The sequence below is a fragment of the Curvibacter cyanobacteriorum genome (genome assembly GCF_028649475.1).
Lineage (GTDB): Bacteria > Pseudomonadota > Gammaproteobacteria > Burkholderiales > Burkholderiaceae_C > Curvibacter > Curvibacter cyanobacteriorum.
The window spans coordinates 386,532-441,679 of record NZ_JAQSIP010000002.1; the positions used below are offsets into that span (position 1 = coordinate 386,532).

Consider the following 55,148-nt stretch of genomic DNA (forward strand, 5'->3'; position numbering starts at 1 on the left):
CGGGCAGGCGGCCCAGGGCTTCGGCGCTGCTGTAGCCCAGCAGGCGGGTGAAGCCGTCGTTGACATAGGCGATGCGCCGGTGGGCATCGGTCACCAGGATGGCGCTGTCGCTGGCGTCCAGCGCCCGCCGCAAACCGCGCAAGGTCAGCACGTCGGGCGGCTCCACGGAACAGTGGCGCCGGCCGGCCGGTTCAGCCTCGGATGTGTCAAAGGCAGTCATGAGCCTCCCAGTCCTGGTTTGTAACCAGTTGTTCGCATCGTATCAGTATCCGCTGCGGGCGCAAGCCCGGTGCGGTCACGGGCTGCGACCCGGTCTGACGCAGAAGATCGGAGGCCAAGCCGGGGGAGGGCGGCAGGTCGGGGATAATCGGGGCATGAGCGGCAACACCCTTGGAACCCTTTTCTCCGTCACCAACTTTGGTGAATCCCACGGTCCGGCCATCGGCTGCGTGATTGACGGCTGCCCGCCGGGCATGAGCCTGTGCGAAGCCGACATCCAGCAAGAGCTGGACCGCCGTCGGCCTGGCACCAGCCGCCATGTGACCCAGCGTCAGGAGCCGGACGTGGTGGAGATCCTCTCTGGCGTGTACGAGGGCAAGACCACCGGCACCCCGATCGCGCTGCTGATCCGCAACACCGATCAGCGCAGCAAGGACTACGGCAACATCGCCCAGAGCTTCCGACCGGGCCACGCCGACTACAGCTACTGGCACAAGTACGGCATCCGCGACCCGCGCGGTGGCGGGCGTTCATCGGCCCGCCTGACGGCGCCCACGGTGGCGGCCGGCGCGGTGGCCCGCAAATGGCTGTTCGAGAAGTACGGCACCGTGTTCCGGGGTTGCATGACCGCGGTGGGCACGGTGGAGATCCCGTTTGAGAGCTGGGACCATGTGCCCCACAACCCGTTCTTTGCCCCGGTGGCCGACGTGCAAGCGCTGGAAGACTATATGGACGCGCTGCGCAAGGCCGGCGACTCCTGTGGCGCCCGCATCCGCGTCACGGCCTCCCATGTGCCGGTGGGCCTGGGTGAGCCCCTGTATGACCGCCTGGATGCCGACATCGCCCACGCCATGATGGGCCTCAACGCCGTCAAGGGCGTTGAAATCGGTGCCGGCTTCGACAGCGTCGCCCAACGCGGCACCACGCACGGTGATTCGCTCACGCCCGAGGGCTTTCGCACCAACAACGCGGGCGGCATCCTGGGCGGCATCAGCACCGGCCAGGACCTGGAAGTGTCCCTGGCCATCAAGCCGACCAGCTCCATCATCAGCCCGCGCGAGTCGATTGACGTCAACGGTCAGCCGGTCGAGGTGGTGACCAAGGGGCGCCACGACCCCTGCGTGGGCATCCGGGCCACCCCGATCGCCGAGGCGCTGCTGGCGCTGGTGTTGATGGACCACGCGCTGCGCCACCGCGCCCAGTGCGGCGATGTGAGCCTGCCAGTGCCGCCCATCCCGGCGTCGATTGGCTGATCGCGACGTGGCCGCGCCCGCTGCCGGCCCGGCGGGGGCGCCCACGCTGCGCCAACTGCTGCCCTTCGGGGCTTTGTCGGCCAGTTATTTCGCGCACATCGGGTTCTTCAACCCTTACCTGCCGCTGTGGCTCAAGGAATTGGGCCTGCCCTTGGTAGCCATCAGCTTGCTGACCTCGGCCCAGTCGGCCACCCGCTTGTTTGCGCCTTATGCCTGGGGCGCCTTGTCGGACCGCCTGGGCGAGCGGGTGCGCCTGATGCGCTACAGCGCCACGGTGGCCTTGCTGCTGTCGCTGGGCCTGTGGCGCGAGGCGCCGAGTGTGGGCTGGCTGGCGGCCGTGCTGCTGCTGATGTTCAGCCACACCAGCGCGATGATGCCCATGAGCGAGGCCGCCATGGCCCACCTGGTGAGCCAGGGCGGGCAATTCGATGCGCGGCGCTATGGCCGGGTGCGCCTGTGCGGCTCACTGGGCTTCTTGCTCACGGTGTTCCTGGCGGGGGCCTGGTTTGAGCGCCGGGGCATGCACGACTTTCCGGCCTGGACGTTGCTGACCTTGTTGGCCGTGGTTGGCAGCGCCTGGTGGCTGCCCGACCAGCGCGAAGCCCGCAGCGCGGACGAGCACGCCCACCTGCCGGTCGGGCCGGTGCTGCGCCAGCCCGAGGTGCGCTGGTTCTTTGCTTCGCTGTTCTTTCATGTGCTGGCCCATGTGAGCCTGTACGTGTTTTTCTCGCTCTACCTCGACAGCCTGGGTTACAGCAAGGCGGTTATCGGCTTGCTGTGGGCGGTGTCGGTGATCGTGGAGGTGGCGTGGTTCTTCACCCAAAGCCGCTGGCTGCCGGCTTGGCCGCTCACGGTCTGGCTGGCGCTGTGTGGCTCGGCCATGGCGCTGCGCATGGGCCTGACCGCTTGGGGCGCCACCTCGTTGGCCTTGTTGCTGGCCCTGCAGTGCCTGCATGCGCTGACGTTCGCCGCCCACCACACGGTCTGCATCGCGCTGATCTCCCATTACTTCCCCGCCCGGCTGCGGGGCCGCGGGCAGGCCTTGTTCACCGTCATTGGCTACGGGGTGTCGGGTGTACTCGGGGGCTTGGGCGGCGCCTACCTGGCCCGCGACTGGGGCTTGCAGAGTGTGTACTGGGCGGCTTGTGGTGCGGCCTTGCTGGCCACCGCCTGTGCCTGGCGTTTGCGGCGGCTCAGCCAGGGCCACGCGGCGGCCGTCTGAAGCAGACAAGCCCCTGCAGAGGTGCAGAGGGCCGGGGCATGCTTGGCCTTGGGCGCGTGGCGCAAGGCACGAGGTGGGCGCGGTCAGCGCACCTCGTCGACCAGGGTCTTGAATTCGTCGATGTCCTCGAAGCTGCGGTAAACGCTGGCAAAGCGGATGTAGGCCACTTTGTCGAGCTTCTTGAGTTCGCGCATCACCAGCTCGCCCAGGCGGCTGGAGGCCACTTCGCGTTGCCCCAGGTTGAGCAACTGCTCTTCGATGCGTTCGATGGCGCTGTCAATTTGCACCGTGCTGACCGGGCGCTTGCGCAGCGCCAGGTTGAAGGACGCCTGCAGCTTGCCGCGCTCGTACTCGATGCGGCGACCGTCCTTTTTGACGATGGCCGGGAAGCTGACTTCCGGGCGCTCGTAGGTGGTGAATCGCTTCTCGCAGGCACCGCATTGGCGGCGCCTGCGGATGAAGTCCCCGTCCTCGGCCACACGGGTCTCCACCACCTGTGTTTCCTGGTGTCCGCAAAAAGGGCACTTCATCGTTCAGTCGCGACCGGGTTTCAGCGGTAGACCGGGAAGCGCGCGGTCAGGGCGTTGACCTTGGCGCGCACCGCGGCGATGTTGGCTTCGTCGCGCGGGTTGTCCAGCACGTCGGCGATCAGGTTGGCCGTGATGCGGGCTTCCTCGTCCTTGAAACCACGGGTGGTCATGGCCGGGGTACCGACACGGATGCCGCTGGTGACCATCGGCTTTTCCGGGTCGTTCGGGATCGCGTTCTTGTTGATGGTCATGTGGGCGGCGCCCAGCACGGCCTCGGCTTCCTTGCCGGTGATGCCCTTGGCACGCAGGTCCACCAGCATGACGTGGCTTTGGGTGCCACCGCTGACGATGCGCAGGCCGCGCTGGGTCAGGGTTTCAGCCACGATGCGGGCGTTGGTCACCACTTGCTGTTGGTAGGCCTTGAACTCGGGTTGCAGGGCTTCCTTGAAGGCCACAGCCTTGGCCGCGATCACGTGCATCAGCGGACCGCCTTGCAGGCCGGGGAAGATGGCGCTGTTGATGGCCTTCTCGTGCTCGGCCTTCATCAGGATGATGCCGCCGCGCGGGCCGCGCAGGCTCTTGTGGGTGGTGCTGGTGACCACGTCGGCGTGCGGCACCGGGTTGGGGTACACACCAGCGGCAATCAGGCCGGCGTAGTGGGCCATGTCGACCATGAAGATCGCGCCCACGTCCTTGGCCACCTTGGCAAAGCGGGCAAAGTCGATGTGCAGGCTGTAGGCCGAGGCGCCAGCCACGATCAGCTTGGGGCGGTGCTCGTGGGCCTTGCGCTCCATCGCGTCGTAGTCGATGGCTTCGTTGGCATCGAGACCGTAGGAGACCACGTTGAACCACTTGCCCGACATGTTCAGCGGCATGCCGTGGGTCAGGTGACCGCCTTCGGCCAGGCTCATGCCCATGATGGTGTCGCCGGGCTTCAGGAAGGCCAGGAACACGGCTTCGTTGGCCGAGGCGCCGCAGTGCGGCTGCACGTTGGCAGCGTCGGCACCGAAGATCTGCTTGACGCGGTCGATGGCCAGTTGCTCGGCCACGTCGACGTGCTCGCAGCCACCGTAGTAGCGGCGGCCCGGGTAGCCTTCAGCGTACTTGTTGGTCAGTTGCGAGCCCTGGGCCCACATCACGGCCGGCGAGGCGTAGTTTTCGCTGGCGATCAGCTCGATGTGGTGCTCTTGGCGGGCGTTCTCGGCCTGGATGGCGGCAAAGAGTTCGGGGTCGGTTTGCTCGACGAGGATGTTGCGGTGGTACATGGCAGTCCTTAAAGACGTGGTCCCTGTTGCTCGACAGAATGCGAATCAAAACAAGGGCTGCCCAGGCGAACGGCTGAACACCCGGGCCTGTTGGCCCTGGGGCGGTACGCTTCCCAGTGGTAAACCCACGTCAGCGGCAGAGGTCGGTTGCTTGGAACCACCCCAGCGCCTATCGCCAGTCGCGTACCCGCGTAGTGTAGCGCATGCCCGGGGGCTGTGGGTGGGGCCCCTGGGGGCAGGCAGGCGGCTCCAGGGCCCGACATCGGTTGCAGGGCTCAGCCGAGCCCGGCTGCTTGGCGCGGCGGGCGCCGAGGCCCTCAAGACTGGCTCAGCAGGGCTACTTTTTCGCTGTTGTTCGAGGCGGCGGCTTCGCGGGCCGGGGCCGTCGGCTGGGCCGGGGCCTGCGCCGCGCTCGGCGGTGTGAGGATCGGCACATTGCGGCCAGCGGCCACTTGCAGCAGGCGGCTGTGCTCGGCCAGCACCTTGGCGGCATAGCCCCCGTCGTCCTCGATGTTGGCTGCACCCACGTAGAAGCGCAGTCCACCTTCGATCGAGCCGGCCTTGGCGATGCAGTCCTGCAGCACCTTGGCGCCCACGCGCAGGTTGGCCACCGGGTCGAAGGCGGCCAGGTGACCACCAAAGCCCTGGTACTTGTCGCTGTGCACCCGCGTCATCACCTGCATCAAGCCTTGCGCCCCCACTGCGCTTTGCGCGAAGGGGTTGAAGCTCGACTCGATGGCCATGATGGCCAGGATCAAGGTCGGGTCCAGGCGGTTGCGCTGGCCCACGTCCCAGGCTTCGGCCACGAGGGCGCTCAGCGGCTCGGGGGCCACGCGGTACTTGCGGCTCAGCCAATAGGCCACCGCCGCTTGTGACTTGGGCAGATCACGCGGATCGGCCGCGGTCGCGCGGTCGCGGGCTTCACGCTCGCTTTGCAGACCGGTCACGGCTTCTTGTCGGGACTGTAGCCAGCCCATCAATTTTTCTTCGCCCGTCTGACGCAGGTCAGGGCGGGCAGTCAGGGTGATCACGGCAAACGCAACGGCCAGGCCCAGCAGGGCAAAACCGTTGTGCGTGATTTCAAAAAAACCGTCGGCGATGTCGGATGCGAAGGTTCGCAGGCCTCGGGTGATTTGACCTAACGCTGTCATAGCTCTTCCTTTCTACGCGGGGGCGGCTCGGTGGACTCAGGGGCTGCGTGTGCAGCCTCCGAGCCCGGAAACCATCCCTCGTTTGGATTGGTACGCCATCAAGTTCCTGCGATGCCCAAGGGGGTCTGGTGCAGCGAACTGACTTAGCCGGGGTCGGCAGCGGGTTCGGGTTGTCCCCGGTTTTTGGGGACGGGCGGATTCTAGGAGCATTCAAAATAACAAGTCAAGACTATTGATATCGTTTGTTATATTTAAATAGATATGAAAAATGGGGTATAGGACGCCCTCATCTGGACATTTGTACAGCTGCTTGTTTTTCAATGGTCAGCCCCTCATTGATTGAAAATTTCTTCTTGAATGCGGAGGGCTGTGAACTATCCTGAGGAGGCCTGAGCGTTTCAGGCGACCGTCGGCAAGTGACAGTCCACGACAGGGTTATGGCCTGTTGGCGATGACGAAGCGAACCCGACAACACCTGGAGGCAATCTCTTGCTTCCCTGCAAGCCGGGACGAACCTCTCCCGCTTGCATGTTCGACGGCACGGGCTTGAAGCCAGCCGTCAAGCCCGGCAGACCCATGCAGTGGATCTGTCGGGCTTTCTTCGTTTGGGGGCTGATTTGACTGGGTCCGCTCCGCCGGCGTTGGGGCGCCGGCCGGACAGGCACCCGCTGGCTTTTGTGATTTATGCCCTTCATGCCCCGGCGCCAGCACCGCACAATGCGGTCATGAATTTTCTGTCGTCGAAAAGCAAACCCGTGTGGCGTGCCCTGGCCTGGACGGGGGCCGCCGGTCTGCTGGCTTGTGGCCTGGCCTGGGCCACGGTGCCCAGCTTGCTGCGTTACGGGATCGAATCCAAAGGGACCGCGCTGCTGGGTCGCCCGGTCAGCGTGGGGGACATCGACTTCCGCCCCTGGAGCCTCGAGCTGACCCTGCGCGACCTGGCCGTGGCCACCCAGGATGGGGATGGCGCCCAGCTCTCTGTGGAGCGTCTCTATATAGATGCGGCGTGGCAATCTCTGTGGCGCCTGGCCCCGGTGGTGGATGCCCTGACGATCGAGCAGCCGGTGCTGCGCCTGGCCCACACCAAACCCAACTACTACGACATTGACGACCTGATCGAGCGCTTCAGCCAGCCCGACGACCGCGCGCCGAGCAAACCGCTGGGGTTTGCCATCCACAACGTGTCCTTGCTCGGGGGCCAGGTTTCTTTTCACGACACCGTCGCGGGGCAGGACCACCAGCTGAAGGACCTGCGCTTGGAGGTGCCGTTCATCAGCAACTTCGATGCGGGGCGCGAGGTCGCTGTGGCCCCGAAACTCGCCTTCAACTTGAATGGCAGTGCCTTTGAGTTGGACGGTGAGACCACACCGTTTTCGGACAGCCGCCAAACCGCCCTGAACCTTCGGCTCAGCGCGGTGGATGCCGCGGCCTATGCGCGCTACCTGCCCGCCACCCTGCCGGTGCGCCTGCAAGCGGGCGCGTTGGACCTGGACCTGCACCTGACCTTCCGGCAGCAGCCTGCGATGGCTTTGTCGCTCTCGGGCGATGTGACGGCCCAAGGCGTGCGCCTGGCGCGGGCCGATGGGCAACCCTGGCTCAGTTTTCCCCGCCTGAAGGTCGAGTTGAAGGACCTGCAGCCGCTGAAGCAGCAGGTCCACCTGGGGACCGTGAGCTGGCAGGCGCCGGACCTGGCCCTGCAGCGCGATGCGCGCGGGCGTTGGCTCCCGTTTGCCACCGGGGGCGCTGCCGCAGCCACTTCGGCGGCCCCAGCGGCACCGACCACGGGATCCCCGGCGGCACCTGATTCGACCCCATCACGGTCACCGACAACCGCCAAGGCCCCGGCGCAGGCGGCGCCGGGCTGGACCGTGCAGGTCGATGACTTCCAGCTGCAAGGCGGGCAGCTGGCCTGGCAGGACGACAGCACCCGCCCCGCCGCCCGTGCCCGTGCCTCCGAGTTGGACCTGTCGGTGCAGGCCCTGCGTTGGCCCTGGCGCGAGCCCGCCCGCTTCCAGGGGCAACTGAAGTTGAGTCCGGTGGCTGAGGCGGGCCGGCCGGCCACCAACCCGGCCCCCGCCAAGCTGCGGTTCTTTGGCTCGGGCACCGACCAGGCCGCTTCGGTCAGCCTGCTGGTCAACGACTTGCCGCTGGCTCTGGGCCAGAGTTACTGGTCGGCCTGGTTGAAACCCAGCCTGTCGGGCAAGGTGCAACTGGTCGGTGGTTTGGGGTGGCGCGCGCCTGACCTGGCGCTGAGCCTGGCCCACGTGGCGGTGGACGATCTGCGCTTGCAGCAGGACGACACCGCCTTGGTGAGCTGGGACCGCCTTGGGGGTCGGGAGCTGCGGCTGGACCTGAGCCGCCAGACCCTGGCCCTGGGGGAACTGAGCCTCCTCAACCCGCGCACCACGGTGTCGCGCGACGCCCAGGGGCATTGGATGGCCGAGTCCTGGCTCAAGCCGGCCGAGCCCGCGCTGACTTCGGCGGTGGATGATGGCCTCCGTGGCGAGCCCTCACGCGCCGCCAACCCCGCTGGAACCGCTCAAGCCGCCGCCACGGCCACGCCCGCCGCGGCGCCATCGCCCTGGCAGTTCAAGGTCGACAAGCTCTTGCTGTCGGGGGGGCAACTGGCTTGGCGGGACGTGCCCGCCCCGGGGCGGCCGGTGCAGCTGGACCTCAGCGCGCTGAGCCTGCAGGCCGGGCCGCTGGCGTACGGGCAGGGGGCCTGGAGCACGGCGCCAGTGGACGTGCAGTGGGGGGGGCGGATCAGCGGGCGGCGCTTGCCGACCTCGGAGCCGGCGGAACCTGGGCGCCTGGATTACCGCGGAACCCTCAAGCTGGCCCCCCTGTCCACCGAAGGGGCCTTGGAGATCACCCGCCTGCCCGTGCAGGTGCTGGAGCCCTATTTTGCGCAAGCCCTCAACGTGGAGGTGCTGCGGGCCGAGGCCGGTTACCGTGGCCAGATCGCGTTCACCAGCACCGCCAACGGCCCCAACCTGCAGTTGCGCGGTGATGCCGCGCTGGAGTCGGTGCGGGCCAACAGCGTGCTGGCCCACGGCAAAGCCGACCAAGGCCCGCCGCTGAGCGAGGAGTTGCTCAGCTGGAAGGCCCTCAATGTGCGCGGGCTGGCCTTCGCCATGCTGCCCGCGGCGCCCATGGCGCTGTCGGTGGCCGAGACCTCGCTGTCGGATCTGTATGCGCGGGTCGTGGTCAGTGCCGATGGCAGCCTCAATTTGCAGAACCTGCTGCGCTCGCCCACGGTGAAGGGCGCGCAGGCAGGGGCGCCCGTGGCTTCGGCTGCGCGCCCCGCCGAGGCGGCCGCGCCCGGGGCCAGCGGGGCGTCCGCCCAGCGGCCGCGCACGGCGCCTGCGGCGCCCGAGCCGGTGATCCGATTGGGGCCGCTGGCGGTGGTCAACGCCCGTGTGCTGTTTTCGGACTTCTTCATCCAGCCCAACTACTCGGCCAGCCTCACCGAGCTGACCGGGCGCCTGGGCGGCTTCAGCTCCACCGTGGGCCCGGAGGGGGTGCAACTGGCCGATCTCGAGCTGCGGGGGCGGGCCGAGGGCTCGGCCGCGCTTGAGATCACGGGGCGCCTCAACCCCCTGGCCAAGCCGCTGGCGCTCGACATCCAGGGCAAGATGCGCGACCTTGACCTGCCGCCCCTGTCGCCGTATGCCGTCAAGTACGCAGGCTACGGCATCGAACGCGGCAAGCTCAACGCCGACGTGGCCTACCGGGTACAGCCCGACGGCCAATTGACCGCCAGCAACAAGGTGGTGCTCAAGCAACTCAGCTTTGGCGACCCCGTGGCGGGTGCGCCCAATTCGCTGCCCGTCAAGTTGGCGGTGGCCTTGCTGGCCGACAGCCATGGTGTGATCGACCTCGACCTGCCGGTCAGCGGTTCCCTCAACGACCCCGATTTCAAGGTCGGCCCGATCGTGGGGCAACTGGTCCTCAACCTGATCGGCAAGGCCTTGACTTCGCCCTTCAGCCTGCTCGGGGGCATCTTCAGGGGCACCACGGGCGAGATGGACGAAATCCGCTTCGAGCCCGGCAGTGCCGCCCTGAGTGCCAGCAGCCGCGCCACGCTGGACAAGCTGGGCCAGGCGCTGATCGGACGCCCCGGTCTGAGCCTGACCGTCAGTGGGCGTTCGCAGCACCAAGGCGAGCGTGAGGCCTACCGCCAGCAGCGTTTGCGCGAGATGTTGTTGGCGGCCAAGCAGCGGGCGGCCACCCAGGCCGGTCGCCCCTTGCCCGAACCGGTGACCTTGGAGGCTGCCGAGACGCCCGTCTGGCTCAAGGCGGCCTACCAGCAGTCCAGCATCACCAAGCCGCGCAACCTGCTGGGCCTGCCCAAGGACCTCACCGACGCCGAGATGAGTGCCTTGTTGCTCGCCAGCATCCCGGTGGCGCCGGACTTTCTGGCCACGTTGGCGGCCCAGCGGGGGGCGGTGGTGCGTGACTACCTGCTGGCCAAGCAGGTGCCCAGCGACCAGTTGTTCCTGGGCGCCGCCAAGGCCGACGGGCCCGAGGGCCAATTGAAAGCCTCGGCCGAACTCAAGCTCGAAGCCCGCTGACAACGGATGCCCCCGTGGGGCGTGGGGCCCAGCCCGTGGACCGGTTTCAACGCGTTGGCCGGGGCTCGCCACGGGGGCGCGCATGGCCGTTGGGCCCCTGGGCCGACCGCCCGGAGGGGTATTTCCGCGCCCTCTGAAGCCCTTTCTCGTGCCCGGCCTGGGAGGCCTGGCCCAATTCGGGCGAAAATAGCGGTTTGATCCAGCGGTTCAGTCGTCTGAACCCTGGCGGTGCGGGGGCCCCTTGGTGGCCCTGTGCTGTCTTTAACGACCTACAAAATGTTCAGTTTTTCTTCCCGCAACAAAATGACCGATGCCCCTGAAGTGAACCCGGCTCCGGCCAAAGCCCAAGAAGCCCATCCCCTGGATGCCCTCACGGGTGGTGCCTTCTCGGCGCCTACCTCGGGCGAGCGTTCGTCGCGCATCCGCGAATGGCTGGCCAGCCAACCTGCCGAGAGCGTGTTGCAGGAGGTGTTCAAAGAGCTCAGCGTGCGCGACAAGGGGGCGGCCCGCCCGGTGCGTGAGCGCCTCGATGAACTCAAGCGCGCCAAGGGGCAGGAAGTCATTGCCGCAGAATGGGCCGAGAAGGCCCAGGCCCTGCTGAGCGCCGCGCGCCTGAACATCGCCGACGCCATGGCCTGGCAGCGGGACGCCGCCAAGGCGGGGGCTCCGTTGAGCCGCGAGCCGCTGTCGGTGCTCAAGGTCCAATTGGCCGACCGCGTCAAGGTCATCGAAGACCTGCAACACCGCGTGCAGGTGCAGCGTGAAGCCGCCGTGCTGCTGGCCCAGCGCATCGAAGTGCTGTCCACCAAGCCCTGGCGCGATGCCCATGCGGTGCTGGAAGGCCTGCGTGGTGACGTGCAAGCCTGGCAGGACCAGGCCCAAGGCCTGACCAGCGACGCGGCCTGGGCCAGCGTCGAGTCGCGCTTCCCGCCCATGCTGGACGCGTCCAAGGCCCAATTGCTGGTGGTGTGGGAGGCCTTCCAGGTTGCCATCACCCAGGCCCTGGCCGCCTCTGAAGATGTCAACGCGGCACTGCCCACCGTGCCGGTGTGGGCCGATGAGCTGCGCGTGGCGCGTGGCCTGCCCAGCGAAGCCGCCGAAGCCGCCGCCGCGGCCGCACCGAAGCCCGCCCGCACCAGCCGCCCCGCGGTGCCGCCGGAACTGCGCAACAAGGCCTCGAACATCGTGCGTCAGGCCCTGGAGCGCCTCGAGAAAGAAACCGCTGAAGGCCACGGCAAGGCCAGCGCCGGCGCCGCTGCGGCGCTGCGCGCCGTGCTGAAGGACCATGGCCGCCTGATCGACGCCGCACTGGAGCACCAGGTGCACACCGCCCTGGTGGCGGCTGGCGAGCTGGAAGGCTGGCAACGCTGGAGCGCCGACCAGGTGCGCGAAGCCCTGGTGGGCCGGGCCGAAGCCCTGCTCAACCGCCCTGAAGGCCAGGCCCTGGGCGGTCGCAAGATGCAGGAAACCCTGCGTGCGCTGCGCGACCAATGGAAACAAACCGACCAAGGCGGCGCGCCCAACCACGCGCTGTGGAAGCGCTTTGACGAAGCCTGCAACGAAGCCCACAAGGTGGTCGAAGCCTGGCTCGAAAAGATCAAGGCCGACGCCGCCGAGCACAAGGCCCAGCGCCTGGCCCTGATCGAAGAACTCAAGGCCTGGGCCCAGAGCCAGGCCGCCAGCACCGACTGGAAGGCCATCAACCGCGCGTTGTACCAGTTCAGTGACCGTTGGCGTGATGCCGGTCACCTGGGCGAGAAGGCCTTTGCTGAGATCCAGCCGCTGTGGAAGGACGCCATGGCCGCGGCCGCCGCGCCACTGGAAGCCGCTCAGAAGGCCAGCCTGGCCGTGCGCCACGCGATGATCGAAGAAGCCAAGGCCCTGGGGGCTGCGCCGGTCCTGCGCGTGGATGCCGTCAAGGCGCTGCAGCAACGCTGGCAAGCCGAGGCTCAGACCGTGCCGCTGGACCGCAAGCACGAGCAAAAGCTGTGGGACACCTTCCGCAAGCCGATCGACGAAGCATTCAACCGCAAGAGCGCCGAACGCGAAAAGGCCTCCGCTGCGCTGAGCGAGCGCGACAAGGTGGTGCTGGACGCGGCCAAGGCCCTCGAGGCGGCCAACGCCAGTGGCGATGCCCAGAAGATCCGCACCGCCATGGCCGATCTGGATGCCGCCCTGCGCGGTCAAGCCCAGGCCCAGCAGGCCGTGGTGGCGGCCAGTGAGTCGGCCGCAGCCGGCGCGGAGGCGGCTCAGGCCGCCGCGCAGGCGGAGGCCCCGACCGATGCCGCGACCGATGCCCCGGCCGCGGACACGGCCGATGGGGCCGAAGCCGCTGCGGCTGCCGAGCCCGCCCCGGCGGCCAAGCCGGTGGCACCGCGCAAGGTGGTGGCCGTGCGCGGCGACGACCGCCCCGGCATGAAGAAGGCCGAGCCCGCACCCGCGGGCCGACCTGGCCGCCCCGGCGAGCGCCGCGACGGTGGCGCTGGCGCCCGTGGGCCGCGCGACGACAGCCGACCGGGTCGTTTTGACCGTGGTGATCGGGCTGACCGAGGCGACCGTGCCCCGCGCGAAGACCGTGGCCCGCGCCTGGGTGACACGGCTTTCCGTGCCCAGCGCGATGCCCTGGAACACGCCCAACTGGCCCTGCGCAAACTCGCGGCACAAGCCCATGGCGAGGCCCTGACCCAGTTGCTGACGGCTTGGGAAAAGCGCGATCCCGCTCAACTGCCGGGCACCCAGGAACTGGGTGGCCGTGTCAGCCCCGCGGTGCGCAGCGCCTGGAACCAGGCCTTGAGCAAGGCCCCGCAAGGCGATGCCAGCACCGCCTTGTTGCGCCTGGAAATGGCCGCCGAGGTGCCCACCCCGGCCGAGCACATCAGCGCGCGCCGCATGCTGCAATTGCAGCTGCTGACCCGCCGCAACGACCCGGCCCCGGCCCAGACCTGGGGCCAGGACGCCGCCGCGGTGCTGGCCTCGGCCAGCGACCCGGCCACGGCCCGCCGCCTGCAGAACGCCCTCAAGGCCCTGCTGCGCTGAGCCATGGGCGTACCGGCGTCACCCCCGCTGGCGGGGGACTCCGAGCCGCTCGATGCGGGCTTGTGCATCCGCCCCTTCGAGCGCGCTGACGAAGCCGAGGTGCTGGCCTTGTGGCAGGCCAGCGGCCTGCTGCGCCCCTGGAACGATCCGCGCAAGGACATTGAGCGCAAGCTCACCGAGCAGCCCGAATTGTTCCTGGTGGCCTCCCTGCCTGGCCGCCCTGTGGTGGGCACGGCCATGGCGGGCTATGACGGGCACCGGGGCTGGGTGTACTACCTGGCGGTGGCGGCAGACTTGCGCGGTCGCGCCATCGGTCGCCGATTGATGCACGAGGTGGAGCAGCGCCTGCTGGCCGTGGGTTGCCCCAAGGTCAACCTGATGGTGCGCAGCGACAACGCCCAGGTGCTCGCTTTCTACGACCGCCTGGGCTACGGGCGCGACGCTTCCGTCAGCCTGGGCAAACGCCTGATTCCGGATCTCTGAGCTGCGCTGTCTGCAGGGTGCCTGCAGGGTGCACGGGGCGGGTTTTGGGGCGGGTTCTGGGGCATGGCCAGCCCGCGGTTGCGGCCCGCCGCCAGCAGCCTGCTACCGCCAGCAGGTGCCCATGCCCATGCCCGCGGCTTGGGGCATCTGATCGTTCCCCGCTCCCCTCAAGGCAGCAGCGCGGCCAGTCCGCCTTCGGGCTCAAAGCGCTGGTCGCGGAAGGTCAGCCGGGTCGGCCCGTCCCAGACGGGCTGAGGGCGGCTGTGGCGCGGATCACCGGGGTAGCAGATGACCCGCAGGCCGTCGAGGTCGAAGGGCTCTGGTTCGATCAGGGCCGGGGGCGTGCGCCGCGCCTGCGCCAGCACGTCGGCCACTGAGGCCTGGCGGGCCAGTTGGCTCAGGGTCATGATCTGCGGTGGCGCCAGTTCGATGTCGCGCTGCCAGTAGCGCTCCAGTGCGGCGCGCGGCGTGGTCCACAGCGCTTCGGTGGCTTCGTGGTTGTCGTGGGCCGCGGTTTGGCCGCTGGGCGCGCTGCAGATGAAAAAGCGCGTGTCGAAGCGCTTGTTGCTGACCGAGGGCACGCGGGGTGTGATCCAGCGCGACCAGGGCACCAGGCTGTCGGTGGCCAGCGGCAGACCCAGCTGCTGGTGCAGGGCCACAAAGCCTTCGCCAGCGCGCCAGCGGCGCAGTACTTCGGCCACGGTGTCGGGCACTTCATGGCCCAACAGCAGACCGCATTCTTCGAGGGTCTCGCGCAGTGCGGCCACATGCAGGCCGAGCGCGGTGTGGGGGTCGAGTTCGGGTTCGTTGAGGGCCTGGGCCAAGCGCTGGCCCGCTTGCGGATCGGCCAGGGCCGCGGCGCCGTGGTCGCTGTCGTCGAGCTTGCCGCCCGGGAACACATGCACGCCCCCCAGCACGGCCGAGCGGCCGTGGCGCCGCATCATCAGCAGTTCCAGGCCTGCGGTGCCGTCGCGCAGCACGATCACGGAGGCCGAGGGGGTGGGGGCCCCGGTCACGACATTGGAGTTGATTTCAATCGCCATGGCGCCGATTGTGGCGTGACGGCCCGCCCTCGCGCTGTCGCAGAGGGCGCAAACTGTGCCGGCGTGGCGCGATGCCGGCTTGAAAGCCCCATGAAAAAAGCCGCCCGAGGGCGGCTTGCGGGACACAGCGGCAGGCGCTTAGACGCGCTTGCGGTATTCGCCGGTGCGGGTGTCGATTTCGATGCGGTCGCCTTGCGACACGAACAGCGGCACGGGCACTTCGAAGCCGGTCGAGATTTTGGCTGGCTTCATGACCTTGCCCGAGGTGTCGCCCTTGACGGCGGGTTCGGTCCAGGTGATTTCGCGCTCGATGCTGGTCGGCAGTTCGACCGAGATGGCCTTGCCGTCATAGAACACCACTTCAACAGCCATGCCGTCTTCGAGGTAGTTCAGGGCGTCGCCCATGTTTTCGGCTTCGACTTCGTATTGGTTGTATTCGCTGTCCATGCAGACGTACATCGGGTCAGCGAAGTAGGAGTAGGTGCACTCCTTCTTGTCCAAGATGATTTGGTCCATCTTGTCGTCGGCCTTGAACACGACTTCGGTACCGAAGTTGGCGATCAGGCTCTTGAGCTTCATGCGCACGGTGGCCGAGTTGCGGCCGCCGCGGCTGTATTCGGTCTTCAGCACGACCATCGGGTCCTTGCCGTGCATGATCACGTTGCCAGCGCGGATTTCTTGAGCGATTTTCATAGGAATAGGGCCCTGCGGGCCTGTTGGGCTTGAATCTGGTTGCCGGGCGTGTGGCCCGCTGCACTGCGCACCACCAGGCTTGCAGGCCGACGCGGCCCGCCTGTGTTGCGCAAAACCTCGGATTTTATCGTTTTTCTGTGCAAAAACGAAGTAGCTGTGTGACCAAGTCGTCCTGGGCGCACAGGATTTGACGCGCCGCAAGCACGCAGTCGCGCCAGGCTGCGGGTTCCACCGGGGGCAGGGGGCCGTCGTTCAGGCCGTTCCAGACCCGGTGGAAATGACGCAGGCTGGGCGGCGCCTGCAGCCAGTCCAGGAAGGCTTCGAGCTTGTCTTCGTGGGCGCCGTCGTCTTGCGGGTAAATGTGCCAGACCAGGGGCTGACCCGCCCACAGGGCGCGCACCAGCGAGTCCTCGCCGCGCACGAAGTTGAGGTCGCAGGCGCGCAGCTTGGCGTCAAACTCAGGCTGGGGCACGGGTTGGGCGTAGTCAATGTGCAGCCAGTCGGTTGCCTGGGGGGACGGGGTGTTCGCTGGGGTGTTGTGGGCGCGGGCGGCCTCGGCGGCCCGCACCGCCGCGGTGGGGCGTCCCGGCATCACATGCAGGCGCACTGGCCGGCCTGCCAGGCCCTCTCGGTGCAGTCGGCTCAGCCAGGGCGCCAGGCCCGCGGGTTCGTAGCAAAACAGCGAAACCAGCCACTCTTCGCCTTGCACGCCCAGGGCAGTGCGCTGCCGTTGGCGTTCGCCCGCGGGCGGGTCGTCGGCCACACCGGGCTCGCGCAGCAGGCCACCGGTGCGCGGCGTGAAGCCGGGGTAGAAGAACCACTTGCCCAGGCCCGCGGCCGGGCCGCTCAGGATGGGCGAGGGCAGGGCGTGGCAGCGTTCCACCCAGGCCTCGGCGGACAGGTATTCCAGGTTGATCCACACCGGCGCCGGGCCTGGGGAGGCCACTCGCTGGGCCACTAGGCCGGCATCGATCTCGCAGCCAAAGGCTTCGATCAGACCGTCGGCCGGGGGCAGGTCGGCGAAGGCGCTGGGGCTCAGTGGGCGCGTCCAGGGGTGCACGCTGACACCATTCGCGCCTTGCGGCGCCATCCAGGCCAGAGCGCTGGCGTCGTCCACCCACAGGCGCACCTGCTGGCCGCGCCGGGCCAGGTCGGCGGCCAGGCGCCAGGCGACGCCGAGGTCGCCGTGGTTGTCAATGACGGTGCAAAAAAGGTCCCAGAGCATGGCAGTGTGTGGAGTCAAGACCGCCATTGTCCCTGCGCGGCGAGGCCACTCGCCGCCAGGGGCACGCGCGCGCAGCCGCTGGGGCCACAATACGGCCCCATGTCTGATGTGCACTCCGAACAGCTGCTGTCCGAGGTGGCGGCCTTGCCCGCCTTGCCTGGGGTCTACCGTTACTTTGATGCCGATGGCCTGCTGCTTTATGTGGGCAAGGCGCTCAACCTCAAGCGTCGGGTGTCGAGCTATTTTCAGAAGAACCACGGCGGCACCCGCATCGGTCACATGGTCAGCAAGATCGTGCGCATGGAGACCACCGTGGTGCGCTCCGAGGCCGAGGCCCTGCTGCTCGAAAACAACCTCATCAAGACGCTCAACCCCAAGTACAACATCCTGTTCCGGGACGACAAGAGCTACCCCTACCTCAAGCTGGCCAGCCACAGCTTTCCCCGCATGGCCTACTACCGCGGCGCGGTGGAAAAAAAGCACCGCTACTTCGGGCCTTACCCCAGCGCGTGGGCGGTGAAGGAAACCATCCAGTTGCTGCAGAAGGTGTTTCGCCTGCGCACCTGCGAGGACACGGTGTTCAACAACCGCACCCGGCCTTGCCTGCTGTACCAGATCAAGCGCTGTTCCGGGCCTTGTGTGGACCTGGTGTCGCCGGCGGATTACGCCCGCGATGTGGCCGATGCCGAGCGCTTCTTGCGCGGCGAGGCGCAGGGCGTGCTCAGCGAGATGGAGGGCCGCATGATGGCCCACGCCGAGCGGCTGGAGTTTGAGCAGGCCGCCGAGATCCGCAACCAGATGACGGCCTTGTCGCGCGTGCTGCACCAGCAGTCCATGGACACCGCGTCCGATCAGGACGTCGACATCCTGGCCGTGAAGGTGCAGGGCGGGCGCGCCTGCGTCAACCTGGCCATGGTGCGTGGTGGGCGCCACCTGGGCGACCGGCCGTACTTCCCGGTGCATGTCGAGGACGCTGTGGCCTTGTCCGAGTGGGCCGAGGGCGGTGCCGACACGGCGCCCGCCCCCGAGGGGGCGGGGCTCGAGGCGTCGGAAACCTCTGCCGCCCCGGCGGCCCCGGCGACCGCCCCCGTGCCGGTCGAGGTGCGGGTGCTGGAGGCGTTCATTGCGCAGCATTACCCGGGGGTGCCGGTACCGTCGGTGCTGGTGACCAGCGTGCCGGTCGACAAGCGTTTGCTGGCGGCTTTGTCGGAGCAGTGCGGGGTCAAGATCAATGCCGTGCACAACCCGCGCGAGCAACGCCGCATCTGGCTCGAGATGGCGCAGAAGAACGCCGACCTGCAACTGGCGCGCTTGTTGTCCGAGGAAGGCTCGCAGCAGGCCCGCACGCGTGCCCTGGTCGAGGCACTGGACCTCAGCCCCGACGACCTGGACCAGTTCCGCGTCGAGTGCTTTGACATCTCCCACACCGCGGGCGAGGCGACCCAGGCCTCGTGTGTGGTGTTTCAGCAGCACAAGATGCAAAACAGCGAGTACCGGCGCTTCAACATCGAGGGCATCACCGGAGGCGATGACTATGCGGCCATGCGCCAGGTGCTGACGCGCCGTTACAGCAAGGTCGCTGAGGCCCTGCGCGAGGCGGGCGGTGCCGCGCCGTCGCCTGGGCAGGCCCGTTTGCCGGATCTGGTGCTGGTGGACGGCGGCAAGGGCCAGGTGTCGATGGCGCGCGAGGTGTTCGAGTCGTTGGGCCTGGACCTGTCGGTCATCGTCGGGGTCGAGAAAGGGGAGGGCCGCAAGGTCGGGCTGGAGGAGTTGGTGTTCGCCGATTGCCGTGACAAGGTCTACCTGGGCAAGGACTCGGCGGCGCTGATGCTGGTGGCCCAGATCCGCGATGAGGCGCACCGCTTCGCCATCACCGGCATGCGGGCGCAGCGCGCCAAGGTGCGCGTCGGTGGCAGCCGGCTCGAGGACATCCCAGGCGTGGGCCCCAAGAAGCGCGCCCGCCTGCTGCAGCGCTTTGGCGGCGTGCGCGGCGTGGCCGCGGCCAGCGTGGCCGACCTCAGCACGGTGGACGGCATTTCAGCCGACCTGGCCGAGGAGATCTACCGCGCCCTGCACTGACGCCCAGGCCGGGGCACCAGGGCTGTGCCTGATTTGGCACCGTTGTCAGACAGACGAAGGTCAAGGCGTGACACAATTGGTGCATGTTCTTCACGATCCCCACCCTCATGACCTGGACGCGCATTGTCGCGATCCCTTTGATCGTGGGGGTGTTCTACTCGCCGCTGGATCCGGCCATGCGCAACCTGATCGCCACGGTCATGTTCGTGGTCTTCGCGGCCACCGACTGGCTGGACGGGTTTTTGGCGCGCAAGCTCAATCAGACCTCGTCGTTCGGCGCCTTCCTTGACCCGGTGGCAGACAAGTTCCTGGTCTGCGCCTCCTTGCTGGTGCTGGTGCATCTGCAACGCGCCGACGTGTTTGTGGCCCTGATCATCATCGGCCGTGAAATCGCCATCTCGGCGTTGCGCGAGTGGATGGCCCAGATCGGCGCTTCCAAGAGCGTGGCGGTGCACATGCTCGGCAAGCTCAAGACCACCGTGCAGATGGTGGCGATCCCCTTCCTGCTTTTTGATGGCACCGTGTTCGGCGTCATCGACACCGGCACCTGGGGCACCTGGTTGATCTGGGCCGCTGCCGTGTTGACGGTCTGGTCCATGGTGTACTACCTGCAAAAAGCCTTGCCGGAGATTCGGGCCCGCGTGAAATGAGTTCGGGCTCCACGCCTGGCCCGGCGGGGCCTGCGGGTGGGCCTCCCGCCTCGGCTTGGGCGCAGCACGGGTTGGCGGCCATGCCCGCGGTGTTTGTGCTGATCTGGAGCACTGGCTTTGTCGTGGCGCGCTATGCCATGCCCCACGCCCCCCCTTTCACCTTCTTGACCGTGCGCTACGCGCTTTCGGTGCTGTGCTTTGTCGCCTGGGTTGGGTGGGCTCGGGTGCCCTGGCCATCCAACCGGGCCCAATGGGGGCACTTGGCGGTGACCGGGGCGCTGATGCATGCGGGCTACCTCGGCGGCGTCTGGAGCGCTGTCAAGCTGGGCATGGGCTCGGGCCTGACGGCGCTGATCGTGGGTTTGCAACCGGTGCTGACCGCGGTGTGGATGTCCGCCCAGGGCGGTCCGGTGACGCGCTGGCAATGGCTGGGTTTGGGGCTGGGCTTTGGTGGGCTGGTGCTGGTGGTCAGTGCCAAGCTGTCGGTTGGCCAGGAGGTCACCGCCACCACCCTGAGCCTGGCGGTGTTGGCCTTGCTGAGCATCACCACGGGCACCCTGTACCAAAAGCGGCATGTGCAGCCCTGCGATGTGCGCAGCGCCAGTGCGGTGCAATTGTTCGCTGCCTGCTGCGTCAGCCTGCCGCTGGCGTGTCTGGAGCCGCAGGCCATGGACTGGCATCCCGAGTTGATCGGGGCCATGGCCTGGTCGGTGCTGGCTTTGTCGCTGGGCGGCAGCTCGCTGCTGTACCTGTTGATTCAGCGGGGCGCGGCCACCCGGGTCACCAGCCTGCTTTACCTGGTACCGCCGTGCACCGCGGCCTTGGCCTGGCTGCTGTTTGGTGAGGCCATCACCGGGGCCACCGTGTTGGGCACAGCCCTGACGGCGCTGGGCGTCAGCTGGGTGTTGCGCGCCCCCAAGCCCTGAGTCCCGCGGGCCGGGTGCGACCAGGCTCGGGGGACTAGGGGTGGTCAGGTCACGGGCGCGGCAGCCAGGGTTCGCTCTGGAAGCGGTCGCGCAGGAAATCGATCAACAAACGCACCCGGCGCGGCGTGCGCGCCTGCCAGGGCATCAGCCAGTGGATGTCGGCGTCGGCCATGCTCCAGTCGGGCAGCACCTGCACCAGACGGCCGTCTTGCAGGGCGCCGGCAATGTCCCAGCGGCTGCGCAGCATGATGCCGTGGCCCGCCAGGCACCAGTCGCGCACCAACTCGCCCGAGTTGCTGCTGAGGTCGCCGCGCACTTCGACACGTTGGACTGCCTTGGACCGGCCCTGGCTGCTGTGCAGCGTCCAGTGGTCAAAGCGCTGGCTGGCGTCGCCGCCGTTTTCGCGCACCACCAGGCACTGGTGCTGGCTCAGCTCGCCGGGTTGGTCGGGGCGACCGTGCCGCTGCAGGTAGGCCGGGGCGGCCACCAGCACACGCTGGTTGCGCGCCAGGCGCTTGGCCACCCATTCCGAGGCGCGGTGGCCCGGCAGGTTCCACAGCCACACCGCGCCGTCGTAGCCCTCGACCGCGAGGTCGGGCAACTGCTCCATCAGTTGCATTTGCACCTGCACCTGGGGGTGGCGGGCCTGAAACTCCGCCACCGCAGGCCCCAGCCACAGCCGGCCAAAGCCAAAGGTCGCCACCAGGCGGATCAGGCCGGTGGGCTCGGACTGGCGTTCGCGCAGCTCGGCCTCCGCTCTTTGAAAGCCTTGCAACAGCCCTTGGGCGTGTTCGCACAGCGCCTCGCCGTCCGCCGTGGGGCTCACCTTGCGGGTGGTGCGCTGGAACAGCCTGAGCTTCAACGTGCTCTCCAGGGCGGCCAGGCGCTTGGTCACCGCGGGCGGGGTGACCCGCAGGGTGCGCGCGGCGGCGGTCAGGCTGCCGTGCTGCCGGATGGCGAGCACCAGCTCGAGATCAGCGCGTTCCATTGCTTCCTCATTGGAAATAATTGATTGCCCGATTATTGCTGGCATCCGCGCTAAGCTTGTCGCATACCAAGATTTGGAGACCCGCATGGCGTTGCAAGCCTGGGGCCCGGTGAGCGGGCCACGACCGCAGATGGCAAGTGCCGCTGCATGGCAGGGGGTGAATCGCTTCGGCGGCACCGTCCAGCGTGGAGGCGCTTGCCCATGCTGAGCGCTTTTGCCACCGACACCGTGGTGCGCGACGGCGTCCACCTGCACACCCGCCGCGCGGGGCAGGGCCCGGCCTTGCTGCTGCTGCACGGCCACCCCCAAACCCATGCCATGTGGCACCGGGTCGCCGACAGCCTGGCGCAGCGTTTCACGGTGGTGATGATGGATTTGCGCGGCTATGGCGACTCCGACCGACCCGCGCCGCACCCGCAGCACCTGAACCACTCGCGGCGCGCCATGGCGCTGGACGCTGTGGCAGTGATGCAGCACCACGGCTTTGACCGCTTTCAGGTGCTGGCCCACGACCGTGGCGCCCGCGTGGCCCACCGCCTGGCCGCTGACCAGGGGGAGCGGGTCGAGCGCCTGATGCTGCTGGACATCGCCCCCACCTTGGCGATGTACGAGCACACCGGCGAGGCCTTCGCGCGGGCTTACTGGCACTGGTTCTTCCTGATCCAGCCACCGCCGTTGCCCGAAGCGCTGATCGACAGCGATCCGGTGCGCTACCTGCGTCAGGTGATGGGCAAGCGGCACGCGGGGCTGGCGGCTTTTGCGCCGGAGGCCCTGGCCGAGTACGAGCGCTGCATTGCCCGACCCGGCAGCGCGCAGGCGATTTGCGAAGATTACCGGGCCAGCGCCGGGATCGACCTCGAGCACGACCGCAGCGATGTGCAGGCGCAGCGCCTGCTGACCCAGCCGCTGCGCGTGTTGTGGGGCGACAAAGGCGCTGTGGGGGCTAATTTCGATGTCCTGGGTTTGTGGCGCGAACGTGCCGTGTCGGTGTCCGGCCGGGCCTTGCCCTGTGGTCACTACATCGCCGAGGAGGCGCCCGCCCTCTTGTTGCAAGAAGCGTTTGAATTTTTCAGGAGTTGATTGACATGAGCCAGAAACGAATCGCCGTCATCGCCGGGGACGGCATCGGCAAGGAAGTGATGCCCGAAGGCCTGCGCGTGATGGACGCGGCCGCCCGCAAGTTCGGCATCGACCTGCACTTTGACCACTTCGATTTTTCGAGCTGGGACTACTGCGAAAAGCACGGCAAGATGCTGCCCGACAACTGGAGGGACCAGATCGGGGGTCACGACGCGATCTACTTTGGGGCCGTCGGGTGGCCCGACAAGATCGCCGACCATGTCTCGCTGTGGGGCTCGCTGCTGCTGTTCCGCCGTGAGTTCGACCAGTACATCAACCTGCGCCCGGCGCGCCTGATGCCCGGCATCATTGCCCCGGTGGTGCGCCGCGATGGCAGCCCGCGCCTGCCCGGTGAAATCGACATGTACATCGTGCGCGAGAACACCGAAGGCGAATACTCCAGCATCGGTGGGCGCATGTTCCCCGGCACCGAGCGCGAGATCGTGATGCAAGAGACGGTGATGTCCCGCATCGGCGTGGACCGCGTGCTCAAGTTCGCGTTCGAGCTGGCCCAGTCGCGCCCCAAGAAGCACCTGACCAGCGCCACCAAGTCGAACGGCATCGCCATCACCATGCCGTACTGGGACGAGCGCGTGGCCGAGATGGCCAAGGCGTACCCGGGCATCAACGTCGACAAGTTCCACATCGATATCCTGACCGCGCACTTTGTGCAGCGACCGGACTTCTTTGACGTGGTGGTGGCCAGCAACCTGTTTGGCGACATCCTCAGCGACTTGGGCCCGGCCTGCACCGGTACCATCGGCATCGCCCCCAGTGCCAACCTCAACCCGGACCGCCTGTTTCCGTCGCTGTTCGAACCAGTGCACGGTTCGGCGCCCGACATCGCAGGCCAGAACATCGCCAACCCGATCGGTCAGATCTGGTGCGGCGCGATGATGCTCGAGTTCCTCGGCCACAAGGACGCCCACGACGCCGTGCTGGCCGCCATCGAGAAGGTGCTGGACCCCAAGAGCGGCGCCCCGCGCACCCGCGACATTGGCGGCACGGCCAGCACCACCGACCTGGGTCGCGCGATCGCCGAGGTGCTGTGAGCTGACCCGGCCGTGACGCCCGCCCTGAACTCTGACCGGTGCGTTGGGTGGGATGGGCGGCGTCGGCCAGACCTGCAAGCTGTCACCTGAGCGTCAGATCGCGGCGTTCAAAAAGGCGTCCAAGCGCGCTTTGAAGGCCTCAAAAAGGGTCTAAAATCCGCGTCCGCGCTGTTGCAAAACAGCCCGTCATATTGACACCGTGAAGGTCCATCGTTTTAATCTGCACAGCAGTTGAGACTGCGACAAAGGCCTCCCGCTCAGCGGAAAAACCCATCGATTGATGGCTCCGTTGAGGGGAGGCAAGATTTTTGATGAGACGCACAGATCAACACTATTTCTGAACGAGGGGCTCCTTGTGAATAAGACCGAATTGATTGAGCACATTGCCAACAACGCCGACATCTCCAAGGCTGCTGCCGCCCGTGCGCTGGAGTCGACGATCGAGGCTGTGAAGAAGACCCTGAAGAAGGGCGGCACTGTTTCTCTGGTTGGCTTTGGCACCTTCGCGGTGGGCAAGCGCGCGGCGCGTACCGGTCGCAACCCCCGCACTGGCGATACAATCAAGATCAAGGCAGCCAAGGTTCCCAAGTTTCGTCCAGGCAAGGCATTGAAAGATGCCTTGAACTGAGATCCAGTTCAGGTGGGGTGCTTAGCTCAGTTGGTAGAGCAGCGCCCTTACAAGGCGCGGGTCGGCGGTTCGAGCCCGTCAGCACCCACCACCACCGATGCAAAGGCGAACACATTGTTCGCCTTTTCTTTTTGTTCTTGAAAGATCGCCATGTTTGAGTCCATCCGCAAGCACTCGAAGATCGTCATGATCGTGCTGTTCTTGCTGATCATTCCTTCGTTTGTTCTGTTCGGTATCGATGGCTACAACCGAGCCATGGAAAAAGGCGTTGCCGTGGCCAAGGTCGATGGCCACGACATCAACCAAGGCGAATGGGACGTGGCCCACAAGAACGAAGTCGAGCGTCTGCGCGTCCAGATGCCCGACATCGACGTCAAGCGTTTCGAGACCCCCGAGGCCCGCTACGTGACCCTCGAGCGCATGGTGCGCGAGAAGGTCCTGTCGGCCGCCGCGACCTCGATGCACCTGGTGACCAGCGACCAGAAGCTGGCCCGTGCGTTGCAGGAAAACCCCACCATTGCTTCGCTGCGCCGCCCCGACGGCTCGCTCGATGTGGACCGTTACCGCCAGCTGTTGGCTGCTCAGGGCATGAGCCCCGAGATGTACGAGGCCAGCATGCGCGCCGACCTGTCGACCCGCCAGGTGTTGACCGGTATCAACGGCAGCGTGATCGCCCCCCCGGCACAGGCCAACGTGGCCTTGGGCGCCTTTTTTGAGCGCCGTGAAATCCAGGTGGCCCAGTTCCGCCCGGCCGACTTCACCAGCCGCGTGACCCCCAGCGACGCCGACCTCGAAACCTTCTACAAAACCAACACCAACCGTTTCCAGTTGCCTGAGCGCGCCACGGTCGAGTACGTGGTGCTGGACCTGGAAGCCGTGAAGAGCAGCATCAGCGTCAACGAAGGCGACCTCAAGACTTACTACGAGCAAAACACCGCTCGCCTGGCCGCCAAGGAAGAACGCCGCGCCAGCCACATCCTGATCACGGCCCCCAAGGACGCTCCGGCTGCCGACCGCGAAAAAGCCAAGGCCAAGGCCGACGCCCTGCTGGCCGAAGTGCGCAAGGCCCCGAACAGCTTCGCCGATGTAGCCCGCAAGAACTCGCAAGACCCCGGCTCGGCCCCCAAGGGCGGTGACCTGGATTTCTTCGCCCGTGGTGCGATGGTCAAGCCCTTTGAAGACGCCGCTTTTGCGCTGTCCAAGGGCGACATCAGCGAGGTGGTCGAATCCGACTTCGGCTACCACATCATCAAGCTGGTCGACATCAAGACCCCGCGTCAGAAGAGCTTCGAGGAACTGCGCCCCGAACTCGAGGCCGACCTCAAGCAACAGCAAGCCCAGCGCAAGTTCGCTGAAGTGGCCGACACCTTCACCAACCTCGTCTACGAGCAGGCTGACAGCCTGAAGCCGGTGGCCGAGCGCCTGAAGCTGACCGTTCGCACCTTCAAGGACCTGACCCGCGCTGGCGCCGACAACGTGCCTGCCACGCTGGGCAACCCCAAGGTACTCGAAGCCATCTTCTCGCCGGAATCGGTGAGCAAGAAGCGCAACACCGAAGCCGTGGAAGTGGGCCCGAGCCAACTGGTGGCGGCCCGCATCACCGACTACACCCCATCCCGCATCCAGTCCTTTGACGAAGTCAAGGCCAAGGTGCGTGAACTGTGGGTGGCCGACCAAGCCGCCGTGCTGGCCCGCAAGGAAGGCGCTGAGAAGCTGGCCCAGTGGAAGGAAAGCCCGGCCGCCGCCAAGCTGGCCTCGGCCGTGGTCATCTCGCGCGATGACACCCAGAAGCAAGCGGCCCCGGTGGTCGACGCCGCCCTGCGCATCCGCGCCAGTGCCTTGCCGGCCTGGGTGGGGGTGGACCTGGGTTCGCAAGGTTATGCCGTGGTTCGCGTGACCAAGGTGGTGCCGCGCACCGGCGTGGACGAAGCCCGTGCCCTGCAAGAGCGCGGCCAGTACGCCCAGTGGTGGGCCGCGGCCGAAACCCGCGCCTACTACGAGTACCTGGCGGACAAGTTCAAGGCGCAGATCAAGACGCCGAAGCCCGCTGCAAATTCTTCTGAAGAAAAGTCGTCAATTGGCGGATAAGCGGAAAAAGCAGTATATAATCTAGACCTTGCGGTGGCTGTAGCTCAGTTGGTAGAGTCCAGGATTGTGATTCCTGTCGTCGTGGGTTCGAGTCCCATCAGCCACCCCAACTGATACCGAAAAGCCCGCTGTCGATGAGACAGCGGGCTTTTTTTTTGGTCCCTGCCCAGGCCCCCCGCTGGGCCGCGACGTCCAGATCCGTGTTGCGGTCCCGCGTGTGAGGGGTCGATCAGGCCCTGCGCCTGATTCGCCCCGTCGATTGCCTAAAATTCAGCGCCTATGTACAACGAAATCCGTGTTTTAGACCAGCAGATCGCCGAACTCAGCGCCCGCCGCGAAGCCCTGTTCCAAAGCAAGCGACAAGAAGCGGTGCAGTTGGCCAGGGCCCTGGTTCAGCAGTTTCAACTCACCCCTGCGCAGGTTCAACTCAGTTCCTTGAGCCGGAGCCGCGCGCCCGTGAAGCTCAAGCGCCCAGCCACCTTCTACGACCCCAACCGAGGCTTGTCCTGGGACGGCACGGTGACGGGCCCTGGTCGCAAACCGGACTGGATCAAAGCCGCCATCGAGGACGGGACGATCGAGTTTTTCCGCATTCAGGTGCAGAGCGCGACCAGCGCTTGAGGCGCCAGCTCGCCGCGCCGCGCTGCGGCGAGCCTGCCCCCCGACCCTTGCCATGGCGCTCAGCGCCAGCCACAGTGCGGTGCTCTCCATGCCACCGCCCCTGCCTGAACCCACGCCAAGCCGCAAACTGCTCACGGCAGGCCGCAAGCACCCCGCGTGACGCCAGGCGGCGGTAGGCGTGGCTGCGCCCGGAGCGATTGGACGGAGGGGCATTGCGCCAGTGCCCGCCGCGCAGGCGTGTGCCCCCCCCACGCAGAGTGGGCAATGTTTGCTTGAGGGCGCCACTGCAGGGCGCCGCCGGCCGACCCCTTGGATCGCTCCTTGAGGGCCGTGCCGCGGGTACCGACCCACCGGCAGGGCGGCCCCCGTTCATGTTGGGGCTGGGTGGGCAGGCGCAGGCACCTTTCGCCAGGGATTAACCCATTTTCATTCAGTTTTTTTAGGAATGACCCTCTACTAAAGCCAGCTTTTTTTTGAGTGTCTTCATGCGTACCCTGCGGCCTGTACTTGCTATTAAGGAGCTGACGATGAAGAAACTCTTATCTGTGCTGGCTGTGGTGCTCTCTTTGGGCATCGCGACCGTTTCCATGGAGGCCGAGGCTGCCAAGCGCATGGGGGGCGGCAAGTCGGTCGGCACCCAGCGGGAGGCGGTGCAGAACAAGGCGCCTGCGGCCCCAACGGCCCAGGGCAACCCCAGCACGGCGGCGGCCGCAGCGCCGGCCGCCGGTGCAGGGGCTGCCGCAGCGGCCAGCAAATCGTCATGGGCGGGCCCGTTGGCGGGTCTGGCCGCGGGTCTGGGCATTGCCGCCCTCGCTTCGCATTTCGGTTTCGGCGATGAACTGGCTTCGATGTTGATGATGGGCTTGCTGGCGTTTGCGGTGCTTGCCGTGATCGGCTTCGTGCTGCGTCGCCGTGCCCAGTCGGCCCAAGGGACGCGTCCGTCCATGCCGGGGCTGGTGCCTGCCGCGGTGGCCTCGGGGGCTGCCGACCCGGGTCACGCGCAGCCTGCAGCGTCTCAACCGAGTGCGCTCAACAGCTACAAGGTGGCCACGCCGGCCAGCACCGCCAGCGTGGCAACGGGCTCGGGCTCCTTGATCGGCTCGGCCCTGCAACCGGTGGCTTCGGCAGCGTCGGTGCCGGCTGACTTTGACCGGGCCAGCTTCGAGCACCATGCCAAGGCCAATTTCGTCCGCTTGCAAGCCGCCTACGACGCAGGGGTGGTCGATGAACTGCGGGACTTCACCTCGCCGGAATTGCTGGCCGAGTTGAAGCAGGAGCTCAGCGAGCGCGGCGCGGCCACACAGCGTGGCGAGGTCATGCAGCTTCAGGCCAAGGTGCTCGAAGTGGCTGAGGAATCGCAGCGCTACCTGGTCAGCGTTCAGTTCACAGGCTTCATGCGCTATGGCGCGGGCACCGACGACGAGGTGTTTGACGAGGTCTGGGTGCTGGCCAAGCCGATCCACGGGCAGGGCGGCTGGGTGCTGACGGGCATCCAACAAATGGGCTGAACCTGAGCGCTCAGGCCATCAACGGCATCCGGGCTGGCCCCGGGTGCCGTTTTGTTTTGGGGGCATGTCATTCGAGCGTGGGGCACCGAACGGTTGGCCACGCCGTCGCTCATGGAGGCCGGGCCGCTGGGCCGTGGTAGGGCCAGTCTCAGCCCAAGTCCCTTGCCGGGGCGTTCCCACGGCATCCAGGTGGGGGGGGGCATGCGTAGGCGCCGCTGCGCCGTGAGCGTCAACCAACGACGGCAGAGGGCAGAGGAAAGGTCAGAGTTAGTTCCGAAGCAGGCCAGAAGCAGGCCAGAAGTGCGACAGAAGCCCGACAAAAGCCCGACAGAGCCGGGCTGGCGCTTCTCGCCCTCGGCTTCCAGCCTTGTCAGGCGCTGATGCGGTCGGCACCGTTGGTGCCACGGGGCCCTTGCCCCTCCACGCGCTGCCTCTTGGTCAGGGGCGCAGTTTGCGGCGGCGCCACTGCAGCGTCACGCGCAAGCGCCAGACCAGTTTGACGCCTGCATAACCGGCGGCGGCGCTCCCGATGGCCAAGGTCGCCATGCCGACCAGAGCCGGCCACCCATAGCGGCTCAGCCACTGGCTGAGCCCGGCAGCGGTGGGCCCATCTGCCTGGGCGGGGGCCCCCAGCACCCAGGCGCCCAGGTGGTAGGCCAGCCACAGCCAAAAGCCGATCGTCAGCGGGTTGGTCACCAGCGTCATCAGCGCTGCCACCGGGATGTTGGCCCGCCAGACGCTGCAGTGCGCCACCGCAGCGACGATCTGCCCGGCTGGCAACACAAAGGCCCAGAAGAGGCCAACCGCCGCGCCACGCGCGACGGACTCGTGTCGCAGCCGCCAGAGGCTGGGGTGCAGCAACCGGCCCGCCAGGGGCTTCAACCAGGGGTGCTGGGTGAACTGGTCAGGGTGTGACCACGAGGCGAAATGGCGGCGCCACCAAGACGGAATGGGGTCTGACATGGGCGATGTCCCAGGTTGGAAATACCGCGATGGTGCGGGTTGTCTGGGGGTTTTGTGCGCAGGTCCAGGCGCATCATCATTCCTGTTTTTACGAAGTATTTGATCGCCATGTTTCGTATTTATTGACTATATTTTGAAGCACCCCATTCACTTTCTCTGACGATCAAGGCGCTTTATGCAAACCATCGCTCCACTCTGGTTATGGCTCACCTTCGGTGGCATCGTTCTGGTGTCGCTGTTCATCGACTTTGTCGTGTTGCGCAAGCAGGGCGCGCACGAGATGGGGGTCAAAGAGGCCCTCAACTGGTCGCTGGTGTGGATTGCACTGAGCTTCTTGTTCAACGGACTCCTGTGGTGGGCCGTGAAGGACACCACGGGCTCTGCCGACCTGGCCAACACCCGCTCGCTGGAGTTCCTGACCGGCTACCTGATTGAGAAGTCATTGGCGGTCGACAACATCTTTGTCTTCCTCATGATCTTCACCTACTTCGCGGTGCCCCCGGCGTTCCAGAAGCGCGTGTTGATGATCGGCATCGTGGGTGCCATCGTGTTGCGCACGGTCATGATCCTGGTGGGGGGCTGGCTGCTGTCGGAGTTCCACTGGGTACTCTATGTCTTCGGCGCCTTCTTGCTGCTGACGGGCATCAAGATGTGGTGGGCGGCTGGCAAGGAGCCCTCGCTGGACGACAACCCCGCCCTCAAGCTGCTGCGCCGCCTGCTGCCGGTCAGTCAGCAGTACGACGGTGAGAAGTTCTGGACCGTGGAGAACGGCAAGCGCATCGCCACGCCCCTGTTCATGGTGATCTGCCTGATCGCGCTGACCGATGTGATCTTTGCGGTGGATTCGATCCCGGCCATCTTCGCCATCACCAGTGACCCGTTCATTGTGCTGACCAGCAATGTGTTTGCCATCCTGGGCTTGCGGGCCATGTACTTCCTGTTGGCGGCCGTGGCCAGCAAGTTCCACCTGCTGAACTACGGTTTGGCCGTGATCCTGATGTTCATCGGTGCCAAGATGTGCCTGATCGATGTCTACAAGGTGCCGGTGCTGGTGTCGCTGGGGGTGGTGGTGGGCATTCTGGTGCTGACCATGGTGCTGAGCCTGCGCACCGCGGCACCTGAATCCAGGGCCTGATCGCCCTCGGTTGGCGAGCCCAGGGCCCCGGAGCGGCAACGCTCCGGGGCCCTGGCGCTTGAGCGCCCGCCCCCCTCTCAGGTGGCCGCTTGCAACAGGCGCTGCACCATGGGGTGCTGCACTTTGCGCTCGGTGCCGATGGCGTAGAAGTGTTCCGTGACGCCGTCGCAGGGGCCAATGTGTCGCACGGCATAGCGGGTCTGCAGGTCTTCGTGGGCCAGTTCGGAGGCGGGAAACACCCCCATGCCGCTGGCACCAAAGGTCTTGAGCAGCGCGCTGTCCTCGAATTCGCCGACCACCCGGGGGCGCACCCCCTGGCGTTCAAACCAATGGTCGATCCGGGCCCGCAGGGCGGTGTGGCCGGTGGGCAGAAGTACCGGGACATCGGCCAGGCAGCCCGGAAAGTGCTTGGCGCAGCTTTTGGCCATCGCCGCGGTGCCATACCAGGCGATCGACGACGTACCCATGGCGTGGCTGTAGAGCTTGATGTTGGGGTTGTTGGGGGCAGGCCGGTCGGACAGCACCACGTCCAGGCGGTGCAGTGCCAGTTCGCCCAGCAGGTCATCGAGCTCGCCTTCGTGGCACAGCAGCCGCAGGTGTTTGACCTCCATGACGGGGTTCAACAGGCTGCGCACCACCAGTTTGGACAGGCCATCACAGATGCCCACGGCCAGGCGCACCATGGGCGCACTGACCGCGTCGCGCACCCGGGCAGGCAGGCTCTCGCCAAGCTGGAAGATCTGGTCGGCCTGCTGCATGGCTGCGATGCCCGCATCGGTCAGCACCAGGCCGCGTCCTGCGGGCTTGAGCAGGGCGTAGCCCAGCGAGCGCTCCAGCTCCCGCACCTGGGCGCTGATGGTCTGCACCGCCATGTCCAGGCGTTCGGCGGCTTTGGAGATGCCGCCTTCTTTGGCGACCACCCAGAAGTAGTACAGGTGCTTGTAATTGAAGGCAGCGCTCATGTGTTTTTTTGGGAATATGGATTCCAAATTATCTGCTTTTACCGAAGTCAGTCCAACCCTATCTTCAGGGTTCTCATCACTCACAGGAGCCCCGTCATGCAGGTTATCTTTGAATCGCGTCACCCTGAAGGCCAGCCGCTGCGCGAGCAGTCCGTGGCGCGCGTGCGTTTTGCCATGCGCCGCCTGAGCGGGCTGGTGCCCCGGGTCAAGGTGCAGTTCTCCGACATCAACGGCCCCCGGGGCGGCGTGGACAAGCGCTGCCAACTGGCCCTGAGCACGGTGGGCGCGGCTGACGTGGTGGTCATCACCACCTTGGCCAGCGATTGGCGCACCGCGCTGGACCTGTCGCTGGGGCGCGCCACGCGCGCACTGACCCGGGCCCTGCGGCGCCAGCAGAAGCCGGTGAGGGCGCGCTTGATCCGCCCTGCGATGGAGGCCTGATGGTGGATGGACGCGCACGTGTACCCCATCACCGCATCCAACCGACCGCTTGAGTTCGGTCGTTCCAACTGACTTGAGACAGGAACTCCTCCATGCGCACCTATCCCCTGAACAGTCCGGCCGCTGCCGCTCGCATCATTGCCTTGACCCTCATCGCCGATCGCGACTTGAGCCCCTTGGAGCTCGATTGTCTGGCGCAGCAATCGGTGCCTGAGCAGTTGGGCTTGAGCCCAGAGGCCTTGCAAGGGGTTCTGGACGGCCTGTGTGTTGATCTGCAGGTTCACCAACTGATGCGCTGGGAACACGCCTGTCCGGTCGACTGGGTCACCCTGCAGTCACTGATGGATGAGATCAGTGACCCCGCGCTGCGTCGCCGGGTGCTGCGACTGTGCACCCAGTTGGCCGAGGTGGATCAGCATGTGGCTGTTGGGGAGTCCCTGGTGTTGCACGCGGCTCAAACGTGTTGGGGTTTGCCGGATCAACGGTGGTCTGCGCTGAGCGCCTGACCGCCATCGGGGGGACTGAGGCGCCTCAACCTCTTGGCCGCGGAGCTGCGTCGGTGCACGGTTGACCTGGAGCGCCATGCGGCGTCTCAGGCGCCGTGGCGCGGGCAGGTGGGGACGCTGCCGTGGGGGGCCTGCGCTTGTTGGCTTGGCGCTGTCTGCGCGCAGGGCACCGCGGCGTGCGGTTGGCGGGATCCGCCTGAGCGCCGCCCCACCCACCCAGGGCGGGCGGCGGCCACATTCACAGGTCCAGCACCAGGCGCGGCGAGCGCGAGCGCGAGCAGCACGGCAGGCACTGGTCGTTGGCGGCTTGCTCTTCTTCGGTGAGGTAGCTGTCGCGGTGGTCGGGCTGGCCCGACAGCACCCGGGTCAGGCAGGTGCCGCACACCCCCTGCTCGCACGAGGTCATCAGCCGCACACCAGCCTGCTCCAGCGCCTGCGCGATGGTCAGCTCGGGGGGCACGGTGACCACCAGCCCGCTGCTGGCGATCTCGACCTCGAACTCCGCGTCATCGGGCAGGCTTTGCACCGTGGCCTGAAAGACTTCGCTGTGCAACTGCGCCTCGGGCCAACCGGCCTGGCGCGCGGCGCCCAGCACCGCGTCCATGTAGCCCTTGGGGCCGCACACATACAGGTGCGTACCCGCCTGGGGCTGGGCCAGCAGCGCCGCCAGGTCCAGCTTCTGGGCCGCATCGCCGTCATCGAAATGGGTCTGCACGTGGGGCTGCAGGTCGGCCTCGGCCAGGCGTGGCAGGAAGGCCGCCTGGTCGCGGCTGCGGGCGCTGTAGTGCAGGCTGAACGACTGGCCCTGGCGCGCCAGGTGCTGGGCCATGCTCAGCAGCGGCGTGATGCCAATGCCCCCGCCCAACAGCAGGTGGTGCTGGGCTTGGGGTGCCAGCTCAAAGTGGTTGACCGGGGCGCTGATGGTCAGGGTCTGGCCAGCTTGCAGAGCATGCACGGCGCGCGAGCCCCCTCGCGACGCCGGGTCCAGCAGCACGCCGAGTCGGTACACGCCGCCCTCATCGGGCGCGTTGACCAGCGAGTAGGGGCGCACCAGGCCCGGGGCCAGGTGCAGGTCGAGGTGGGCGCCCGGGGTGAAGCCGGGCAGGCTTTGGCCGGGCAAGGGCTCCAGTTCGAGCCGGCAGATCTGGGCGGTCTCGGCGCTCTTGCGCGCCAGGCGCACGGTCAGGGTAGTGGCGGTCATCGGGGGCCTCTCACACCGTGGCCGCAGCGGGGGCGGTGCGTTCGGCTGCGATCAGTCGGTCAATCACCCGACGGGCTTGCACACCACCGGCGTCGATGTTGAGCATCAACAGTTGGCGATCGGGCCAGCGCAGCAGGTTTTGCTGCTGGCGCTCCAGCATCTCCTGGTCTTCCGCAAAGATGTTGCCTTGGCCCTGGCGGATCTGGTCGGTCAGCGCCGGGTCTTGGGGCTTGAACCGGCGCGCCATGCCCCAGAAGTAATGGATCGAGGTGGCGGTCTCCGGCGTGATGAAGTCCACCACGATGCTCGAGGCCTTGACCGAGTCGGGCGCGTCATAGCCGCCGTGACCGGCCAGCGCCACCCCCACCTCGATCAGCACATGGCTGGGCGGCGTGAAATGGCAGATTTGCCAGCGGTCCACCAACTGATCGTCGGGCAGGCCGTTCATGCGCAGGGCCATCTGCCAGAACGGCGGCGGCTTGATGCCATTCATGAACCGGCTGGTGATCACCTCATCGCCTTCGACACGGGTCTGGCACGGGGTTTCGTCGATTTCGGGCTGGCCAATGCTGGTCGAGTGCACATAGGTCTCGTGCGTCAGGTCCATCAGGTTGTCGACCATCAGGCGGTAGTCGCAGGCAATGTGGTACAGGCCGCCGCCGTAAGCCCATTCGTCGTTCTGGGCCCAGTGCAGGGCGGGGATCAGGTCGGCATTGGCTTGGGCCGGGTCACCGGGCCAGACCCAGATAAAGCCATGGCGTTCCACGGCCGGGAAGGCGCGCACCGCAGGGAAGCCGCGCACGCGCTGGCCGGGCATGGCCACGGTCTTGCCTTCGCAACCCATCTCCAGGCCGTGGTAGCCGCAGACCAGCTTGCCTTCGCAGACCCGGCCCAGGGACAGCGGCGCGCCGCGGTGCGGGCAAAAATCTTCGAGGGCCACCACTTGCTGCTCGGGACCGCGGTAAAACACCATGCGTTCGCCGCACACTTGGCGACCCAGCGGGCCCGCTTGGATCTCGTCGGGGGTGCAGGCGACGTACCAGGTGTTGAGGGGGAAGGTCATTGTCTCTTTCTCCGTGGGTTGGGTTCTAATGGATCCAATTCTAGGCAAATTTAGAAGAAAACTCAAAGAAAGTTCAAAAAATGGATCCAGAAAAGACTCAAGCCTCGGATTCGATCGGTGTGCTGGCCCATTTGCGCCAGCGCATCATGGAGGGCCATTTCCCGCCAGGCACCCGCTTGGCCGAGGAGGCCGTGGCCGAAGCCCTGGGGGTTTCGCGCACGCCGATCCGGCTGGCGTTTCGCACCCTGGAGCAAGAGGGCCTGCTGGAGAAGACTGGCAAGCGTGGCCTGGTGGTGCGTGATTTTTCCGAGGCTGATGTGCTGTGCGCCCTGGAAGTGCGCGGGGTGCTTGAAGGCCTGGCGGCGCGCCGCCTGGCCGAACGCGGTCTGAGTGCCGAGGTGCGTCAGCGCCTGCAGGCCTGCCTGGACCAGGGCGAGCGGGTGCTGGCGGCCGGCCACCTGCGGGCCGAGGACATTGCCGCTTGGAGCCAGCTCAACGATGCGTTCCACAACGCCATCGTGGGCGCCGCGGGCAGCCCGGTGATTGGCGACGCCATCACCCGCAACAACCACCTGCCTTTCGCCTCGGCGGCCTCCATCCGCATCGACCCCAAGGCACTGGACCGCGAGTTCGACAAGCTGCGCATCGCCCAGTTGCAACACCGCCTGGTGTTCGACGCGCTGGTGCGCGGCGAGTCGGCCCGCGTCGAGATGCTGATGCGCGAGCATGCCCACATCGGCCTGCGTTATGGCGATCTGCTGGGCCTGGGGGCAGGGCGATCGCCCCGGAGCGCGGAGGCCGCGCCTGGGGTTGCGCCGGACGCTAACAATTGATTACCAAGAAGCACAGACAAGGTGGCACAGATGGGGTGGGTGGCGCGTTAAGGTCAAACCATCACCTGAGGTGCTCCCGTGAAAAACAAGTTTTCTTTGTCTTTGAGTCAATTCCAGCAACGCGCCAAGTCAGGCCTTTTGTCCATCGCCTGGGTCGGGATCGCGGCCTTGGCGGCCTCGTTGAGCCCTGTGGCAGCGCAGGCGCAGACCTACATGAACATCACCCTGGGGGTGCCGTTGGCGCCGGGGGGCTACGGGCAGATTTCGATCGGCAACAACCCCATGCCACCCATCATCAACACCGCGCCTCTGATCGTTGGTCCGGTGGTGCATGGGGCGGCACCAATGTATCTGTATGTGTCCGATCTGGAGTACCGCCATTGGGCCCGCCACTGCCGCCGTTACCAGGCCTGTGGTCGTCCGGTCTACTTTGTGCGGGTCGATGAACGCCACCGCTGGTGGGATGGCCACCCCCCTGGCCATGCCCGGGACCGTGACGACCGCCCAGGCGAGCGCCGGGGTTGGGACCGTGGCGGCCCAGGCCATGGGCACCGCGGTGACCGGGATGATCGGGACCACCATGGCCCGGGCCGGGGTGAAGGCCGCGGCCACGGTGACCACTGAAGCGCGGAGCGTCGCCACGGCCTGGGGCCGCCCGACCTGCTGGGGCGCGGCCTGGCCATGACTCGCTCCCCGGCCAGGTGCAGCGCCGGTGTTCAGGGGGGCGGTGGCGTTGCGCGCGACGGCCAGCCGCATCGCCCCAGGGCCTGTGCGGGCCCTGGCGGAGGGGTCAGGGGATGTCGATCTGGTGGATGCCGAAGTGCCCGCGGCGGCGGTCGGCAAAGAAGCACTCCAGCGTTTCCTTGACGGTGCGGAAGGCTATTTCGTCCCAGGGGATGTCTTCTTCGCTGAACAGCCGGGCTTCAAGCGTTTCATGCCCTGGCTGGAAGGTGTCGCTGAGCAGGCGCGCGCGGTAGAAAAAATGCACCTGCCCGACCCGCACCACGCTGAGGACGCTGAACAGGCCCTCCAGCTCGATCAGCGCGCCGGCCTCTTCGTCGGTCTCGCGCTGGGCCCCTTGTGCCAAGGACTCGTTGAGCTCCATGAAGCCTGCCGGCAGGGTCCATTTGCCCCAGCGGGGCTCGATGTTGCGCTTGCACAGCAGCACCTTGTCGCCCAGGTAGGGCAGGGTGCCCACCACATTGAGCGGGTTTTCGTAGTGGATGGTGTGGCAGGCGGGGCACACCGCGCGGAGTTTGGTGTCACCGTCGTCCGGAAGGCGGTACACCACGGCGGTGCCGCACTCGCGGCAGTGCTTGATGGGGCTGCGAAACGTCATGCGGCGAGTGTACGGGGATTGGCTCGCCTTGCTTGAGGGACTGGGGATGTCCCTGAGAACGCCGAGTTGGGCGTCTCAGAGCTTGAGTGTCTGATCGGTTCGGTCAACCCTGGGTCCGTTCTTCGGGGCGGTACCCCAGCCCACACCGGGGGATTGGCTGGGCTTCATTGGTTTTGGAAAGCCTTCTTCGATCGTGCGCCGGTGTCGGGTGGTGATGTGGAAGGCATGGGGCCGCAGGTTGGTTGGCTTGTCTCCGACCTGGGCGGCCATGCATTTTGGGCTGAACACCGGCCCCACGCCGACGTCCGTCGTTCCCGCAAAGTGAGTGCGCGGGTCGTCCAGCTCAAGAAGTGCCTGATGCGCCCGCGCTGCGCACGCGGCGCTTGGCGGGCGTGCCGCTGTGTGATCGGGGCATGGCTACGCTGAAAGGCCAGGCCTGGTCGGGCCGCATGCTGTGGCCAAGGCTGAAGCCAAAGTGGGCGCGTGCCCGTTCGGCGCCTCAAAAGCCGTTAGCCTTGTGGCCACGACACCTTCGTCAGTTGGTCAGGCTCGGAGACTCCACCCCGAGCAGAACAAGGAAATTGCATGACTGCGCCCATGGCTTCCCAGCGCCCCCTTCAACGTGTGACCCTGATCGGCTTCGGCGCGATTGGGCAGTCCATTTTTCAGCGTGCCGCCCAGGCCCCGGGCGTGCACATCAGCCACGTGGTGGTGCCCGCAACGGGGCTGGCCAAGGCTCAGGCGCGGCTGGGCGCTGCCGCCACGGCCTGCACCGCGGTGCCTGAGGACGCCACCCTGGTGCTGGAATGCGCGGGCCACAGCGCCTTGTTGCAGCATGTGCTGCCGGCCCTGCAGCGGGGGGTCGAGTGCGCCGTCCTGTCGATTGGCGCTTTGGCAGGCCCAGGCCTGGCCGAGCAACTCAGTGACGCCGCTGAACAAGGCGGTACCCAGGTGCATTTGCTGGCCGGTGCCATGGCGGGCGTGGATGCGTTGGCTGCCGCCCGCCTCGCCGGTTTGAGCGAGGTGTGCTACACCGGTCGCAAGCCGCCCGCGGGCTGGCGCGACACCCCTGCCGAGCAGGTGTGTGACCTGGACACGATCACCCAAGCCACCGTCCTGCTGGACGCCACCGCCCGCGAGGCTGCCCAGCGCTATCCCAAGAATGCCAACGTGGCCGCCACCCTGTCCTTGGCTGGCCTGGGCTTGGACGCCACCCGGGTGCGCTTGATCGCTGACCCCGCGGTGAGCGAGAACATCCACCACGTCGTGGCGCGGGGCGAGTTTGGCGAGATAGAGCTGACGCTGCGCGGCAAGCCCCTGGCCGACAACCCCAAGACATCCGCCTTGACCGTGCTCTCGGGGCTGCGCTTTCTGCACAACCGGGGCGCTGCGCTCACGCTGTGATCGCCGCTGACGGGGGCCTCGCATGCGGCTGAGGCTGGTCACCCGCGCGCGGGTGATGCCGCCGGGTCCGGGCACGCGCCCCGGTGTTGCGGGGCCGGGCTTTCAAGCCACAGGCCCGCGGTGGGCCGCCCTGCGGTGCAACACCACCAGGCGGGTCGGGCTTCGGTGCGAGCCGTCCCGCCTCAAACCATGCAGTGCTCGGGGCGTCCCCCATGGGGTCATCACAAGTGGGGTGCTTGTTGGCTGGGTTGAGCTGCTCCAACCACCCCAGGTCCAACGCGGTCCGGCGATGAAAAAAGGCCCCGAAGGGCCTTGGTTTGCCACGGCCCAGTGGGCGGTGGTTGGGGGCAGGGCGTCAGGCTTCAGACCACGCGCAGCTTGAGCTCACCCAGGCCGCTGACGCCGCCTTCCAGCACATCGCCCCGCACCACAGCGCTCACGCCTTCGGGCGTGCCGGTGTAGATCAGGTCGCCCGGGGCCAGGTCCCAGGCGGCAGACAGGTGCTCGATGGTCTCGGCGATGTTCCAGATCAGCTTGGACACGGTACTGGACTGGCGGGTCTCGCCATTCACCTTGAACCAGATGTCGGCCTGGCTCACATCACCGGCTTGGGCCGCGGGCGTGATCGGGCCAATCGGGGCCCCGTGGTCAAAGCCCTTGCCGATGCACCAGGGCCGGCCTTGCTTCTTCATTTCGTTTTGCAGGTCGCGGCGCGTCATGTCCAGGCCCACGGCGTAACCGTAGATGTGCTTGAACGCGTCGGCCGCAGCGATGTTGCGACCGCCCACGCCGATGGCCACCACCAGCTCGATTTCGTGGTGGAAGTTCTGCGTCAGGCTGGGGTAGGGCAGGTTGCCGGTGCTGCCGGCGTCGACCACCACCAGGGCGTCGGCGGGCTTCAGGAAGAAGAACGGAGGCTCACGGCCGGTGAACCCCATCTCCTTGGCGTGTTCTTCGTAATTGCGGCCCACGCAGTAGATGCGGCGCACGGGGAACCGGTCGGTGGTGCCCAGCACCGGTACGCTGGGGACGGTTGGGGCAGGGAAGACAAAGCTCATGGCTGACTCTCGTTCAGTGACAGGACGTGAGGGGGCTCACTGGCCGCTGGATTGGGTCACCAGCTCGAAGTGCTCGACCACCGGCGGCGCGGCGAAGAACGGGCCGACGATGGCACGCCATTCGGCGAACAACGGCGACTCGCGGAAACCGACCGTGTGGGCCTCCAGGGTGTCCCACTGGATCTGCAGCACGTAGCGTTCGGGCGATTCGATGCCGTGGTGCACGCTGAAACCGCGGGCCCCCTGGGCCCGGCTGATGACGCTGCGCAGGCCGCGTTCAATGGCTTCTTCGAAGGCCTTTTGCTGGCCCGGCTGGATGCGGATGTCCGCGAGTTCAAGAATCATGTCGTCTCTTTCTTGGTGTGTCGTACAAGGACGGCACACAGTCTACCGCCTGCCTTTATGCTTGCGCGCATGAAGCTCTTCAACTATTTCCGTTCTTCGGCGTCCTTCCGGGTGCGCATCGCTTTGCAGCTCAAGGGCCTGCCGTACGACTACCAGCCGGTGCACCTGGTCAAGGGCGAACAGACCGCACCCGCCTACGCCAGCCTGGTGGCCGACCCCCTGGTGCCCATGCTGGAGGTCGATGGGGCCCACCTCACCCAGTCGATGGCCATCATCGAGTACCTCGACGAGACCCACCCCGAGCCCCCGCTGATGCCCGCCGACGCGCTGGGCCGGGCCCGCGTGCGAGCGCTGGCCCAGACCGTGGCCTGTGAGATCCACCCCATCAACAACCTGCGGGTGCTCAAGTACCTGAGCCGGGACCTGGGCGTCGACGAAGACGCCAAGAACGCCTGGTACCGCCACTGGGTGCGGCTGGGCCTGGAGGCGGTGGAGCGCCAGTTGCAGCAGCCCGCCACCGGCCGCTTCTGTCATGGCGACACGCCCACCCTGGCTGATTGCTGCCTGGTGCCGCAGATCTTCAATGGCCAGCGCTTCAAGGTGAGCTTTGACGGGCTGGACCGCACGCTGGCGGTGTTCGAGGCCTGCATGGCCCTGGACGCATTTCAGCGCGCCCAGCCCAGCCAATGCCCCGACGCGGAGGCCTGATGTCGCTGCCGCCTGCTGCCCCGGCCCATGGCGCGCTGGTGGCGCCCGACACGCCATTCTGGACCCCGGACTGGCCCGCGCCGGCGGGCGTGCAGGCCCTGTGCACCACCCGGGCGGGCGGCGTCAGCGCCGCCCCCTGGGACAGCCTCAACCTCGGCACCCATGTGCAAGACGACCCCGCCCATGTGGCCATCAACCGGGCGCGCCTGCAAGCCGAGGTGCACCGCCGCGGCGGCGGACCGCTGCTGTTTCTGAACCAGGTGCACGGCGACCGGGTGGTGCGCCTGGCGGCGGGCGCCGCGTTGCCGCAGGGGGAGGCCGCCGATGGCGCGCTCAGCGCCCAGGCCGGAGCCACCCTGGTGATGATGGTGGCCGACTGCCTGCCGGTGCTGTTCACCGACACGCAAGGCCGGCGCGTTGCCGCGGCCCATGCGGGCTGGCGCGGCCTGGCCGGTGGGGTGCTGGACGCCACCGTGGCGGCTCTGATCGCCCCTGGAGCCGATGGCCCTGGTCTGCCCGCGTCGTCCGTGCTGGCCTGGCTGGGCCCGTGCATCGGCCCCAGTGCGTTTGAGGTGGGCCCCGAGGTGCGCGAGGCCTTCATGCGGCACCACCCGGCGGCGGCGTCAGCCTTTGTGCCGCAGGCCCACGGGCGGTGGCTCGCCGATCTGCCCGCCCTGGCCCGTCAGCGCTTGGCGGCTTTGGGTGTCAGTGCCGTGTATGGCAACGATGGCACAACGCCCTGGTGCACTTACACCCAATCAGCGCTGTTCTTCTCGCACCGCCGCGACAGCCGGCGTTTCGGCCACACGGGTCGCCTGGCCGCCTGCATCTGGCGCACCTGACGCCGGCGCGCCCTCGGCCGCACGGTGCGGTGCAGCCGCAGGCGCCGCCGTGAGCGGGGCTGGGTCCGAAGCTTGCTTGGCCTGTGCCAATGCCAGGGCTTCGGCCCGCTCAGCGGCCTCTTTGGCCTTGATGGCCCGCCGTCGGGCGGGCGAGCCCATCAGGTAAAGCACCACTGACATGGGCAGCAATCCATAGAGTACAAAGGTGATGACCGCGCCTAAAACGGTGCCTGTGGTGTGGGTGGCTTCGGCCACCGCCATCATCAAGGCGACATAAAGCCATGCAATAAGGACGAGGTACATGTTGTTTTAAGAGCGTAGCCTTGAGGCCATGATTCTGTAAAAATCAGGGTTAACCCTAAATCTATAAACCGGACGATTCGTGAGGAGACAACATGAATTCTGAATCACCTTGGGGTCCAGGGGCCCAACCTTTTCAGCAAATGCTGGGTGACGGCTGGGCCAAAGCCCTGCAGGCCTTCCAGCAGTTTGCCCCACCCACTGGCGGCCTGTCCGCGGCGCCCAGCGTTCCGCAACTGAGCTTTGACACCGAAAAGCTCCAGCAGTTGCAGCAGCAATACCTCCACGACGCGACCGAACTCTGGAACGCGAGCCTGCAAGGCACGCCGACCGCACCCGACCGGCGCTTTGCCGGCGAGGCCTGGGCGCACAACCCGCTGGCCAGCTTCACGGCAGCCCTCTACCTGCTCAACAGCCGCACCCTGACGGGCCTGGCCGAGGCGGTGCAAAGCGATGACAAGACCCGCGCCCGCCTGCGCTTTGCGGTCGAGCAATGGGCCGCGGCCACCGCACCGAGCAACTTCCTGGCCTTCAACGCCGAGGCGCAGAAGAAAGCCCTCGAATCCAAAGGCGAAAGCATCGCCAAGGGCTTGCAGAACCTGGTGCATGACCTGCAGCAAGGCCACATGAGCCAGACCGACGAGAGCCTGTTCGAGGTGGGGCGCAATGTGGCCACCACCGAGGGCGCGATCGTGTTCGAGAACGAGCTGTTCCAGCTGATCGAGTACAAACCGCTGACCGCCAAGGTGCACGAGCGTCCATTCCTGCTGATCCCGCCGTGCATCAACAAGTTCTACATCCTGGACCTGCAGCCCGAGAACTCGCTGATCCGCTATGCCGTCGAGCAGGGGCACCGCACCTTTGTCGTGAGCTGGCGCAACCCCGATGAGTCGCTGTCCCACAAGACCTGGGACGACTACATCGAAGACGCCGCCATCCTGGCCATCCACACGGTGCAGGCCATCACTGGCGCGCCCACGGTCAATGCCTTGGGCTTCTGCGTGGGCGGCACCATCCTGGGCACGGCGCTGGCTGTGTTGGCCGCGCGCGGCGAGCAGCCGGTCGAGTCGGCCACCTTCCTGACCACCTTCCTTGATTTCTCTGACACCGGCGTGCTCGACCTGTTCATTGACGAGGCCTTCGTCAAGTTCCGCGAGATGCAGATGGGCCAGGGCGGCCTGCTCAAAGGGCAGGAGCTGGCGTCGACCTTCAGCTTCCTGCGCCCCAACGACCTGGTCTGGAACTATGTGGTGGGCAACTACCTCAAGGGCGAGACGCCACCGCCGTTCGACCTGCTGTACTGGAACGCCGACTCGACCAACCTGCCGGGCCCGTTCTACGCCTGGTACCTGCGCAACACCTACTTCGAGAACAACCTGGTCAAACCCGGCAAGGCCACCGTGTGTGGCGTGGGGGTGGACTTGGGCCAGGTCGACATCCCGGTCTACCTCTATGGTTCGCGCGAGGACCACATCGTGCCCATCGGGGGGGCCTATGCGTCCACCCGTCACCTGCCCGGTCCCAAGCGTTTTGTCATGGGCGCCTCGGGCCACATCGCGGGTGTCATCAACCCACCGGCCAAAAACAAGCGCAGCCACTGGATCCGTGCCGACGGTCAATTGCCACAGACACAGGCCGAATGGCTGGCGGGCGCCAAGGAGCACCCGGGCAGTTGGTGGACCGACTGGTCGCAGTGGCTCAAGGGCCACGCCGGCAAGTTGGTGCCGGCCCCGAAGGCCTACGGCAAGGGGCGCTACAAGGCCATTGAGCCCGCGCCCGGACGCTATGTGAAACAAAAAGCCTGATTTTTCGGGGCGAGGTCAAATTTTTGACCTCTTTTTTCAGGCAAGCTTATTGCTCGGCTCGGCGACGTGTCGTCCAGCCGCGCGACAAACACAACACGACCACCTCAGGAGCATTCCATGGAAGACATCGTCATCGTTTCGGCCGCACGCTCGGCCATCGGCAAGTTTGGCGGCTCGCTGTCCAAGATCCCGGCCACCGAATTGGGGGCCCAAGTCATCCGCGAAGTGCTGCGCCGCAGCGGCCTGCAAGCCGACCAGATCGGTGAAGTCATCCTGGGTCAGGTGCTGGCCGCCGGGGCGGGCCAGAACCCGGCCCGTCAGGCCGTGATCAAGGCTGGCTTTGACAAAGGCACGCCGGGCCTGACCATCAATGCCGTCTGCGGCTCCGGCCTCAAGGCCGTGATGCTGGCCGCGCAAGCGGTGGCCACCGGTGACAGCGACATCGTGATCGCCGGCGGCCAGGAGAACATGAGCCTGTCGCCCCACGTCCTGCCGGGCTCGCGCGACGGTCAGCGCATGGGCGACTGGAAGATGGTCGACACCATGATCGTCGACGGCCTGTGGGACGTCTACAACCAGTACCACATGGGCATCACGGCCGAGAACGTGGCCAAGCAGTACAGCATCACCCGCGAGCAGCAGGATGCCCTGGCCCTGGCGTCGCAGACCAAAGCCGCCGCTGCGCAGGACGCGGGCCGCTTCAAAGACGAAATCGTGCCGATCAGCATCCCGCAAAAGAAGGGCGATCCGCTGATTTTTGACGCCGACGAGTTCATCAACCGCAAGACCAACGCCGACGCGCTGGCCGGTCTGCGCCCCGCCTTCGACAAGGCCGGCAGCGTGACCGCCGGCAACGCCTCGGGCATCAACGACGGCGCCGCCGCCGTGATGGTCATGACCGCTTCGCGCGCCGCCAGCCTGGGCCTCAAGCCGCTGGGCCGCATCGCCAGCTACGCCACGTCGGGTCTGGACCCGGCCTACATGGGCATGGGCCCGGTGCCCGCGTCCACCAAGGCACTGCAACGTGCCGGCTGGAACGCTGCCGACCTCGACCTGCTCGAAATCAACGAAGCTTTCGCCGCCCAGGCCTGCGCCGTCAACCAACAAATGGGCTGGGACACCAGCAAGGTCAACGTCAACGGCGGTGCCATCGCACTGGGGCACCCGATTGGTGCGTCGGGTTGCCGCATTTTGGTGACCTTGCTGCATGAAATGCAGCGCCGCGATGCCAAGAAAGGCATCGCTTCGCTGTGCATCGGGGGTGGCATGGGAGTTGCCCTAACCATCGAGCGTTGATTTGCCATTCAAAATGGCATCGCGACCGGGCCCTCTGGCCCGGCTCAGGGAGTACCCGCGGGAGCGGGCCTCCAAACTAGGCGCAAAGCTATGAATTGCGTAGCAAAAACATAATCAGGAGCGTTTTTCATGAGTCAAAAAGTAGCGTACGTCACCGGCGGTATGGGTGGCATTGGGACCGCCATCTGCCAGCGCCTGCACAAAGAGGGTTTCAAGGTCATCGCGGGTTGCGGCCCGACGCGTGACTACAGCAAGTGGCTGGCTGAGCAAAAGGCGCTGGGCTACACCTTCTACGCCTCCGTCGGCAACGTCGGCGACTGGGATTCCACCGTCGAAGCGTTCAGCAAGTCCAAGGCCGAGCACGGCTCGATCGACGTGCTGGTCAACAACGCCGGCATCACGCGCGACCGCATGTTCCTCAAGATGACCCGCGAGGACTGGGACGCCGTGATCGAAACCAACCTCAACAGCATGTTCAACGTCACCAAGCAAGTGGTGGGCGACATGGTTGAAAAGGGCTGGGGCCGCATCGTCAACATCTCGTCGGTGAACGGCGAGAAGGGCCAGGCCGGTCAAACCAACTACTCGGCCGCCAAGGCCGGCATGCACGGTTTCACCATGGCGCTGGCGCAAGAACTGGCCACCAAGGGCGTGACCGTCAACACCGTGAGCCCCGGCTACATCGGCACCGACATGGTCAAGGCCATCCGCCCTGACGTGCTCGACAAGATCGTCGGCACCATCCCGGTCAAGCGCCTGGGCGAGCCCAGCGAAATCGCCTCCATCATCGCCTGGCTCGCGTCGGACGAAGGCGGCTACTCCACCGGCGCCGATTTCTCGGTCAACGGCGGCCTGCACATGGGCTGATGCGCCGCTTGCGCTCAGGACAAACCCGCTTCGGCGGGTTTTTTTTCGTCTGATCACCAAAAATGGGGAACCTGGGCGAAGGCCGTGATTCGGACTAAAGTGGGTAAGACTGTTCCGACCATCGCAACGATCTTGCCCGGCATCGGTTCATGCAGGGAGGCCTGGGCATGAATCGGTGGTTCTGAGACCGCGTTTCACCATCACGATAAGGATTTCTTCAATGCCCCACAGCGTTTCCCTGATCAGCACCATGGCCGTGGGCCTGGGTTTGTCCCTGGTGCTCGGCTTCATCGCCGTGCGCCTGCGCCTGCCCGCCCTCGTGGGGTACTTGGTGACGGGGATGATCGTGGGACCCTTCACGCCGGGCTTCGTGGCCGACGCCGAGATCGCCTCGCAACTGGCCGAGATCGGCATCATGCTGCTGATGTTCGGCGTGGGCCTGCATTTCTCCTTCGCCGACCTGATGGCCGTGCGTCGCCTGGCCTTGCCCGGAGCGCTGGTGCAGATGACGGTGGCCACCTTGCTGGGCATGGGCCTGGCCTGGAGCTGGGGCTGGGCCTGGGGCCCTGCGCTGATGCTGGGGCTGGCGCTGTCGGTGGCCAGCACGGTGGTCTTGTTGCGGGCACTGGAGTCGGCCAACCTGACGGACTCCTTTGTGGGTCGGGCCGCGATTGGCTGGCTGGTGGTGGAAGACCTGGCCATGGTGCTGGTGCTGGTGCTGCTGCCGCCGCTGGCCAGCGTGCTGGGCGGCTCGGTGGCCGCGTCCGACGCGAGCAGCCATTCGCTGGGCATGACGATGCTGCTGACATTGCTGCGGGTGGGTGCTTTTGTGGCCGTGATGCTGGTGCTGGGCCGGCGCCTGTTCCCCTGGCTGTTGTTGCAGGTGCACAAGACCGGCTCGCGCGAGTTGTTCACGCTGTGCGTGGTGGTCGGCGCGGTCAGCATCGCCTACGCGTCGGCGGCCCTGTTCGGGGTGTCGTTCGCGCTGGGGGCGTTTTTCGCCGGCATGGTGATGCGCGAGTCCGAGTTCAGCCACCGTGCGGCCGAGGAGTCGCTGCCGCTGCGTGATGCGTTCGCGGTGCTGTTCTTTGTCTCGGTCGGCATGTTGTTTGACCCCCAGGTGCTGCTGGACCGCCCCTTGCAGGTGATCGCCGTGGTGCTGGTCATCATGCTGGGCAAAACCGTGGCGGCGGCGCTGCTGGTGCTGGCCTTCCGCCACCCTTTGAGCGTGGCACTCAAGGTGGCCGCCAGCCTGGCCCAGATCGGTGAGTTTTCGTTCATCCTGGTGGCGCTGGGGCGCAGCCTGGGGCTGTTGCCGCCCGAGGGCCAGAGCCTGATCGTGGCTGGGGCGCTGATCTCGATCGCACTCAACCCGCTGATGTTCCATTCGATGGGCCCGCTGCAACGCTGGTTGTGCCAGCGCTCGGCCTGGGCGCGGCGCCTGGAAGAGCGCGGCGACACCCACCCCGCGTGAGGGCGATGCCGCTCAGCGGGCACACCGCGGCGGCTTGAAGCCCGGCCTGACGGGGTGAGAGGCCGTTGTGTGGGGCCGTGATATGGGGCCGAGGGGTGTGACCGTGGTGTGGGGCCGAGGTGTCGCGTCAGCCGAAGCGCCCCTGGGGCGCTGCGGCGGTTCAGCCCGCCGGATGGGTGACGGGCAGGCCCGCGTGGGCCATGGGGGCCCAGAGGATCTCGCCCGCGGTGGAGTCGGTGACAAACAGGCGTCGGCGCTCGGGGCCGCCGAAGGCGACATTTGTCAGCGAATGCCCGGACGGCCCGCGCAACACCTCCACCGGTTCGGCGCGGCCGTTCAGCACCCACACATAGGCCAGCCCGGGGTTGGCCACGATCAACTGGCCCGCCTCGTCCATCGCCAGGCCGTCGGGTCCGCTGGGGCCGTAAGAGGTGAAGAACTGACCCGCCTTGGCCACGCCGCCGTCGCCGAGCAGGGGCATGCGCCAGACGCTGTTGCCCCGGGTGGCGGCCACAAACAGGAACTTCTCGTCGGGCGACAACACGATGCCGTTGGGGCTGGGCACATTCGACAGCAGCAGGTCCAGCCGCCCCGAGGGGGCGAGCCGGTAGACCCGGCCGCTGGGGTCGTGCAGGCCGGTCTGCCCCTGGTCGGTGAAGTACAGGTGGCCGCTGCGGTCGTAGCACAGGTCGTTGAGCCCCTTGAAGCTCTCGGTGTTGCGCCGCGGCAGCAGGGGGCGCAGGGTGCCGCGCGTGACATCGAGCACCATCAAGCCGTTGAGGTAGTCGGTGATCAGCAACTCGGTCGGGCTCATGAACTTCATGCCGTTGGGCTCCCCGTCCCATTGGGCCAGCAATTCCCATTCACCTTGCGGGTCGATGCGGAAGACGCGGCCAAAGGGGATGTCGGTCACGTACAGGTTGCCCTGGGCATCGAACACCGGGCCTTCCAGGAACGAGTCGCTGACACGGCCACCCTGGTTGGCATCGCCCCACAGGGTGCGCCGGGCCTGCCGGAACTTGCCGGGCAGGGCGGTGAAGGTTTCAAGGGTCCTGACCACGGGCGGGTTCAGTAAAAACATGCGGTCTCCTCAGGCGCGGGGGTAGCCGTACAGCACGGCGGGGTTGTCGACCAGTATGGTGTGTCGCAACGCCGGGGTCGAGGCCCAGGTCGCCAGCGCGTTGAGCAGGGCCGCGTCATCGGGTTTGGCATCGGCCTTTTTGGTCGGGTGGGGCCAGTCGCTGCCCCACACCACGCGTTCGGGGGCCTGACGCACCAGCGCCTGGGCGATGGGCGTGACATCGCTCCAGTCGCTGCGCTGGCTGTTGAGGTAGGCCCCCGACAGCTTGATCCAGGTGCGTCCACCGTCCAGCCAGCGCTGGTAGTGCCGGAAAGCCGGGTGCTGGACGCCGCTGGCCGGCGGCAGTTGGCCCAGGTGGTCAATCACCAGGGGGCAGGCCAGTGTGTCCAGCAGGGCGGCGTGGGCCAGCAAGGTGTCGGCGCTGCCATTGACCTGCAGGTGCCAGCCGCGCTCGGCGAGGCGGTGCGACAGCGCCGGCATCATGTCGGCGCGCACCCCGACCAGAAAACTCAGGTTGAAGCGCAGACCGCGCACCCCTGCCTCGTGCAGGGCCTGCAACTCGGCGTCGCTGACTTCGCTGGACGCCACGGCCACGCCGCGGGCCTGGGGGCCGGCGGCCCGCAAGGTGTCGACCAGCAGGCGGTTGTCCGTCCCGTAGGTGGACGGCTGAACGATGACGTGGCGTTGCAGGCCCAGGCGACGTTGCAGCAGCCGGTAGTCGGCCAGACTGGCGTCGGCGGGCAGCAGGGTGGCGCTGGGGTGGGCCGGGTAGCGCTGGTCGTAGACGTGGTGGTGGCAGTCGCAGGCGTTGGCGGGCACCGGGAAGTTGGGGGTGCCTTGGCCGGCCGAGTGGGGCACCTGCAGCGCCTCGGGGGAGGGCGGCGCGCTGCGGCTGCCCGGGGCCGCGCAGGCGCCGAGCTGGGTGCCGAGCAGGGCGCTGGCGCCCAGCCCGAGCAGCGTCCGGCGTGGCACGTTGGGCTCGCGAATGGGCTCGCGAATGGACCCGCGAATGGACCCGCGAATGGGCCCGCGAATGGGCCCGCTGGCGGGCCGGTGGTCTGGGGCCAGGGTGGTGGGCAATTCAGTCATCTTTGATTTTCAGTTGCTCGGCCAGGCGGGTCCAGTGGGCGGTCTCGCTGGCCAGTTGTCGGTCGAATTCGTCGCCGCAGAGCAGGGCGGGTTCCATGCCCAGTTGTTGCAGCTTGTCGGTGCCGGCGCTGGAGCCAACGTAGCGGCTGACCTCGGTTTGCATTTTCTTGAGGGCCGCCTCGGGCAGTTGGGCCGGGGCCAGGACCCCGTACCAGGCGTCGGCCCGGTACGACTTGATGCCCGACTCCTCGAAGGTCGGCACCGCCGGCAAGGCTTCCGAGCGCTTGGGGCTGGCGATCGCCAGCGCCACCAGTTTGCCGGCTTTGACCGACGCCAGCACCGAGCCCAGCGAGGCGAACGACGCCGTGACCTGACCCGCCATCACATCGGCCAGCGCAGGGGCCGCGCCTTTGTAGGGCACATGGGTCAGCTGAACCCCCGCCCGCTGGGCAAAGTCCTCGGCCGCGAAGTGCACCGAACTGCCCAGCCCGGGCGAGGCGTAGGTGACGCCGCGGCCAGCGCCCTTGGCCTGCTGGACGAAGTCAGCCAGGTTGCGCAGGCCCGTTTGGGGCCCGACCACCAGCACGGTGGGGGTGGCGGCGATGCGGCACACCCCCTTGAAGGACTTGACCGGGTCGAACTGGATCTGGCGGCTGTACAGCGCCGCGATCATGGTGTGGTTGGTGGCCGCCATCAGCAGGGTGTGCTGGTCCTTGGCCTGGGCCACGGCCTGGGCCGCGATGATGGTGTTGGCCCCCGGGCGGTTGTCGACGATGACGGGCTGGCCGATCGATTTGCCCACCGCCTCGGCCAGGCTGCGGGCCACGATGTCGGTGGGCCCGCCGGCCGTGAACCCCACCAGCAGGCGCACCGGTTGGGTCGGCCAGGTGGGTGGGGTCTGGGCCCGCGCGCTCTGGCTGTTCGCCGCCAGCAGGAGCAGCGTCAGCAGCCCGCCCAGCCCGGACCGGGAGGCGACCCGTGTCGTGGTGGGCGTGTTGGACGCGAAGGGCCTGCTGGGCTTGGCGGGGGCGGAGGCCGCTTGGACGGCATGGGGTTGTGACATGGCGGACCTCACTGCTTCTCAAAGGCCGTGTGGGTCACCACCTTGCCCCAGGCTTCGGTGCTGTCCTTCAGCATTTTGGCCATGTCACTGGCGCCGATCTGGCGGGCCTCGGCGCCCATGTTGTCGGCGAAAGCCTTGAGGTCGGCCGAGGCCATGGCCTTGGCGATCTCCGCTTGCAACTTTTGCAGCACGGGCGCGGGGGTGTTCTTGGGGGCCCACAGGCCGGTCCAGTTGACCACCCCGTTCCAGCGCACGCCGGCCTCGGCGAAGGTCGGTGCGTCCGGCAAGGCGCTGACGCGTTTGTCACCACTGACCGCCAGCACGCGCATCTTGCCGCCCTTGACGTTGCCCATCACGCCTGCGGGCGAGGCGATCTGGAAGTCCACCGTGTTCGACAGCACAGCCTGCGTCGCTTCGCCCGCGCCTTTGAACGGCACATGCATGAAGTTCACCCCGGCGGCAATGCCCAAGGCCTCGGTGGCGAAATGGGGCGTGGTGCCCGGCCCGCCGGTGCCGTAGCTGACCCGGTTGGGCTCGCGCTTGGCGGCGGCCAGCAGGTCCTGCAGCTTGGTGTAGGGGGAGGTCGCGTTGACCGCCAGGGCCATGGGGGCAAAGACAAAAGCGCTGACCGGCACCAGGTCCTGGCCCACATCGAAGGGCAGTTTCTTGAAGATGTGGGGCAGCAACGAGAACGTGGTGTCGTTGGCCATCAGGGTGTAGCCGTCGGCTTCGGCACGGGCCACCTGGGTGGCGCCGATGGTGCCGGTGCCCCCCGCCTTGTTTTCGATGTAGAAGCTTTGGCCGGTTTGTTCGGTCAGCTTCTGGGCCAGCTTGCGGGTCACCACATCGACCGCGCCGCCCGGGCCGTAGGGCACGACGATCTTCACGGGTTTGCTGGGCCAGGCCGTGTCGGTTTGGGCGTGGCTCAGGCCAGCGGCGCTGCCCAGGGCCAGCGCGGCAAGTCCGATCCACGCGCGGCGTGCGGCGAGGCGGTTCTGGAGGGGCTTGGGGATTTGTCTCATGGTGTGTTGCTCTATCGGGGGGGGGGAATCAGTTCAGGGTGATCTGGGCACTGTGGATGACCTGGGCCCACTGTTTGAATTCGGCTTGCAAGAAGCGGGCGAATTCCGCCCGGCTGCTGCCCACGCTCTGGGCGCCCTGCTGGGCCAGGCGCTGGCGCACCTCGGGCCGGGCCACGATGGCGCGCACCTCGGTTTCCAGCTGGTTCAGCACGTCCACCGGTGTTTTGGCGGGGGCCCACAGGCCGTTCCATTCCTGGGCCACCAGGCCGGGGCTGCCCGCCTCGGACAGCGTGGGCACCTCGGGCAGGCTGGGCACCCGCGCTGCGGCGGTCACGGCCAGGGCGCGCAGCCTGCCGGCCTTGACCAGCGGCTGGCTGGCGCTCATGGCCGAGAACATCAGGTCGACCTGTCCGGCGGCCAGGTCGTTCAAGGCCGGGGCCCCCCCACGGTAGGGAATGTGGGTGATGTAGACCCGTTGCCGCTGCTTGAACAGCTCGGCCGCCAAGTGCTGGGCGCTGCCGTTGCCCGCCGACGCAAACGACAGGCCGCCTGGCTTGGCCCGCGCCGCGCGCAACAGGTCGGCCACGCTTTGCCACGGGGACTGGGCGGGCACCACCAGCAGCATCGGCACCTGCATCAACAGCGAGATGGGCGCGAAGTCCTTGAAGGGGTCAAACGGCAGGTGGGGCATCAACTGGGGGTTGACCGTGAAGCCGGTGGCGTCGAGCAGCAGGGTGTGGCCATCGGGGGCCGCCTGGGCCACGGCCGCGGCCCCGATCGAGCCGCCCGCGCCGGGCCGGTTGTCCACCAGCAGCGGGGTCTTGAGCCGCTCGCCGAGGGCGGTGGCCAGCCAGCGAGCGGTCTGGTCGGCGGCCCCGCCCGCAGGGTAGGGCACGATCAGCCGGATGGGGCGGTTGGGCCAGTCCGAGGGGCTGGCCGCCCGCACCGCGGGGGCCATCAGCAGGCTGCTCAGCCCGGCGCCCAGCAGGTGGCGGCGTTGGAAAGAAGGTGGCATGTTTGTCTCATTGTTCTGATGGGGAGTTGGCTTGGCCCCGGGGTTTACACGGTGGCGATCGGGGTCGCGGGGGAGCCCACCGCACCCGGCAGGCGCAGTGGTGGGGCGGTCAGCAGGAAGCGGTGGCGACCATGCTGGCGCAACCAGTCCGCCAGCTCGGTCAGGTACCACAGCTCACCGAGGTGGATGCCGTGCTTGAACAGGCAGTGCTCATGCAGCGGCAGGCGCGGCTGCCGCAGCGGCTGGGGGGACAGCAGCTTGGGCACCACGAGTTCGACCGCCGGGTTGTCCGCCAGCAGGCAGGCCAGGCGGCTGTCGGTGATCCAGTTCAGCAGCCGGGCGTCGTGCCCGTCCAGCCCGCTGCCGGTGGCGTGCAGCAAGGCCGGGTCAGGCTGGCGGTTCATGGCCAGCAGGGTGTCGGCGTAGCCGGTGTGCAGGCAGACCATGTCGCCGGCTTCGACCTCGATGCGGTCGGCGTCCAGCAAACGCATCAAGCGGTCGTAGCCCACGGCCTGGCGCTCGCGACCCAGGTGGTAGGCCAGGTCGATCATCACGCCGCGGCCCTGCACGCCGTGCTCGGCCAGGTGCTCGATGCCGAGTGCGGCCGCTTCCGGGCCCGGGTAACGGGCCCATGGCGCGCTGGCTTGCGGGTCCTCGGTGCCGGGGCGGATGTCGCGACCGGCGCGGTAGCCGTTGTAGAACACCGCTTCGGCCACGCCGTCGCCGTCGGCATCGAAGTGGCTGCCCACATGGGCCAGGCTGTCCCACTGGGTGCTGTACTGCAGGCTCATCAGCACCACATCGTCGTTGACCACATCGGTCAGGTCGGGGTCTTCGCTCTGGTAGGACCAGCAAAAGCCCTGTTGGCCCTGGCTCTGGCCGTCACGCAGCACGCTGTAGCGGCGCGGTGGCATGCGGCGCGGGTTCAGGCGCTGGCCACCGGGCACGTCCAGGGGCAGGGACAGGCAGAAGGTCCGCCCGACCTTCACCTCCGCCACGCCCTGCAGCACCTTGTGGGCGTCCACCAGGTTCATGCGGCCGCGTTGATCGTCGGGGCCGAACTCGCCCCAGCTGCTGCCGGGCGGGGCCTGGGTCCATCGGCGTTCAGCCATGGCGGTTCCTTTCGCTGGGTTCAGGCGGGTTGGGGGCTGGCCTGCAGCACGGCCAGTGAGTTGCGGGCCGCGGCCACGCCCATGTTGACGTAGGCGTCGCTGGTCACGCCCCCGATGTGGGGGCTGAGGATGAAGCCCGGCTGACCGTGGAAGGGGTGCGGGGCCACCATCGGTTCCACCGCAAAGCTGTCCAGTCCGGCCGCCTTGACCTGACCCGACTGCACCGCCGCCAGCAGGGCGGCTTCGTCGATCAGGCCACCGCGCGCGGTGTTGACCACGATGACCCCCGGTTTGCAACGGCCCAGGGTCTGGGCGTTGATCAATTGGCGGTTCTCTGGGGTCAAGGGGCAGTGCAGCGAGATCACGTCGGCTTGTTGCCACAGCGTGTCCAGGTCCACCGGGGTGATGTACGCCGGCAGGTCGCGGGCGAAGGGGTCAAAGCCGATCACGCGCAGGTTCATGGCGTGGCACATGCGCGCAAATCGCTGGCCAATGGCCCCCAGCCCCACCAGCCCCACGGTGCGGCCGCCCAGCTCCAGGCTCTTGTGGGTGGCTTTGTCCCAGTGGCCCTGGTGCATGCGCTCGTTCAGCGCCACCACCGACTTGGCGCAGGCCAGCATCAGGGCCAGGGCCTGCTCGGCCACCGCGGCGGCGTTGGCGCCGACCGCGGCCGTCACGGCAATGCCCCGCTCGGCGGCCGCCACCTTGTCGATGGTATCGGTGCCGCTGCCATGCTTGGAGATCACGCGCAGCGCGGGGGCCGCGTCCATGACCTCGGCCGTCACGCTGCTGTAGCGCACGATGATCGCGACCGGGTTGTGGCGCCGCGCCAGCGCGACGATGTCGGCCACCTGCGGGGTCTTGCCGGCGTACACGATCTCGTAGTCGCTCAGCAGGGCCAGCGCCGCCGGGGCCAGGTCCGCTGCGGTGATCAAAATGGTGCCGCGGGTCATCACAGCACCTCGCCTTCGCGCAGCACGCCGGCGGCCACCAGCGAGGCGGTCAGCCATTTGGCGGCGGTGTCGCCGTTCTTGATGGCGGCAATGCGCTTGGCTTCGGCCTGCACCTTGTGCGCGGCCAGGGGCAGCAGGCCGGGCAGCTGCTCACGCTCCACCACCACCACGCCGTCGCCGTCGCCGATCACCAGGTCGCCTGCGCGCACCGTCACGCCACCGCAGGAGATGGGGTGGCCGATGCGACCGCCGTTGTTCTTGGTCGGGCCGTTGGGGTTGGTCCCGACCGAGAACACCGGGAAGTCCATCTCGTCGATCTCCAGGCTGTCGCGCACGGCGCCGTCCAGGATCACGCCGGCCAGGCCCAGCTGGCGCGCGGCGGTCATCATGATGGTGCCCATCAAGGCCGAGGTCTGGTCCCCCTTGCCATCGACCACCAGCACGTCACCAGGCTTGGCCAGCGACATGGCGGCGTGGATCATGAGGTTGTCGCCGGGGCGGACCTCGACGGTGAAGGCGGGGCCCGCGACCTTCATGCGCGGGCGCAGGGCCTGGATGCGGCCATGCAGGGCACCGCGGCGGCCTGCGATGTCCGAAAAGATCGCGGGTTGGTATTGGCTGGCCTGGGCCACGTCTTCGGGGCTGACGCGGGGAAAGTCTTTGATGATGTCTGGGCTGCTCATGGCGTGTTGTGTGGTGAGGTGAAAGGGGTCAAGAAAAAGAAAGTTCCAGCAGGGTCCGGGTCGGGGCTCAGTCGATGCGGGCGCCGGCCTCGCGCACGATCTGGCCCCAGCGTTGCACGTCGGTTTTCAGCAGCGCAGCGAATTCGGCTTGGGTTCCGCCCAGCACTTCGCCACCTTCGCCCATCAGGCGGGAGCGCACGGCAGGCGACTTCAGCGCCTGGTTGATGGCCTGATT

General features: G+C 67.1%; 50 protein-coding genes, 2 tRNA genes, 1 pseudogene and 1 riboswitch (2 of these 54 cut by a window edge). Of the genes and pseudogenes, 28 read left to right on the forward strand and 25 right to left on the reverse strand.

What is annotated here, in order from left to right:
- Nucleotides 1-220: the 5' portion of a sensor domain-containing protein gene (locus tag PSQ40_RS05250; protein ID WP_273949322.1), read on the reverse strand. The gene continues 2,039 nt to the left of window position 1, outside the view; the window shows 220 of its 2,259 coding nt (coding positions 1-220); it begins with the start codon at nt 218-220; the stop codon falls past the left edge of the window.
- A 154-nt stretch (nt 221-374) separates the two neighbouring features.
- Between PSQ40_RS05250 and aroC the strand changes: the two genes are divergently transcribed.
- Entirely contained in the window at nt 375-1,472 is a 1,098-nt protein-coding gene (gene aroC / locus PSQ40_RS05255; RefSeq protein ID WP_273949325.1) for a chorismate synthase, read from the forward strand.
- A complete protein-coding gene (locus PSQ40_RS05260) occupies nt 1,465-2,694 on the forward strand; it encodes an MFS transporter (RefSeq protein WP_409338549.1) in 1,230 nt (409 codons plus the stop codon). The genes aroC and PSQ40_RS05260 overlap by 8 nt, the downstream gene beginning before the upstream one ends.
- An 83-nt stretch (nt 2,695-2,777) precedes the next feature.
- Here the strand turns inward: PSQ40_RS05260 and nrdR are convergent, their stop codons facing one another.
- From nrdR to PSQ40_RS05275, 3 genes are all read right to left on the reverse strand, one after another.
- Complete coding sequence (gene nrdR, locus PSQ40_RS05265) at nt 2,778-3,224, reverse strand: transcriptional regulator NrdR (protein WP_273949328.1); 447 nt, start codon at nt 3,222-3,224, stop codon at nt 2,778-2,780.
- Nucleotides 3,225-3,244: 20 nt separating this feature from the next.
- Nucleotides 3,245-4,489: a serine hydroxymethyltransferase gene (glyA, locus tag PSQ40_RS05270; RefSeq protein WP_273949330.1), complete on the reverse strand. Its 1,245-nt coding sequence runs from the start codon at nt 4,487-4,489 to the stop codon at nt 3,245-3,247.
- Between the two features lie 52 nt (nt 4,490-4,541).
- Nucleotides 4,542-4,682, reverse strand: a riboswitch (ZMP/ZTP riboswitch).
- A gap of 124 nt (nt 4,683-4,806) precedes the next feature.
- On the reverse strand, nt 4,807-5,640 hold the full coding sequence (locus tag PSQ40_RS05275; RefSeq protein WP_273949332.1) for a lytic transglycosylase domain-containing protein: 834 nt from the start codon (nt 5,638-5,640) through the stop codon (nt 4,807-4,809).
- A gap of 725 nt (nt 5,641-6,365) precedes the next feature.
- On the opposite strand from PSQ40_RS05275, the gene PSQ40_RS05280 reads away from it, so the two are divergent.
- The 3 genes from PSQ40_RS05280 to PSQ40_RS05290 all read left to right on the forward strand — a co-directional run bounded on the left by PSQ40_RS05280 (nt 6,366) and on the right by PSQ40_RS05290 (nt 13,733).
- Nucleotides 6,366-10,214, forward strand: a complete 3,849-nt coding sequence (locus tag PSQ40_RS05280) for a DUF748 domain-containing protein (RefSeq protein WP_273949334.1) — start codon at nt 6,366-6,368, stop codon at nt 10,212-10,214.
- 303 nt (nt 10,215-10,517) lie between these two features.
- Nucleotides 10,518-13,250, forward strand: coding sequence for a DUF349 domain-containing protein (locus PSQ40_RS05285; protein WP_273949336.1), 2,733 nt, complete (start codon nt 10,518-10,520; stop codon nt 13,248-13,250).
- 3 nt (nt 13,251-13,253) lie between these two features.
- Nucleotides 13,254-13,733 (forward strand): GNAT family acetyltransferase, encoded by a 480-nt coding sequence (locus PSQ40_RS05290; protein ID WP_409338550.1) that lies wholly within the window; start codon nt 13,254-13,256, stop codon nt 13,731-13,733.
- A gap of 167 nt (nt 13,734-13,900) precedes the next feature.
- On the opposite strand, the gene PSQ40_RS05295 is transcribed toward PSQ40_RS05290, so the two are convergent.
- From PSQ40_RS05295 to earP, 3 genes are all read right to left on the reverse strand, one after another.
- Nucleotides 13,901-14,776, reverse strand: coding sequence for an NUDIX hydrolase (locus tag PSQ40_RS05295; protein ID WP_273949338.1), 876 nt, complete (start codon nt 14,774-14,776; stop codon nt 13,901-13,903).
- A gap of 138 nt (nt 14,777-14,914) precedes the next feature.
- On the reverse strand, nt 14,915-15,469 hold the full coding sequence (gene efp / locus PSQ40_RS05300) for an elongation factor P (protein ID WP_273949340.1): 555 nt from the start codon (nt 15,467-15,469) through the stop codon (nt 14,915-14,917).
- A 124-nt stretch (nt 15,470-15,593) separates the two neighbouring features.
- Nucleotides 15,594-16,694 carry an elongation factor P maturation arginine rhamnosyltransferase EarP gene (earP, locus tag PSQ40_RS05305; protein ID WP_273949342.1) on the reverse strand — a complete coding sequence of 367 codons (1,101 nt, stop codon included), beginning with the start codon at nt 16,692-16,694 and terminating at the stop codon, nt 15,594-15,596.
- Nucleotides 16,695-16,793: 99 nt separating this feature from the next.
- Here earP and uvrC point away from each other — a divergent pair, with 99 nt between their 5' ends.
- From uvrC to PSQ40_RS05320, 3 genes are all read left to right on the forward strand, one after another.
- Nucleotides 16,794-18,773, forward strand: coding sequence for an excinuclease ABC subunit UvrC (uvrC, locus tag PSQ40_RS05310; protein WP_273949344.1), 1,980 nt, complete (start codon nt 16,794-16,796; stop codon nt 18,771-18,773).
- Between the two features lie 83 nt (nt 18,774-18,856).
- Nucleotides 18,857-19,423: a CDP-diacylglycerol--glycerol-3-phosphate 3-phosphatidyltransferase gene (gene pgsA / locus PSQ40_RS05315; RefSeq protein ID WP_273949346.1), complete on the forward strand. Its 567-nt coding sequence runs from the start codon at nt 18,857-18,859 to the stop codon at nt 19,421-19,423.
- Between the two features lie 80 nt (nt 19,424-19,503).
- Nucleotides 19,504-20,349 (forward strand): DMT family transporter, encoded by an 846-nt coding sequence (locus tag PSQ40_RS05320; RefSeq protein ID WP_273949348.1) that lies wholly within the window; start codon nt 19,504-19,506, stop codon nt 20,347-20,349.
- A 49-nt stretch (nt 20,350-20,398) separates the two neighbouring features.
- Here the strand turns inward: PSQ40_RS05320 and PSQ40_RS05325 are convergent, their stop codons facing one another.
- Nucleotides 20,399-21,337 (reverse strand): LysR family transcriptional regulator, encoded by a 939-nt coding sequence (locus PSQ40_RS05325; protein WP_273949351.1) that lies wholly within the window; start codon nt 21,335-21,337, stop codon nt 20,399-20,401.
- A gap of 201 nt (nt 21,338-21,538) precedes the next feature.
- Between PSQ40_RS05325 and PSQ40_RS05330 the strand changes: the two genes are divergently transcribed.
- From PSQ40_RS05330 to PSQ40_RS05365, 8 genes are all read left to right on the forward strand, one after another.
- Nucleotides 21,539-22,417 carry an alpha/beta fold hydrolase gene (locus PSQ40_RS05330; protein ID WP_273949354.1) on the forward strand — a complete coding sequence of 293 codons (879 nt, stop codon included), beginning with the start codon at nt 21,539-21,541 and terminating at the stop codon, nt 22,415-22,417.
- 5 nt (nt 22,418-22,422) lie between these two features.
- On the forward strand, nt 22,423-23,508 hold the full coding sequence (locus PSQ40_RS05335; protein WP_273949356.1) for a tartrate dehydrogenase: 1,086 nt from the start codon (nt 22,423-22,425) through the stop codon (nt 23,506-23,508).
- Between the two features lie 355 nt (nt 23,509-23,863).
- The gene (locus PSQ40_RS05340; protein WP_007858657.1) at nt 23,864-24,136 is read left to right on the forward strand and encodes an HU family DNA-binding protein; all 273 of its coding nucleotides are present in this window, start codon (nt 23,864-23,866) and stop codon (nt 24,134-24,136) included.
- 15 nt (nt 24,137-24,151) lie between these two features.
- Nucleotides 24,152-24,227: transfer RNA gene (locus tag PSQ40_RS05345), tRNA-Val, on the forward strand.
- A gap of 59 nt (nt 24,228-24,286) precedes the next feature.
- Nucleotides 24,287-26,224 (forward strand): SurA N-terminal domain-containing protein, encoded by a 1,938-nt coding sequence (locus tag PSQ40_RS05350; RefSeq protein ID WP_273949358.1) that lies wholly within the window; start codon nt 24,287-24,289, stop codon nt 26,222-26,224.
- Nucleotides 26,225-26,257: 33 nt separating this feature from the next.
- Nucleotides 26,258-26,333, forward strand: a tRNA-His gene (locus PSQ40_RS05355).
- 170 nt (nt 26,334-26,503) lie between these two features.
- Nucleotides 26,504-26,845, forward strand: coding sequence for an H-NS histone family protein (locus PSQ40_RS05360; RefSeq protein WP_273949362.1), 342 nt, complete (start codon nt 26,504-26,506; stop codon nt 26,843-26,845).
- Nucleotides 26,846-27,372: 527 nt separating this feature from the next.
- A complete protein-coding gene (locus PSQ40_RS05365) occupies nt 27,373-28,353 on the forward strand; it encodes a Tim44 domain-containing protein (RefSeq protein WP_273949365.1) in 981 nt (326 codons plus the stop codon).
- A 438-nt stretch (nt 28,354-28,791) separates the two neighbouring features.
- Here the strand turns inward: PSQ40_RS05365 and PSQ40_RS05370 are convergent, their stop codons facing one another.
- Nucleotides 28,792-29,316, reverse strand: a complete 525-nt coding sequence (locus PSQ40_RS05370; RefSeq protein WP_273949367.1) for a DUF2062 domain-containing protein — start codon at nt 29,314-29,316, stop codon at nt 28,792-28,794.
- A gap of 175 nt (nt 29,317-29,491) precedes the next feature.
- On the opposite strand from PSQ40_RS05370, the gene PSQ40_RS05375 reads away from it, so the two are divergent.
- Nucleotides 29,492-30,451 carry a TerC family protein gene (locus tag PSQ40_RS05375; RefSeq protein ID WP_273949370.1) on the forward strand — a complete coding sequence of 320 codons (960 nt, stop codon included), beginning with the start codon at nt 29,492-29,494 and terminating at the stop codon, nt 30,449-30,451.
- Between the two features lie 77 nt (nt 30,452-30,528).
- Here the strand turns inward: PSQ40_RS05375 and PSQ40_RS05380 are convergent, their stop codons facing one another.
- The gene (locus PSQ40_RS05380; protein ID WP_273949373.1) at nt 30,529-31,413 is read right to left on the reverse strand and encodes a LysR family transcriptional regulator; all 885 of its coding nucleotides are present in this window, start codon (nt 31,411-31,413) and stop codon (nt 30,529-30,531) included.
- Nucleotides 31,414-31,509: 96 nt separating this feature from the next.
- On the opposite strand from PSQ40_RS05380, the gene PSQ40_RS05385 reads away from it, so the two are divergent.
- Together PSQ40_RS05385 and PSQ40_RS05390 are read left to right on the forward strand one after the other, a co-directional pair.
- A complete protein-coding gene (locus tag PSQ40_RS05385; protein ID WP_273949375.1) occupies nt 31,510-31,854 on the forward strand; it encodes an HPF/RaiA family ribosome-associated protein in 345 nt (114 codons plus the stop codon).
- 92 nt (nt 31,855-31,946) lie between these two features.
- Nucleotides 31,947-32,360 carry a TerB family tellurite resistance protein gene (locus tag PSQ40_RS05390; RefSeq protein ID WP_273949378.1) on the forward strand — a complete coding sequence of 138 codons (414 nt, stop codon included), beginning with the start codon at nt 31,947-31,949 and terminating at the stop codon, nt 32,358-32,360.
- A gap of 238 nt (nt 32,361-32,598) precedes the next feature.
- On the opposite strand, the gene PSQ40_RS05395 is transcribed toward PSQ40_RS05390, so the two are convergent.
- Both PSQ40_RS05395 and PSQ40_RS05400 read right to left on the reverse strand, forming a co-directional pair.
- Nucleotides 32,599-33,561: a PDR/VanB family oxidoreductase gene (locus tag PSQ40_RS05395; protein ID WP_273949381.1), complete on the reverse strand. Its 963-nt coding sequence runs from the start codon at nt 33,559-33,561 to the stop codon at nt 32,599-32,601.
- Nucleotides 33,562-33,571: 10 nt separating this feature from the next.
- Nucleotides 33,572-34,624, reverse strand: coding sequence for a Rieske 2Fe-2S domain-containing protein (locus PSQ40_RS05400; protein WP_273949383.1), 1,053 nt, complete (start codon nt 34,622-34,624; stop codon nt 33,572-33,574).
- 80 nt (nt 34,625-34,704) lie between these two features.
- Between PSQ40_RS05400 and PSQ40_RS05405 the strand changes: the two genes are divergently transcribed.
- The gene (locus PSQ40_RS05405) at nt 34,705-35,457 is read left to right on the forward strand and encodes a GntR family transcriptional regulator (RefSeq protein WP_273949385.1); all 753 of its coding nucleotides are present in this window, start codon (nt 34,705-34,707) and stop codon (nt 35,455-35,457) included.
- A gap of 78 nt (nt 35,458-35,535) precedes the next feature.
- Nucleotides 35,536-36,081, forward strand: a complete 546-nt coding sequence (locus PSQ40_RS05410) for a hypothetical protein (RefSeq protein ID WP_273949387.1) — start codon at nt 35,536-35,538, stop codon at nt 36,079-36,081.
- 166 nt (nt 36,082-36,247) lie between these two features.
- On the opposite strand, the gene PSQ40_RS05415 is transcribed toward PSQ40_RS05410, so the two are convergent.
- A complete protein-coding gene (locus PSQ40_RS05415) occupies nt 36,248-36,796 on the reverse strand; it encodes an NUDIX hydrolase (RefSeq protein ID WP_273949389.1) in 549 nt (182 codons plus the stop codon).
- A 585-nt stretch (nt 36,797-37,381) separates the two neighbouring features.
- Here PSQ40_RS05415 and PSQ40_RS05420 point away from each other — a divergent pair.
- Nucleotides 37,382-38,200, forward strand: a complete 819-nt coding sequence (locus PSQ40_RS05420; protein ID WP_273949392.1) for an aspartate dehydrogenase — start codon at nt 37,382-37,384, stop codon at nt 38,198-38,200.
- A gap of 362 nt (nt 38,201-38,562) precedes the next feature.
- Here the strand turns inward: PSQ40_RS05420 and PSQ40_RS05425 are convergent, their stop codons facing one another.
- A complete protein-coding gene (locus PSQ40_RS05425; protein ID WP_273949395.1) occupies nt 38,563-39,258 on the reverse strand; it encodes a fumarylacetoacetate hydrolase family protein in 696 nt (231 codons plus the stop codon).
- A gap of 36 nt (nt 39,259-39,294) precedes the next feature.
- Complete coding sequence (locus PSQ40_RS05430; protein WP_273949397.1) at nt 39,295-39,603, reverse strand: antibiotic biosynthesis monooxygenase family protein; 309 nt, start codon at nt 39,601-39,603, stop codon at nt 39,295-39,297.
- A 69-nt stretch (nt 39,604-39,672) separates the two neighbouring features.
- Here PSQ40_RS05430 and maiA point away from each other — a divergent pair, with 69 nt between their 5' ends.
- Both maiA and pgeF read left to right on the forward strand, forming a co-directional pair.
- Nucleotides 39,673-40,311 carry a maleylacetoacetate isomerase gene (gene maiA, locus PSQ40_RS05435; protein ID WP_273949398.1) on the forward strand — a complete coding sequence of 213 codons (639 nt, stop codon included), beginning with the start codon at nt 39,673-39,675 and terminating at the stop codon, nt 40,309-40,311.
- Complete coding sequence (pgeF, locus tag PSQ40_RS05440) at nt 40,311-41,153, forward strand: peptidoglycan editing factor PgeF (protein WP_273949400.1); 843 nt, start codon at nt 40,311-40,313, stop codon at nt 41,151-41,153. Before maiA ends, pgeF begins: the two co-directional genes overlap by 1 nt.
- Here the strand turns inward: pgeF and PSQ40_RS05445 are convergent.
- Entirely contained in the window at nt 41,070-41,456 is a 387-nt protein-coding gene (locus PSQ40_RS05445; protein WP_273949403.1) for a hypothetical protein, read from the reverse strand. The two genes, pgeF and PSQ40_RS05445, sit on opposite strands and share 84 nt — an antisense overlap.
- A gap of 92 nt (nt 41,457-41,548) precedes the next feature.
- On the opposite strand from PSQ40_RS05445, the gene PSQ40_RS05450 reads away from it, so the two are divergent.
- The 4 genes and pseudogenes from PSQ40_RS05450 to PSQ40_RS05465 form a co-directional block, all read left to right on the forward strand.
- Complete coding sequence (locus tag PSQ40_RS05450; protein ID WP_273949405.1) at nt 41,549-43,258, forward strand: PHA/PHB synthase family protein; 1,710 nt, start codon at nt 41,549-41,551, stop codon at nt 43,256-43,258.
- Nucleotides 43,259-43,375: 117 nt separating this feature from the next.
- The gene (locus tag PSQ40_RS05455) at nt 43,376-44,554 is read left to right on the forward strand and encodes an acetyl-CoA C-acetyltransferase (RefSeq protein ID WP_273949406.1); all 1,179 of its coding nucleotides are present in this window, start codon (nt 43,376-43,378) and stop codon (nt 44,552-44,554) included.
- A 129-nt stretch (nt 44,555-44,683) separates the two neighbouring features.
- Complete coding sequence (phbB, locus tag PSQ40_RS05460; protein ID WP_273949408.1) at nt 44,684-45,421, forward strand: acetoacetyl-CoA reductase; 738 nt, start codon at nt 44,684-44,686, stop codon at nt 45,419-45,421.
- 220 nt (nt 45,422-45,641) lie between these two features.
- Nucleotides 45,642-46,880: pseudogene (locus tag PSQ40_RS05465) on the forward strand (cation:proton antiporter domain-containing protein); the annotation flags it as partial.
- Nucleotides 46,881-47,055: 175 nt separating this feature from the next.
- Here PSQ40_RS05465 and PSQ40_RS05470 read toward each other — a convergent pair.
- The 9 genes from PSQ40_RS05470 to PSQ40_RS05510 all read right to left on the reverse strand — a co-directional run.
- Nucleotides 47,056-47,976 (reverse strand): SMP-30/gluconolactonase/LRE family protein, encoded by a 921-nt coding sequence (locus PSQ40_RS05470; protein WP_273949410.1) that lies wholly within the window; start codon nt 47,974-47,976, stop codon nt 47,056-47,058.
- A gap of 9 nt (nt 47,977-47,985) precedes the next feature.
- Nucleotides 47,986-48,948: an amidohydrolase family protein gene (locus PSQ40_RS05475; RefSeq protein WP_273949412.1), complete on the reverse strand. Its 963-nt coding sequence runs from the start codon at nt 48,946-48,948 to the stop codon at nt 47,986-47,988.
- A gap of 109 nt (nt 48,949-49,057) precedes the next feature.
- Nucleotides 49,058-50,128, reverse strand: a complete 1,071-nt coding sequence (locus tag PSQ40_RS05480) for a Bug family tripartite tricarboxylate transporter substrate binding protein (protein WP_273949414.1) — start codon at nt 50,126-50,128, stop codon at nt 49,058-49,060.
- Nucleotides 50,129-50,136: 8 nt separating this feature from the next.
- Nucleotides 50,137-51,150 (reverse strand): Bug family tripartite tricarboxylate transporter substrate binding protein, encoded by a 1,014-nt coding sequence (locus PSQ40_RS05485; protein WP_273949415.1) that lies wholly within the window; start codon nt 51,148-51,150, stop codon nt 50,137-50,139.
- A 28-nt stretch (nt 51,151-51,178) separates the two neighbouring features.
- Nucleotides 51,179-52,165, reverse strand: a complete 987-nt coding sequence (locus PSQ40_RS05490; protein ID WP_273949417.1) for a tripartite tricarboxylate transporter substrate binding protein — start codon at nt 52,163-52,165, stop codon at nt 51,179-51,181.
- Between the two features lie 44 nt (nt 52,166-52,209).
- On the reverse strand, nt 52,210-53,277 hold the full coding sequence (locus tag PSQ40_RS05495; protein ID WP_273949420.1) for a cyclase family protein: 1,068 nt from the start codon (nt 53,275-53,277) through the stop codon (nt 52,210-52,212).
- Nucleotides 53,278-53,297: 20 nt separating this feature from the next.
- The gene (locus tag PSQ40_RS05500; RefSeq protein ID WP_273949423.1) at nt 53,298-54,230 is read right to left on the reverse strand and encodes an NAD(P)-dependent oxidoreductase; all 933 of its coding nucleotides are present in this window, start codon (nt 54,228-54,230) and stop codon (nt 53,298-53,300) included.
- Nucleotides 54,230-54,913, reverse strand: coding sequence for an RraA family protein (locus PSQ40_RS05505; protein WP_273949426.1), 684 nt, complete (start codon nt 54,911-54,913; stop codon nt 54,230-54,232). The genes PSQ40_RS05500 and PSQ40_RS05505 overlap by 1 nt, the downstream gene beginning before the upstream one ends.
- Nucleotides 54,914-54,980: 67 nt before the next feature.
- On the reverse strand, nt 54,981-55,148 hold the end of the coding sequence (locus PSQ40_RS05510; RefSeq protein WP_409338551.1) for a Bug family tripartite tricarboxylate transporter substrate binding protein. 825 nt of this gene lie beyond the right edge of the window; the window shows 168 of its 993 coding nt (coding positions 826-993); its start codon lies beyond the right edge, outside the window — the gene reads right to left on this strand; it ends in the stop codon at nt 54,981-54,983.

What these genes read in the sequence shown, in the direction of transcription:
- PSQ40_RS05365 (WP_273949365.1), top strand. Translation starts at nt 27,373, where the DNA reads ATGAAGAAACTCTTATCTGTGCTGGCTGTGGTGCTCTCTTTGGGCATC.
- phbB (WP_273949408.1), top strand. Translation starts at nt 44,684, where the DNA reads ATGAGTCAAAAAGTAGCGTACGTCACCGGCGGTATGGGTGGCATTGGG.
- PSQ40_RS05400 (WP_273949383.1), bottom strand. Translation starts at nt 34,624, where the DNA reads ATGACCTTCCCCCTCAACACCTGGTACGTCGCCTGCACCCCCGACGAG.
- PSQ40_RS05350 (WP_273949358.1), top strand. Translation starts at nt 24,287, where the DNA reads ATGTTTGAGTCCATCCGCAAGCACTCGAAGATCGTCATGATCGTGCTG.
- nrdR (WP_273949328.1), bottom strand. Translation starts at nt 3,224, where the DNA reads ATGAAGTGCCCTTTTTGCGGACACCAGGAAACACAGGTGGTGGAGACC.
- PSQ40_RS05295 (WP_273949338.1), bottom strand. Translation starts at nt 14,776, where the DNA reads ATGGCGATTGAAATCAACTCCAATGTCGTGACCGGGGCCCCCACCCCC.
- PSQ40_RS05285 (WP_273949336.1), top strand. Translation starts at nt 10,518, where the DNA reads ATGACCGATGCCCCTGAAGTGAACCCGGCTCCGGCCAAAGCCCAAGAA.
- PSQ40_RS05450 (WP_273949405.1), top strand. Translation starts at nt 41,549, where the DNA reads ATGAATTCTGAATCACCTTGGGGTCCAGGGGCCCAACCTTTTCAGCAA.
- pgsA (WP_273949346.1), top strand. Translation starts at nt 18,857, where the DNA reads ATGTTCTTCACGATCCCCACCCTCATGACCTGGACGCGCATTGTCGCG.
- PSQ40_RS05500 (WP_273949423.1), bottom strand. Translation starts at nt 54,230, where the DNA reads ATGACCCGCGGCACCATTTTGATCACCGCAGCGGACCTGGCCCCGGCG.
- PSQ40_RS05405 (WP_273949385.1), top strand. Translation starts at nt 34,705, where the DNA reads ATGGATCCAGAAAAGACTCAAGCCTCGGATTCGATCGGTGTGCTGGCC.
- PSQ40_RS05485 (WP_273949415.1), bottom strand. Translation starts at nt 51,150, where the DNA reads ATGAGACAAATCCCCAAGCCCCTCCAGAACCGCCTCGCCGCACGCCGC.
- PSQ40_RS05360 (WP_273949362.1), top strand. Translation starts at nt 26,504, where the DNA reads ATGTACAACGAAATCCGTGTTTTAGACCAGCAGATCGCCGAACTCAGC.
- glyA (WP_273949330.1), bottom strand. Translation starts at nt 4,489, where the DNA reads ATGTACCACCGCAACATCCTCGTCGAGCAAACCGACCCCGAACTCTTT.
- earP (WP_273949342.1), bottom strand. Translation starts at nt 16,694, where the DNA reads ATGCTCTGGGACCTTTTTTGCACCGTCATTGACAACCACGGCGACCTC.
- aroC (WP_273949325.1), top strand. Translation starts at nt 375, where the DNA reads ATGAGCGGCAACACCCTTGGAACCCTTTTCTCCGTCACCAACTTTGGT.
- PSQ40_RS05375 (WP_273949370.1), top strand. Translation starts at nt 29,492, where the DNA reads ATGCAAACCATCGCTCCACTCTGGTTATGGCTCACCTTCGGTGGCATC.
- uvrC (WP_273949344.1), top strand. Translation starts at nt 16,794, where the DNA reads ATGTCTGATGTGCACTCCGAACAGCTGCTGTCCGAGGTGGCGGCCTTG.
- maiA (WP_273949398.1), top strand. Translation starts at nt 39,673, where the DNA reads ATGAAGCTCTTCAACTATTTCCGTTCTTCGGCGTCCTTCCGGGTGCGC.
- PSQ40_RS05430 (WP_273949397.1), bottom strand. Translation starts at nt 39,603, where the DNA reads ATGATTCTTGAACTCGCGGACATCCGCATCCAGCCGGGCCAGCAAAAG.
- PSQ40_RS05425 (WP_273949395.1), bottom strand. Translation starts at nt 39,258, where the DNA reads ATGAGCTTTGTCTTCCCTGCCCCAACCGTCCCCAGCGTACCGGTGCTG.
- PSQ40_RS05380 (WP_273949373.1), bottom strand. Translation starts at nt 31,413, where the DNA reads ATGAGCGCTGCCTTCAATTACAAGCACCTGTACTACTTCTGGGTGGTC.
- efp (WP_273949340.1), bottom strand. Translation starts at nt 15,469, where the DNA reads ATGAAAATCGCTCAAGAAATCCGCGCTGGCAACGTGATCATGCACGGC.
- PSQ40_RS05480 (WP_273949414.1), bottom strand. Translation starts at nt 50,128, where the DNA reads ATGTCACAACCCCATGCCGTCCAAGCGGCCTCCGCCCCCGCCAAGCCC.
- PSQ40_RS05370 (WP_273949367.1), bottom strand. Translation starts at nt 29,316, where the DNA reads ATGTCAGACCCCATTCCGTCTTGGTGGCGCCGCCATTTCGCCTCGTGG.
- PSQ40_RS05415 (WP_273949389.1), bottom strand. Translation starts at nt 36,796, where the DNA reads ATGACGTTTCGCAGCCCCATCAAGCACTGCCGCGAGTGCGGCACCGCC.
- PSQ40_RS05505 (WP_273949426.1), bottom strand. Translation starts at nt 54,913, where the DNA reads ATGAGCAGCCCAGACATCATCAAAGACTTTCCCCGCGTCAGCCCCGAA.
- PSQ40_RS05390 (WP_273949378.1), top strand. Translation starts at nt 31,947, where the DNA reads ATGCGCACCTATCCCCTGAACAGTCCGGCCGCTGCCGCTCGCATCATT.
- PSQ40_RS05455 (WP_273949406.1), top strand. Translation starts at nt 43,376, where the DNA reads ATGGAAGACATCGTCATCGTTTCGGCCGCACGCTCGGCCATCGGCAAG.
- PSQ40_RS05325 (WP_273949351.1), bottom strand. Translation starts at nt 21,337, where the DNA reads ATGGAACGCGCTGATCTCGAGCTGGTGCTCGCCATCCGGCAGCACGGC.
- PSQ40_RS05445 (WP_273949403.1), bottom strand. Translation starts at nt 41,456, where the DNA reads ATGTACCTCGTCCTTATTGCATGGCTTTATGTCGCCTTGATGATGGCG.
- PSQ40_RS05275 (WP_273949332.1), bottom strand. Translation starts at nt 5,640, where the DNA reads ATGACAGCGTTAGGTCAAATCACCCGAGGCCTGCGAACCTTCGCATCC.
- PSQ40_RS05470 (WP_273949410.1), bottom strand. Translation starts at nt 47,976, where the DNA reads ATGTTTTTACTGAACCCGCCCGTGGTCAGGACCCTTGAAACCTTCACC.
- PSQ40_RS05420 (WP_273949392.1), top strand. Translation starts at nt 37,382, where the DNA reads ATGACTGCGCCCATGGCTTCCCAGCGCCCCCTTCAACGTGTGACCCTG.
- PSQ40_RS05290 (WP_409338550.1), top strand. Translation starts at nt 13,254, where the DNA reads ATGGGCGTACCGGCGTCACCCCCGCTGGCGGGGGACTCCGAGCCGCTC.
- PSQ40_RS05320 (WP_273949348.1), top strand. Translation starts at nt 19,504, where the DNA reads ATGCCCGCGGTGTTTGTGCTGATCTGGAGCACTGGCTTTGTCGTGGCG.
- PSQ40_RS05385 (WP_273949375.1), top strand. Translation starts at nt 31,510, where the DNA reads ATGCAGGTTATCTTTGAATCGCGTCACCCTGAAGGCCAGCCGCTGCGC.
- PSQ40_RS05335 (WP_273949356.1), top strand. Translation starts at nt 22,423, where the DNA reads ATGAGCCAGAAACGAATCGCCGTCATCGCCGGGGACGGCATCGGCAAG.
- PSQ40_RS05395 (WP_273949381.1), bottom strand. Translation starts at nt 33,561, where the DNA reads ATGACCGCCACTACCCTGACCGTGCGCCTGGCGCGCAAGAGCGCCGAG.
- PSQ40_RS05490 (WP_273949417.1), bottom strand. Translation starts at nt 52,165, where the DNA reads ATGCCACCTTCTTTCCAACGCCGCCACCTGCTGGGCGCCGGGCTGAGC.
- PSQ40_RS05280 (WP_273949334.1), top strand. Translation starts at nt 6,366, where the DNA reads ATGAATTTTCTGTCGTCGAAAAGCAAACCCGTGTGGCGTGCCCTGGCC.
- PSQ40_RS05495 (WP_273949420.1), bottom strand. Translation starts at nt 53,277, where the DNA reads ATGGCTGAACGCCGATGGACCCAGGCCCCGCCCGGCAGCAGCTGGGGC.
- PSQ40_RS05330 (WP_273949354.1), top strand. Translation starts at nt 21,539, where the DNA reads ATGCTGAGCGCTTTTGCCACCGACACCGTGGTGCGCGACGGCGTCCAC.
- pgeF (WP_273949400.1), top strand. Translation starts at nt 40,311, where the DNA reads ATGTCGCTGCCGCCTGCTGCCCCGGCCCATGGCGCGCTGGTGGCGCCC.